Origin of the sequence: Psychrobacter sp. DM8, assembly GCF_051307025.1 — a bacterium.
GTDB lineage: Bacteria > Pseudomonadota > Gammaproteobacteria > Pseudomonadales > Moraxellaceae > Psychrobacter.
The window spans coordinates 115,344-173,014 of sequence record NZ_CP195538.1 but is presented as its reverse complement, the minus strand read 5'-3'; the positions used below and the strand labels follow the sequence as shown (position 1 = coordinate 173,014).

The following is a 57,671-nucleotide window of genomic DNA, read 5'->3' as shown; positions in this document are numbered from 1 at the left end:
GACATTTTCTTGGCGACCGCGTAACATGGCAAGCAGGCGATGATTGGGCAAGCGTGCAAGGCTTTCACTATGCTCAAAGTAGTCTTTGAACTTCTCACCCACTTCGCGTTTTTCTTCGCTAGCCACCGATGAGACGATGCTCGCTGTTTTAGCAAAGCCACTACGTAAACTATCGAGTAGATCAAGCGCCTGCGTCCATTCATCAACGATAATAGCTTGTACGCCTGCTAACTGCTTGTCGGTATCCGCAAAATCTACCTCAATCTCATTACCATTATCATCGGTGATGACTGATGGCGCTTGATAGTCAGCTAATGCCTCTATTGGTGCAACCTCTTGCGTTAATACCGATTGCGCAGCTTTATCTAATCCTGCTGCGCGAGCTTTGGCGGCAGGTGAGCGCCGGCGCGGACGATAAGGCAGATAGATGTCTTCAAGTTCAAGCTTGGATGTCGCGTTATCGATACGCGCTTGCAACTCGTCATTTAGATTGCCTTGGGTACTTAGCAATTCGATAATCTTGAGGCGGCGCGTTGCCATGTCACGCTCATAATTGAGCGACTTTTCTAGTGCTCGAAGCTGCGCATCATCGAGATTTTGGGTTTTCTCTTTACGGTAGCGCGCTATAAACGGCACCGTCGCCCCTGCATCAAAGAGTTCGACAAACGCATTGACTTGAGCCGTCTTAATGCCAAGCGCGCGAGCAAGTTTGTCGTGGATATTCGCGTGTGTGGTTGCATCCAAACCCTGCGTATTTGCTGGGGCTTGCGATGACGTTAAGGTATCAGTGCTACTCATAGACGTATCAATCGTTGATAAATGGTGTTTGGCATTATAGCAAAAGCTGCATGAATAAAAATCCTTTTTATACTATCCTTAATTATCATGGTTTTTGTAGCCATAATGAAGCAAAAGATGTCACTATCTGCCTTGTTAAACAAACGCATACAGCATTTGTGCGGATGGATGATGCATTTAGTGATGCAATCTTATACACTGATGGTAGATAGCTAAATAATGAGTCATTGCACAAAAATCGTGACTGATATTCTTAAAATTTAAATAGCAACAAGATTACAAGTAAAAGCGATAGCAGATTTTGCCTATAATAAAGCCTATAAAAGGATACGATAAATGACGGATAACACTCATGCAGATACGCTCACTCAGCGCATATTGGTCGTTGATGACGACGCGCGTTTACGCTCTTTACTACAGCGCTTTTTGGAAGACGACGGTTTTGTAGTGCGTACCGCGCACGACGCCAATCAGATGGACAAGCTCATGCAGCGCGAGCTGTTCTCTTTAGTGGTACTAGATCTTATGCTACCTGGCGAAGATGGTATCAGTATCTGCAAACGTCTGCGTGAAGACAACGGTGATATTCCTATCATTATGCTGACCGCAAAGGGCGGTGACGCTGATCGTATTGCAGGTTTAGAAGCGGGCGCTGATGATTATTTACCCAAACCTTTTAATCCAAAAGAGCTGCTCGCTCGTATTAAAGCCGTACTACGTCGCCAAAATCGTGAGCTGCCTGGCGCGCCCAGCTATCAGTTAGAGGTGGTTGAGTTTGGTCCGTGGACGCTTGATTTATCCACGCGTACGCTAAAACGCGATGGCAATGTGGTGACCTTAACCACGGGCGAGTTTTCAGTATTGAAGGCACTAGTACAGCATCCCCGTGAGCCGCTGACTCGTGATAAGCTCATGAACCTAGCACGTGGACGCGAATGGGGCGCTATGGAGCGCTCAATTGACGTACAAGTGTCACGATTGCGCCGCTTGATCGAGGATAATCCGTCGCAAGCGCGTTATATTCAGACCGTTTGGGGCGTAGGCTACGTCTTTGTGCCTGATGAAGCGGAACCTGAAGACAATGAGTCCTAAAGACAATGAGTCCTAAAGACAATGAGTCCTAAAGACAATGAGTCCTAAAGACAATGAGTCCTAAAAACGATGCTTCTTAAAGACAATGTATAGTGACGCGTAATAAAGCGCTCAGGAGTAGCGGTGTTAGAAAGTAAAACCAGTTCAAAGTCTAAAGACTCAAAGGATGACACTAGCGTAAGCGCTCAGAGTACAGAGCAAAGCGGCGCTAGTCACTCCTCTCATTCTGACACTAGCTTGACTACAGTCCTACATAAGATTGAACCTGACAAAAACACTGATAAAGTTAGTATTGGCGACGTCATGTCAGCGCTTAGTGAAAAAGGATTTGGACCTTTACTGTTTGCGCCTGCTTTGATTGCTATTATGCCTACAGGTGGCATACCAGGAGTACCGACAGTTTGCGGAGTCATTATTGCTTTAATTAGTATACAGATGCTATTTGGCAAACAACGCCCGTGGCTGCCCAAATTTATCGATAAGGTGAGTTTTGAGCAGGACAAGCTACATAAAGGCGTCGCTATCGCCGAAAAAGCGACGAAGCGGATTGATAAGATTGTTAAACCAAGATTGACAGTATTGAGCTCTGATAAGGCAAAAAAACTAGCAGCAGCAGTATGTGTTTTTGCTGCCCTAGCTATGATCCCATTAGAGGTTGTACCCTTTGCTGTTATGATACCCGCTGCCGCTATCATATTGTTTGCTATTGGACTAATCACCGAAGATGGCTACGTCTTTTTGGCAGCTTTACTTTTGAGTATAGTGACCGCCTACTTTTTGGTGACTCAGGTACTTATGGGATAAAAGGGTTTGTAAAACAAACAGGTAAGTACGTTAAATGTATTAGCGCAACTGACTGTCTTTACTACCACGTCGATTAAATAGCTCAGACGCTTTTGCTACTTGCTCAAGTTCCGTCTGGCAACTCACGCAGTGCTGTACGCCAGGCAAAGCATGACGCCGCGCCTCGGGAATAGGATTACCGCACTCATCGCAGTACTCACTACTCTCACCCTTAGGTATCGCACTTCTAGCGCGATCTACAGCATCGTTAACAGTTGCATCCATTTGCTCATGCTCTGCGCCATCTCTTGACCAGCCACCTGCCATAATTCACCTTTATCAGTAGTACTGAGCTTTTAATTTTAGAATAAAAGTCTTTAATAACAGATAGATGGGGTTAGAATGCGCTTATTTCAATACAAACGTTTATTATGATTTACTTTTGATTAAGAGTTATATTTAAATTCTATCTCTTTATAAAGTATGTTTGTATTGCTTTTTATCTATCGCTGCCATCCTTCCGTTTTCATAATCTTTTGCGCCTTTCTTGTCAGCAAAAAATTGAGAAAATCTTGTGTTTGAGAGTCAGCTTTTGGCGATATCACAATGTTCAAATCACGCCAAATGATACGATCTTTATCTATGTAAACCATATCCATATCTTCAGAATTATGAATCGGCCAGTTGGGCCAAGTAATCCAAGCATCTGCCTTCTGCTCTTTAAAGGCTTTAAAACTAGCTCCAGATCCTAATGAATAGGCTACAATGTTATTTCGAAAACGAGCAACATCATCTAAGCTTCCCTTACGCCCTGCAACATCTTCCCACACTCCAGTGCCTGACGTGTTATACGTTCCCTTGCCTTCAGTCACAACTATCTTAATACCTTTAGCTAACAAATCATCAAAGCTGCGTATGTTTTTAGGGTTTCCTTTTTGTACCGCGATGATTGCTGGTCGAATATAAATGGGTTCGACCTTGTCATGATCAAATGTTTCATATGTTTCAAGGAATGCGGTCATTGACTGCTCAGAGGTTCCCCAAAGAGCGTCAGCATCTGCTTGAGCACTGGCGGACCATTTACTTTCAGGTCCTGCTATGAGTTCTACCTTAGTACCACCTTGTTTCTCCCAAACATCGGCAACTTTTCTCAAAGCTGTGTGTGGCCCACCAGCTCCATAAATTTTAATAATCCCATCTTTAGGATTGTGCTCTATAGAAGGATCAAAAAGTCCAGTTTGCGCGAAAGCTGAAGTGCAGCTTAGCAAAACACATGTACTAAGAATAATAGTTTTCATTGTTTTCTCCTTGAGTTAATTCTTAAATCGCTTGCAATGCGACGACTTGACCGCGTACTCCGATACTCTCATCACTCATCAGACAGATATACCCTGCCATGATCTCCTCAGGCGTCTTGAGTGTCATCGGGTTCTCACCCGGATACGCATGAGCACGCATATTAGTACGTGTACCGCCCGGATTGATACAGTTAAAGCGTAAACTGGTGGTGTTTTGCGTCTCTTGGGTAAATATATCACTCATACCTTCCACCGCTTGTTTTGAGAGTGCATAAGCACCCCAAAATGCGCGCGGATGAGTTCCTACCGTACTGGATGTAAACACAATCGAACCATTATCAGTATCTTTAACCAACGGTAGTAACGCTTGCGTGAGCATAAAGGTCGCTGTAGCATTGATATGCATAACCTTAGCAAAGGTGTCGACATCATACATCTCAAGCGGTGTTAGATCGCCGAGTATACTTGCGTTGTGCAAAACACCGTCCAACTGACCAAACTCGTTTTCGATTAACAATGCCAGATTGCGCATCTCATTGTAATCAGCCTTTTCTAGATCCATTGGCAATATAGCAGGCTGCTTACCACCTGCGCCCTCGATCTCGTCGTATACCGTCTCAAGCTTGCTGTTGGTACGACCAAGTAGCAATACCGTCGCACCGTAACGCGCGTAAGTCAACGCGGCGACACGGCCAATGCCAGAACCTGCGCCCGTCACCAATATACGTTTGCCTGCCAAGCAGTCCTCTTGCGCATTGAAGTTTCGAATATCATCATGGTTTAACGAAGGCGTAGTTTTATTTTGGGTTGCTGACTGGGTGCTCTTATCGGTCATGCTTATACTCACAGCTGGTTAAATAAAGAATAAAATTTTAAATATACTCAAACGTACCTGACGCCAATAGCAACTTGCTTAGCTGCTCAGGCGTGTTGACAATATAATCTGCGCCCCACTTTTTCAAAGTCTTTTGGTTCTCAGGCGGAATATAGCCATAGCCTGCCAAAATAGTTGGCATGCCAGCGGCGTTACCTGAATCGATATCGCGTATATGATCGCCGACATACAGTACGCAGCCAGCTGCGCCGCGCGGTATAGCAAGTTTCTCTAACGCCATGTACATAGGTTCAGGATCAGGTTTAGAGCGAGCGACATCTTCGGGACAAACTAAGGCGGCGCAGCGCTGATCCAAATCCATTTTTTGTAGTAGCTGCTCTGCTAGGTAGCGCGGTTTATTAGTGACAATGCCCCAAGGAACGCCTTTTTGCTCTAAAGTTGTGAGTACAGATTCAAGTCCATCAAACACCTGACTATCGACGCAAATGTCCGCTTCATAATCATCCAAAAACTGCTGACGAAAGGCTAGTAACTCCTCTTCTGTGACTTGATCTTGATTATTATGGCGTAGCATCAGCTTGACCATAGCAGAAGCGCCTGCCGAGACTTGCTCACGAATTTGCGCTTCAGGCGGCGCTTGCCAGTTATTCTGTTGACTCATTTTACCGATAATACGCACAAAATCAGCGGCTGTATCTATCAAGGTGCCATCAAGATCAAATAAAACTGCTTTTATAAATTTGCTCATAATCACACACTCTTATTATATAAAGTTGATAAAACAGGATGAACTGTAGATGTAATAACCTCTGGTACTAGTCGTTAAACCATCGGTTTTTGTACTGCCATCATATAGTTCACATCGACGTTTTGTGCCAACCAATAACGTTTGGTCAGAGGATTATAATGCAAACCTATAATGTCTTGACGAGTAAATCCAGCATTAATTGCCATCTTATCAAGCTCGCTTGGAGTGATAAATTTGGCATAGTCGTGAGTACCGCGATCAAGCAGACGCAGCACGTATTCTGCGCCAATAATAGCAAACAGATAGGATTTAGGATTACGGTTAATGGTAGATAAAACGCAAACCCCGCCTGGCGCCAATAGCTCAAAGCAGGCGGTAACAATAGAGCTTGGATCTGGTACGTGCTCGAGCATCTCCATACAAGTCACCACATCGAACTGCCCAGCGTGCGTTTTTGCCAGCTCCTCTACAGGGATATTTTGATACCGCAGAGTACTCTCAAGGCCGCTTTGCTTGGCATGTACCGCCGCTGCTTTGAGGTTTTCATCGCCCAAATCGATACCCGTCACGTCAGCGCCGCGACGCGCCATAGATTCAGACAAAATACCGCCGCCGCAGCCGACGTCTAATACAGTTTTGCCAGCCAGACCTGTATCAGATGTTTTATCAGTATCATCGCTTATAAAGCCACTCTTGACATTGTCCTCTATCCAGTTCAGACGTAGCGGGTTAATCTCATGCAAAGTTGCAAAGGCGCCTGTGTTACTCCACCACTCGCCGGCTAAGTTGTTAAACTTTTCAACTTCGCTAGGATCTACATTGATTGTGTTTGTATTAGTCGTTGTTTGATTATTAGTAGCGGCATGCGGCGCTGAGCTCATAGGATTTTCCTTAGATATATGTATTGTCATAAATTTTATAACCTAATATTATCATGAGTGCGTCTATTTAGGTCGATACATACGTGGGCTATTATAAGCGGTATTGTTAACTTGAGAACATGACGAGTTTGCTTTTTGTCGACTCTTTTAAAGCGCTATCAATATCGACAATATTTTTTTTATGGTACTAAGTAAGAGTAGCTAAATAATAGCTCACAGCTTTACAACGGTTAGTTAAGAATACGGTTCACAAAAGGCTGCGTTTTGAGCTATTATAGCTTACGTTATTGCATGTGGTGCTAAGCGACCATCGCTTAACACTATGTCTCTCACTTTACAAAGTATTTAAGACTTTATCCCTTAAGGAAAACGTATGAAACGTGTCATGACACTGACTGGTTTGGCGATGGCTATTGGGTTTGCCTCTATGGGCGCGCAGGCAGCTGATTATGTAGCAGGCAAGGATTACCGAGTACTTGATAATCCAGAAAATATTAGCGGTGATGCAATCATCGTCCGTGAGTTTTTTTGGTATGGTTGTCCGCACTGTAATGTGCTTAATCCGCACATGGAAAAATGGGCAAAAACTAAAGATAAAGATGTGGCTTTTTTTAAGACGCCAGCGGCGCTAAATCCTGTTTGGGAAGCTAGCGCACGCGGATTTTATGCTGCGCAGTTACTTGGATTTGAGAACAAAACCCACGACGCGTTGTTTGATGCCGTTCATAAAGACGGTAAAAAGCTGTTTGATCAGGCCTCCCTTGCCAACTGGTATGCTTCAAAAGGCGTCGATAAAAAGAAATTTAATAGTCTTTATAACTCGTTTGCCGTCGGCACCAAAATTGGTCGCTCACAAGCAGGCGCTAAGCGCTATCAATTATCAGGCGTGCCAGCGGTAGTGGTCCAAGGTAAATATGTCGTGACTGGTGAAGGCGCTAAAGCGCCTAAAGTCGTTGATTATCTCGTTGATAAAGTACGTGCTGAGAAAAAATAGTTTTTAGTCTTGTTTAGATTTAAATGCAAAAAGCCAATCCTTAAAGATTGGCTTTTTCGTTGTGAATTTAGTGTTTTGTGAATTTAGTGCTTACCGATTTTATGAGTAGACTCTCTAATTTGTCATAAGCCTGACAAGCTACTTTAGATCTGACAAAATAGTGACTTCACGAATATAGGTTGCAAGATCTTCTTGTGATTCAGCTAGTAGTTCATCGTCTTGCTTGTACTTAGCATATTCAATCCATAATAGCAGTTGGTGCAGGCTATTATGTTCAGACGCTTTATACTGTTTAGTAAATTGCTTTAATGTGCCTTCATCATTAATATTAAGCCTACCATACCAGCTCTCGATCTTGGCAACTTGCTCGTTTGGAAAGTAAGCGTCGAATAATGCTTTGATTAAAGTATGACGATCTTCTTCACCAATCAGTTTGCCCACGCGTTTGGTTTGGCGATTGCGAGCATTGGCGCTGGTAATATCAGTGAGCGCCATCAGCTCTGCCATAAAGTAATCACTGGCAGGTAATTGTTTGAGCTGTTTTTTTGATAGATTTGACAAGGGTATCGATAAAGCCTGCAAGCGCTCATGCGCTTTTTTAAGCTCAGTACGCGAGACGCGCATGTCCTGTTCTGACCAGTCAACCATAGTACTATCCATATAATAATAAAAAATAAATAAGAGGCAGCTACCACATATGCTTTTCGCGATGCTTAGTTGCCACTGTCAAATCTGTAGGCAAGTTTACTGCCAATCTGTCTTGTAGTTGCTGAGTGATAAAGACTGAGCGATGTTTGCCACCTGTGCAGCCGATAGCAACAGTGACCGTATGACGATTATTGTGTAAAAAATTAGGTAACCAGCGCTCCAAAAACGTCCCGATATCCTCTGCCATCTCGTCCACTTCTGGATAATCAGCAAAGAATTCTTTAACCTTGCGATCTAGTCCTGTCGACATACGTAACTTAGGGTTCCAATGCGGGTTTGGAAGTATGCGCACATCAAATACAAAATCGGCATCAATAGGATTGCCGTACTTAAAGCCAAAGGATAGCAGATTGATAACGATTTTGTTGTCAACGCCGACGTAATCGCGCAAACGCTCTTTTAATTGATGAATATTGAGCATGCTAGTATCAATTTTCATATCCGCGCGCTTAAAGATAGGCTGGAGCAAATCGCTCTCTTTTTTTATAGCTGCAGGTAAATTGTTAGTGCTATGCTCAGTACTCAGCGTGTCTTTGGTCATCAATGGATGTACGCGGCGCGTGGCATTAAAACGCGCGACCAAGGTGCTATCTTGCGCGGTTACATACACTACCTGAACCGCTTGCTCACCGTAAGTCTGCTTAAGAGTGTCGTGTATAGTAGAAAAATTTGATAAATCTGCGCGCGGCGTACGAATATCAACGCCAAGCGCTAAGCGCTTTATACCACTATCTCCGACGAGCCTTTGCGCCGCCTGAGGGACTAAAGACAAGGGCAAATTATCGATAGAGTAATACCCCAAGTCCTCCAAAATGTTAAGCACGGAGGTCTTGCCTGATCCTGAACGACCAGAAACTACTAAGATACTCACGACTTCTTCTTTTGTGATCTCAGATATAGCCGTTGTATCAGACAACGAGGTTTGATCTAGAGTATCGTCTTTATTATCCGTATCCATGATCAATTACCTTTGTCTATTCATTTGTCAAATTTTTTGGGTATTGCAGCACTATCTACTTAAAAGTAAACGGCTCATTATCTAATAGACGTGCCTGTCCTAGCTTCGCGGCGACGAGTATAATGGCATTAGCAGACTCTGAACTAAGATTAGATCCGTTATCAGTAATCGACTCTAATTGCGCGGTTTTGACTTCTAAATAATCGACAACAAAACCTGCATCAGTTAGTCGCTGCCGACTATTACTTATAAGCATATTTAGCTTATCATTATCATAAGTACCAGATAGCTGCTTAGCCAGTTGCTGTAGCTCTTGATGTAATAACGGGGCAATCTTTCGCTCTGTACCCGTTAAGTATTGATTGCGCGATGATAGTGCTAAGCCATCGGTAGCGCGGACAATAGGGGCTCTTATAATCTCAATAGGGTAGCTTAAGTCACGTACTAGCTGCTTAATAATTGCTAATTGCTGATAGTCTTTTTGTCCAAATACAGCTACATCGGGTTGTACAATGTTAAACAATTTTGAGACCACAATACCAACGCCATCAAAATGCCTAGGGCGCGACTGACCACATAATTGATCTGTGATAGCACCTGCAAGCACTAGAGTTGGCGGCGGCAGTACAGGATACATCTCATCAATACTAGGTGCAAAGACATGATCAGCGTGAACGGTGGTCAACTTACTGACATCTTCGTCCAAAGTGCGCGGATAACTGTCAAAATCTTCACCAATACCAAATTGGGTAGGATTGACAAAAACACTGACAACGACGATATCAGCTTGCTGTTTTGCGATACTGACCAGCTCTAAGTGCCCCTCATGCAAGTTGCCCATCGTCGGCACTAACGCGATGCGCTTTGGCTTATCTAACTTGCATCGGCTAGACGCTAAGGCTGAGCGCAAATCTGAAATACGGTGATAGATAGTAGGCATAAATAGCTCTAGTTATAAAAGATACTCAGCTAATCAAACTGATGCTGCTGTTTTGGGAAACTACCTTCGCGGACCGACTGCTGATATAAGGCAAAGGCGCCTTCGATACTGTGCTGTGTATTGCGCTCATCGGTCAAAAAGTCATGAACAAAGCGCGGCACTCGCCCATGTACCATACCTAGCATATCGTGCATGACCAGCACTTGACCGTCGGTATCTGCGCCTGCGCCTATCCCAATCACAGGCACATCAACGGCTTGCGTAATAGATTTTGCCAAATCAGCGGGCACGCACTCTAATACGATCAGTGCCGCCCCCGCCTCTACCACAGCTTTGGCATCTGCTAATAGTTTGTCAGCAGCGTTATCAGTACGTCCTTGGATCTTATAACCGCCAAAGACATTGACTGACTGCGGGGTCAGACCAAGATGTACACAAGTAGGTGTACCTGCCTGCGCTAAGATAGTCACAAGCTCACACAGCTCGCTGCCGCCTTCTATTTTGACTACGTGTGCGCCTGCTTGCATAAGCTTGCGGCTATTGGCAATTGCTTCTGGCAAAGTGGCGTAACTCATAAACGGTAAGTCAGCCAAAATCAGTGCTTTGTCATTGCTACGCGCGACATTGGCAGTATGATAGACCATGTCGTCGACGCTGACAGGTAGCGTAGAGTCATGACCTTGAACCACCATACCTAGGCTATCCCCGATCAATATCGTGTCAATCTCTGCTTTGTTCATCATGCGCGCAAACATCGCGTCATAGCAGGTTAGACAAGTAAATTTAGTCCCGTCTTTTTTGAACTTTTTTAGCGTAGATAAAGTGGTCATACATTTCTCGATAACTTGGCAATAAATAGTTTTGATATAGTCGATTCTAAATAAAACAGATGCATTATATTTAAACGCGGAACTGGTATAAATTTTACTGGCGTGCTGTGCCTACGCCGCTCGATGCTGCGCAACCTATGTTTTAAAAAAAGCATTCCAGTCCCGTTGTATCGTTTTTATGTTGAACTCACTATCAGTAAAAATAGGCTTGTCTAATTGTCACCTAACTTTTTTAACCCTGTCCAGTCTGTACTGGATGCATAATTGATAAGTGGTACGCCTGCAACTTTGAGGGTTGGCTTAAGCTCAAGCAAAGGTATCAAAACAAAGTTACGCTCATACAAACCTGCATGCGGTATTATCAAAGTCGGCTCTGCTAACAGCGCATTACCATACAACAATATGTCAACATCTAAACTGCGCTCGCCCCAGTGACGCAATCGCGCGCGCTTAGCATTGTTTTCTAACCCTTGACAAACTGCGAGTAGCTCAAAGGGAGGTAGGCTCGTCTCAAAGCCTACGACTGCATTAACGAAGTCTGGCTGATCTTGTGGTCCCATTGGCGCTGATAGATAAAATGAGGACACTTGTACCTCTTTTATCTGATCTGCTGCACGCAAACTTTTAATAGCGAACTGCAAGTGCTCCATTGGCGTACCCAGCTCGTTGGTTAAATTGCTTCCTAAACCAACATAAGCGGTTACCCACTTATCATCTGTTACCTTTGCCATTTTATTTTAAATACTATATTAGTTTAAACACTATCAGTACTGATAGTGCTAGGCTGACGGCGGCGACGTTTCGCGGGCACAGGTCCTTGACTACTGATTGTCGTGCTCTGATTTGGCGCAGTCAATTTTTTACTTTTAGTCGTTTTAGCTTCTCGTTTATTAGCTTCTTTATTACTCGCCTGCGCTTTGTCAGTCACCGTCTCTTTATTCTTATCGCGATTTGCTACTTTTGGAGTAGGCAGGGTGTCAGACTTACTTAAAACGTCTGAGAAAGCAGTACTAGGCTGACGGCGGCGGCGCTTGTGCGGTATCGGCTCGTTATTTGCCGTAACCAGCTGCGGCGTTTGTGCAGGCAACTGCTTGCTCTCTTTGCTAGCCTTTGACGCCTGCTTATTCTCAAGAGCAATATCAGACGGCTTACTCTTCGTTTCTTTATCTCTAGCTGACTTCTTATCAGCCAATTTTGTATCAACCGACTTAGTATCAGCAACAGATGCTTTATTTTTAGCCGAGACTTGGCGAGATTTAGGTTTAGCCGATTTATCCACCTCCAGCTGTTTTTGTAGTGGCGGCACTACCTTTTCATGCTCTATTACCAATAGCGGCTCTGGCTGAGATTTAGGTTTAGCACGCTTATTTTCACTACTGGCTAATGACAACTGCTGTAGTAATGCAAGCTCTTTACGGTCTTGTTTTGCCTGCTGTTTACTATTGAAGGTTTGCTTCGGTTTAGTAGAGGACGTTTGTAGCTCTGTCGATGGAGACTGAGTATCATCGCGGCGGCGGCGGCGCGTAGGTACATTTGAAGCATCATTCATAGGCGGCGCAGTCTCTTGTGGCTTAGTTTTGTCTTGGTTGTAATCAGTATCATTGTGCTTATTAGAATGACTTTGCTCTTGCAGATCATTTTGCTTTTGGCGATTGCGACCGCGCGAGTGCTGATTTTTCTTGTACGCGCCGCGGCGTATATTTTCATCAAAATCATCGATCGCTTGAGCCTGCTCTTTTTCAGACAAGGTCTGATACGTCTGCCACCACTCGCCCATGCCGTTAGTAGACTCAGATAAAGGATGATCGCTATCGCCGCACTGCTCACGCAACAATAAAAAGTCAAAGCCTGCGCGAAAACGCGGATGCTCGGACAGTTGTACAATCTGCTTGGTACGCGGCGCAGCAAGTTTGGGCTGCAATAGCCAAATATCACGAATGAACTGCTCGGCAAACTTAGGAATCGCCGTTTTGATACGTTGACGATCAATCACTTTACCTGCTGCATGCATCTGTGCATCGGCAAAAGGCATATTACGGTTTTTGGCTTTTTCTAACTGATGTAGGTAGTTCTCCCACAATAGCGCCGCATAAAAGAACGCCGGATTAATACTCTTGCCTGCTGCGATACGCTTGTCGGTGTTGATAGCTACTTGTTTGACCAGTGGACTTGGTTCAGCGGGTGGATATATCATCAAGCTATCGATTGCGCCTGACTCAAACAAGAGTGGTAGCAGCGGTACTAGGTAGCCACCAGTAAACATCTTTTGCGTTTCATCATAGAGGCGATGGGGCGATATTTGTTCCAGTAGAGCCCAATTGCTCTCGTGAAATTGCTCTGCTAACTCGTCATCAAACTCAAAACCTAACTTGGCCTTAAAACGTAGCGCGCGTAGCAGACGTACAGGATCTTCTTCGATACGCACCGGAGCGTGACCTAACAGGCGAATTACCTTATTGTCTATATCATCAAGCGCTCCGCAAAAGTCATGTACCACGCCTTTTAACGGTTGATAATAAAGCGCATTAATAGAAAAATCACGGCGTGAGAAGTCTTGTTTAATATCGCCCCAAACATTGTCACGCAGGATCATACCATCTTGGTTGGTGTTAGCATCACTGGTGGGCGGACCGCGAAAAGTAGCGACTTCAATGAGCTCGCGTCCAGAGTAAACATGCGCCAGTTGAAAACGACGACCGATAATGCGGCAGCGCTTGCCAAAGACGTCTTTGATCTCATGAGGCTTGGCATCAGTGACCGCATCAAAGTCTTTTGGACGTAGGCCTAACAAGGTATCGCGCACGCCGCCACCGACGATATAGGCATCAAACCCAGATCGGGACAAAGTGGCAATAACTTCGGTAATGGAATTAGGTAATTCAGATTTATTTAGTTCTAACTGCTTGGCGGCGCGCTCTGCCATGCATCTACTCCTCAACGGTATTCTCGATCACCCCTAACGAACACAGTATCCATCAGGCGGATGTGCCTGCTAGTTTAACAAATTTTGTGCAGGCTGGGTATGTTATGGTCATTGGTGCACCCTAATTTGTCATTTTTGCTGTACTGCCAGATGACTCTTTGCGTTTATGCGGTCTACGCACTTTGATATCAAGAGTTTTACTCACTTATCTGTAAGCGAGAGCGATTCTTTTCGACCGTTTTTGCGCCTATGCCTTTGACCTTTTGTAGCTCATCAACCGATTTAAAGTCACCAAACATCTCACGGTACAAGATAATCGCCTGTGCCTTGCTACTACCAATGCCGTTTAGCGAAGTTAACTCACCCTCGCTCGCACGATTGATATTTACCCTTTTTTGCTCGCGCGCTTTAACTGCTGATTTTTCTTGTGCTAACAAATACTGATAAGCACTTGCAGGATCATCGAAACAAGGCGCTGCCTGAACTTGGGCTGGCAAAGCACTGATAATACAGCCTATTAACAATAGACAAAACATAAGGCTACTGTTGTAAGTTGCGTATTTATTAACGGCGCTCATGCTGTTTGGCGGCCTCCCATAGTGCATCCATCTCCTCTATATCACTGTCCTCAAACTGCTTACCTATCTGCTCTAGTTGCGTTTCGATATAGCCAAAACGTGATTTGAATTTGTGCACGCAGGTAAGCGTGGCTGCTTCTGCGTCAAGACCTAACTTACGCGCGACGTTGACCAGTCCAAATATACAATCGCCCAGCTCCTTTTCGATAGCAGCGATATTGGTTTGGATATCAGCGTCTGTTTGATTACTCACTTCATTCTTAAGCTCATTGATCTCTTCCTCAAGCTTATCAAATGCGCCGTCCACTCCGTCCCAATCAAAGCCTAGTTTTGCGGCTTGTTTTTGTAGCTCTTGTGCTTGCATCAGCGCGCTGCCTGCTTTAGTAGCATCCAGCCTGCGCCGCGGTTTACCTCGTGCTTCATCAGCTTGCTGCTCCTGGGCTTTGATCTCATCCCAGCGCGCTTTTACGGCCGCGTCGTCTTTGAGGGTTTGGGTCTCAAACACATGCGGATGACGACGAATTAGCTTTTGCTGCAAAGTCGTTATGACATCATTGATATCAAAACGCCCTTGCTCAGCATAGAGCTGACAGTGAAAGACGACTTGTAATAGCACATCACCCAGCTCACTTTTGATATCTTCGTCATCGTCAGTCTGTACCGCCGCGCCAAGCTCATAAGCTTCTTCAATGGCGTAAGGGATTAGACTATGATTAGTCTGTTTTTGATCCCAAGGACAATCGCTCCGCAAGCGCGCCATAAGTGCTAATAAATCCTCAAGCTCGCCTGTTGCCTCTGGTACGCCTAATGCTGGCTTGGGCGTTATGATGGTTTTTGGCGTTTTACTTGTGGCTGCGCTGTTATTAAGTACTGTCATCACCTGCTCTCATTAGATTATTAGATTATTGCTTGCTTGAACGAGCTTGATTTATCGCTTAGTGTAGCATTGAATAAGTAGACGCTTATAGTCATACTACTGCTACAATTAACGATACTATTTCAAACGCAAGGAACGTCCCTTTTATGTCTGCCTCAGCGAACTATCAACCTGCCCTCTCATTTGAACCTATAACCATCAGCTCCTTTAAAGCCTATGATATTCGCGGTGAGCTGGGCGTCAGTTTGGATGAAGACATTGCTTATCGTATCGGGCGCGCCTTTGCGCAGATTTTATCAGCGCGTTTTAAGGCTACCGACAAGAGTGAGAATAAGGAGGGTTTGCAAACGGCTATCGTCATCGGTAGCGACATTCGCCACTCAAGTGAAACCCTTAAACAGGCGACTATCAAAGGGGTTATAGATGCAGGTGTCGATGTTATCGATTTAGGCATGAGCGGCACCGAAGAGGTATATTTTGCGACCAGTCACTATCAAGCGATGGGCGGCATTGAAGTCACTGCCAGTCACAATCCAATTAATTATAATGGACTTAAACTGGTCAAAGAGCACTCAAAACCGATCAGCAGCGACGATGGTTTAGCTGAGATTCAAGCGTTAGCTGAGTCTGGCGACTTTACCCCAACGCACGCAACGGGACAAATACAGCTCTTGACAGATAAGAGCGCTTATATCAATCATGTCATCGATTTTATAGATATCGATACACTCAAACCCTTAAAGCTTGTGATCAATTCAGGCAATGGTAGCGCAGGCCCCGTTGTTGATTTATTAGTCAATAAACTTAAGACGGCTGGCGCGCCAATTGAGGTAATCAAGCTACATCACACCCCTGATGGTAGTTTTCCTAATGGTATCCCCAATCCTATGATTGAGGCCAATAGAGTGGCTACCAAAGAGGCAGTTTTAGAAAACAAAGCTGATCTAGGTATTGCTTTTGACGGCGACTTTGATCGCTGTTTTTTATTCGATGAATATGGCGAGTTTATCGATGGTAGTTACGTCGTTGGTATGCTTGCTCAAGCGTTTTTGAATAAGTATACCAATGAATCTATCGTCTACGACCCCCGGGTGATATACAACACCGAAGCGGTTATCGAGGCTTATGGCGGTCAGGCAGTTATCAGTAAATCAGGACACTCTTTTATCAAGCAGGTGATGCGAGAGTCAGGCGCTGTCTATGGTGGGGAGATGTCCGCGCATCATTATTTTCGCGATTTTTTCTACTGTGATAGCGGCATGATACCTTGGCTGTTGACCATTGAGCTATTGTCAATCACAGGCAAAACGCTGTCAGAATTGGTCACAGGCTATATCAGCGACTATCCAAGCTCAGGCGAGCTTAATTTTCGCCTGACTACCCATGATGCGCCTAGCATTATTAGCGCAATAGAAGATAGATTTAGCGCGCAAAACCCTGAAAAATCGACCTTAGACGGACTGAGTCTGCACTTTGGCGATTGGCGTTTTAATTTGCGAGCGTCTAATACTGAGCCACTGATTCGTCTAAATATTGAAGCGCGTGGTGATAAAGAGTTACTCGCGCAAAAAGTGGCCGACATTCAGCAGTGGTTAGCCGCTCAAGGAGCGATACCGGCTTAACGTATCTAATCTGTTATATTGTCTAAGAACGCTTCGAGGTTAATAGAATAAAAAAGGGGTCTACTCATTCCCATACGAGCAGACCTTTTTTTGGTGGTAAAAACTATGACTTGTTGCGACCGATACCCACGTAACCGCCAACAAGTCCCTCAACTTGCACACGGGTCAATACGTTCTGCGCATCAAAGATAGGCATTGCGTACTGATTGATACTGGCAACATCTAAGCGATCTTGTGGCGACCAGCTGATGATAAATATAGCTTGAGCGCTAGCTAAAGACTGATAAGGGCTATTAATCAGCGTCATAAGCGGCTGTTCTTCATACTGCTCAGCGAGTTCGGTTTGTGCCTTATCACTATAGATAAGCGTATGAATATTATATGACCACAATAAGCTCAGGAGCGGATGAATTGCAGAATTTGCGGTGCGTCCAGAGCCTGATTTATAACTACCGCCCCAAATCATTACGGTTTTATTATCGATAAACCCATCAAAATATTGCCAAAATTTGCGAAATATCAGCTCTTTTTGGTCTTCGTTGATGTGCATGACCGCTTGCAGTAGTGGCATCTCAACGCGGCTAGTCTCGCCTGATTCTTCCAGCTTTATAAGCTCACTAGGCAAAGTATTACCGCCAAAACCCCAACCTGCTTGTAAGTAGCTGCTACCCACGCGCGCATCGAGTCCCATGATTTGACTGACCTGTCCGATATCGACATTCTGGCTATCTGCTAAGCGTGACATCTCGTTCATAAAACTCACTCGAGTCGCTAGCATGGCCATAATACTACTGCGAGCGAATTCTATCGTTGCAATATCAGCATGATGATAGGAGCGCGCCTGTTGCATTAGAGGCTGTAGCGCGCGTAGATGCTGACTGCTGTCTGGCGTCTTTTCGCCCAGTAACCACAGCGAGGGTTTAAGCATCGAGCTATAGGCCTCGCCATCTTGCAAGAATACAAAGGGCACATAATACACCCAAGCACGTCTTAGACGCTGAGCAACTTGAGAGATATGACCTAGATTTTCGATACCACTCGTAATAATCGGTTGGGTCTGCTGCTGACTATCATTAAAGCTGCTAACCCAGCTTTCATCATTCCAAAATGATTTTATGTCATCAAGAAACAGCCAATAGAGCGCAGCGCGGGGTAGAATCTGAGTGCTGTCACACTTGGTATCGGTAGTAGGCTCTTCATAAGTAATAATGAGTTCATCCGCATTTTTAGGCAACTGAAAACTTATTATCTGTTCTTGTTGAACATAAAGCTGCCACAGTGCTTGCAGATGATGCTCAAAACTGTATTGCTGCAGCTGCTGTGACAATTTATCGTTATCGGCATAGATATGAACGTATTGACCTAAACTTGCCAACACGACTGCACTAGTTAAAGCCTCAATACCATGACCAATAAGTACGCAGACATCAGAGTATTTGACAGCAAAACGATTAGCGTTTTCGCCATTATTACTGTTAGCAGAATTACTGTTAGCAGAGTTTGAAGTCATAAGATTACCTTTCACTTCTTATTATCATTTACGTCTAATTATCATCTAAATTTAACTACAAACAGTATCAAGACAGCTGTTTGATATGGGCAAGCAGCTGATTGGTCGAGCTATCAAACTGCTCGCTACCGTCTTGTTGCAGGGCATGATAAACCGTCTCTGCCATCTGTTTACCCATCTCAACGCCCCATTGATCAAAAGGATTAATATCCCAAATACTAGCCATGACATAAACTTTATGCTCATATAAGGCAATAAGCGCGCCTAAGCTATGCGGCGTGAGTTTGTCGAGCAATAGCGTAGTTGAGGGCTGATTACCACGGTAATGCTTGTACTTGTCCGCCTCGCAAGCATGAGTCTTCTCAACGATTGCTGCATTACCAAAGGCTAGGACGCGGCTTTGCGCCAAACAGTTAGACAAAGATAGCTCATGCTGATGCTGCAAGGAGGCATTTTGTAGCTCATCGCTGTAGTGACGCACGCAAGCGATAAAGTCGCAAGAAACGTGTTGAGTACCTTGATGAAGTAGCTGATAAAACGCATGCTGAGCATCAGATCCAATTTCTCCCCAAAGAATTGGACAGGTATTATAATCAACGCGAGTGCCATCATGAGTGACCGACTTACCATTACTCTCCATCTCAAGCTGCGTCAAATAACTGGGCAAATAGCTCAGTCTGCCATCATATGGAAGTACGGTATGAGCATGTATTTGCAAGAACGTACTGTTCCAAACCGCGAGCAAACCCAGTAGCACAGGCAAATTATCCGCAAAATCAGTATGGGCAAAATGTTCATCCATACTGTGCGCGCCAGCGAGCAATTCACGGAACTGACTCATACCAATGCGCACAGCAATGGCTAAACCAATCGCTGACCATAAAGAGAAGCGTCCACCGACCCAATCCCAAAGCTGCAACTGGTGCTCAGGATGAATACCCCAAGCGCTCATTTTTTCGTTATTAGCAGATATACCGATAAAGTGCCGACGTAATACGCTATCCTCACTACCATCGCGGCGCTTAGCGGTTGCTAGCAGCCATGACAGCGCCGTCTTCGCGTTGGATAAGGTGTCAACGGTACCAAAGGATTTGGAGGAGATAATAAACAGCGTGGTCTCTGCATTTAAGCGTTTGAGCAAATTATCGAGCTGGGAGCCATCCATATTGGAGACAAAATGTACCCTAATATCGGTATCAGACCATTCATCAAGAGCAGTCGCTGCCATCAACGGCCCAAGGTCTGAACCACCAACGCCGATATTGACCACATCGGTAATTGCTTTACCCGAGAACCCGCGCCACGTGCCATTTCTAATACGTTTGGACAAACGCTCTACCTGCAATAGACTCTTATGTACATCAGCCACAACATCTTGCTCACCCATTTGCAGTTTGGCAGTTGATGGTAGACGTAACGCCGTATGCAAAGCAGCACGCTCTTCACTGGTATTGACCATAGCGCCTTGCATCAAGGCTTTTATACGTCCAGATAAATCACAACTGTCAGCCAGGTCTAAAAGCGTCGACAATACCGTCTCATCGATACATTGTTTGCTGTAATCCATATACAGCTCACCTGCCTGCGTACTGAAACGCGTCGTACGCGCGTCCCCTTTAGCAGAGTCTTTAGCAAACAGCTCAGCAAGTGACCAGGACTGTTTGGCAAGGTCTTGCAGCTGCTGCCATGGTTTTGAGTGGCGAGCACTATTAGCGCTGTAGCTTTGCATTTTTACATCCATGTCTTAATTATTATCAAGTTGTTGCTGGGCAAAATAGATAAACGCTTGCATATAAGAGTGCATATCACCTGCGTCATAACTATCGCCGCGCATTGTCGTGACATTGACGCCATACTGACTGATTAGAGCATCGATCGCATCGGTCAGTTGAATCTCACCGCCAACAGAAGCAGTAGTATTCGCCAGATAATTAAATATCTGATTGCTAAATACGTAGCGGCCTACGACAGCCAGCCGAGATGGCGCCTTATCTAGGCTAGGTTTTTCTACAAATCCTGCAACTTTAAAACTCATATTTTCTGAAGTATTATCGTTTTGGGTAGCAAAGTCTTGACTGAGCTTAGCAATACCGTATTTATGTACGTCTTCGTCAGCCACTTGATCCACTAGTATTTGCGAATGCCTATCATCAGCAAACTGTTTAATCATAAAAGCTAAGTTATCGCTTTGGCTATCAGTGGTAAAAGGATCCAGCACCACATCTGGTAGCAACACCGCAAAATCGTTATCACCGATAATGGGGCGCGCAGCTAGCACCGCGTGACCTAAACCTAGCGCTTTGCCCTGACGTATCATAGATACGCTGACATCCTTCGGTAACCAGTTTAAACTATCAGCAAGCGCGTCTTTGCCTTTTTGCCGAAGCTGATGATCCAGCTCTGCATTGGTATCAAAATAGTTCTCGATCGCGCTTTTTTGTGCATGACCGACTAACACGATGTGCTTGATACCAGCAGCAATGGCCTCTTCGACCACATAATGAATAGCGGGACGATTGCCTAGTGGCAACAGCTCCTTGGGTACTGATTTTGATAATGGCAACATTCGAGTGCCAAAGCCTGCTACAGGAATAACAGCATGAGTAATTTTTGTCATAAATAGAATCTGCGTCAAAAGGTTTTAGTGTAGATAAAGCGTTTTAATTAAAAGTAACATGCAATAGCATCAAATTTAAGAGGCATTATAGCCATTAGGGTTTTGACTTTGCCAGCGCCAAGTATCGCTGCACATATCGATGATAGATAGCTTAGCTTCCCAGTCCAGCAATGTTTTTGCTTTGTCAGCACTAGCGTAACAACTGGCGATGTCTCCCGCGCGGCGCTCGGCAAACTGATAAGGAATATTTTGCTCAGTTACACTAGCAAACGTATCGACTAACTCTAAAACGGAAGTCCCTTTACCCGTACCCAAATTAATGGGTAAAAATCCTACTGAGCGACTCTCTTTTGCACAGTCTTGCTGCTTTAAATAATTTAAAGCGGCAACGTGACCTGATGCTAAATCAGTCACATGAATAAAATCACGGACACCCGTACCATCAATAGTGGCGTAATCATTACCAAAGATATTTAACTTTTCAAGTTTGCCGACGGCAACTTGAGAGATATACGGCATCAAGTTATTGGGAATGTCATTTGGATCCTCACCAATTGTACCTGAAGAGTGCGCGCCTACCGGATTAAAATAGCGCAAAGTTACCAAATTCCAGTCTTTATCTGCTACTGCTAAATCTTCTAAGATGTGTTCAACCGTCAGCTTACTTTGACCATAAGGATTGGTCGCAGAACGAGGAGAGCTTTCATCAATAGGTAAAATTTCAGCATCGCCATAGACCGTTGCTGACGAAGAGAAGATGAAACTTTTAACGCTAAATTTACTCATAATGTCAAGTAGTGTAATAGTCCCACTAACATTGTTGTCATAATAAAGCAGAGGTTTGGCGACAGACTCACCAACCGCTTTTAGTCCTGCAAAATGAATAACGCCAAAAAATTCGTGTTGAGCGAATACTTTTTGTAGTGCTCTGCGGTCGCGAATGTCGCCTTCAATGAATTCGATGGACTCACCAATGAGCGTTGAGACACGATTGAGCGCCTCAACGCTACTATTAGATAAGTTATCAAAGACAACCACTTCATACCCTGCCTGATATAGTGCAATGCAAGTATGAGACCCTATATAACCTGCGCCGCCTGTGACCAGAATCTTGTGCTTCATAATATAACCAAAAGTATATAAGAATAAAAAAAGACACCTCATTGTGAAGTGTCTTTATAGTATATCAATATAATTAAATAGTTATCTGCCAAACTTATGTAGCTTTTAACGCATTACCAGCCAGTGACTTCTTTTAGCTTGTCACCTAGTTTTGAGGGATCGCGTGTATAAGCGATACCCGCGTCTTCAAAGGCTTTGAACTTTTCTTCGGCTGTGCCTTGACCACCAGAGATAATCGCGCCTGCGTGACCCATACGCTTGCCAGCAGGTGCCGTCACACCAGCGATATAACCGATAACAGGTTTAGTCACATTATCTTTAATGTACGCTGCCGCTTCTTCTTCAGCCGTACCGCCAATCTCACCGATCAAGATGATGGCTTCGGTTTGTGGATCGTCTTGGAACAGTTTTAGCGCGTCTATCTGATTCATACCTGGGATAGGATCGCCGCCAATACCGATACAAGTTGATTGACCAAAACCTAGCTTTGTCGTTTGCGCAACGGCTTCATAGGTCAGCGTACCAGAACGTGAAATGATACCCACTTTGCCTGGCAGATGAATATGACCTGGCATGATACCTATTTTGCACTCGCCTGGCGTGATAACGCCTGGGCAGTTTGGACCGACAAGGCGTACATCGCCTGCAGCTTCAAGGTAACGCTTGGCCTTTAGCATATCTAAAGTCGGTACGCCTTCGGTGATAACAACGATAAGTTTAACGCCTGCGTCTACAGCTTCAACGATTGAATCTAGTACAAAGGGCGCTGGTACATAGATGACAGACGCGTCCGCTTGCGTCGCTTCCATGGCCTCGCCCATAGTATCAAATACAGGTAGACCCAGATGCGTTTGACCGCCTTTACCTGGAGTCACGCCGCCGACTACTTTAGTACCGTACTCAATCGCTTGCTCAGAATGAAACGTACCGTTTTTACCCGTAAAACCTTGTACCAATACTTTGGTATTTTTATCAATTAATACACTCATTATTTTTTCCTACTTTTGATCATTATTTTAGTTGACGATACCTGTGGTAACTGCAGAAACGATCTTTTGCGCCGCGTCTGCAAGACCTTGCGCTGAGGTAAGCTTTAGACCAGACTCTTCTAAAATCTGTAGGCCTTTTTCAGCATTATTACCCTCTAAGCGCACGACTACAGGCACTTGCACGTCTACTTCTTTGACTGCAGCGATAATCGCCTCTGCAATCATGTCACAGCGTACAATACCGCCAAAGATATTGATCAAGACCCCTTCAACACTGCTATCTTCTAAGATAATCTTAAACGCTTCAACCACGCGATCTTTGGTCGCGCCGCCGCCCACGTCCAAGAAGTTAGCAGGCTTACCGCCGTATAACTTGATGATATCCATGGTCGCCATAGCGAGGCCTGCACCATTAACCATACAACCAATATTACCCTCTAGGGCTACGTAGTTTAGATCAAACTCTGATGCTTTAAGCTCACGCTCATTCTCTTGCGACTTATCACGCAGAGCTTCGATTTTTGGCAGACGGTATAGTGCATTTGAGTCGATACCGATTTTGCCATCGACGCAGACGATCTCGCCGTTTTCACGTACTGCTAATGGATTGACTTCAAGCAGAGCAAAATCATTGTCAATAAAAGCTTGATACGCGCCTTTCATGAGCTTTGCAAACTGATTGACTTGCTTGCCTTCTAGACCTAATTTAAACGCGACTTCGCGAGCTTGATACGGCATCAGACCCACTAGTGGATCGACGCTGACTTTAAATATCTTTTCAGGCGTTTGACTGGCAACTTCTTCGATATCGACGCCGCCTTCGGTTGAGGCCATAAAGGTCACGCGGCGTGTTGAGCGATCAACGACAGCGCCAAGATAGAGCTCAGTTTGTACTGGGTACATGTCTTCTGCGACGAGTACAAAGTTGACCGGTTGGCCATCAGAATCGGTCTGAAAGGTCACTAGATTGGTACCGATCAGCTCGTCAGCCACTTTTTTGGCTTCTTCGCGGGTTTTGACCAGTTTAACGCCGCCTGCTTTGCCGCGGCCACCAGCGTGAACTTGCGCTTTGATAACTGCGATATCCGTCGGCGTTTTGTCAAAAGCTGCCGCGGCTTCATCGCCACTATAAGCGACAATACCTTCTTGAATCGGTAAGCCGTAGCTTTTTAGCAGCTCTTTTGCTTGATACTCATGTAAATTCATTGCTTGTATCCTTCGTTATTATCTAAATAAGAGAGAGTAAAAATGTGAAATCAGGCAATTTACCATAGCAGCAGAACTCATCGTAATGAGTTCTGCTATGTTGCCTAATCAAACTATTATTTTGCTAAAGCAAAACTGTTAACTACTTACGTTTTTTGCGCTGGATAGCATGAATAGCACGTCCATCTGCTGATAGTGCCGCTTCGTGTACGGCCTCAGAGATTGTTGGATGAGCAAAGGTCATTAGTTGTAAGTCTTCAATGCTTGAGACGAACTCCATTGCGATCATACCTTGATGAACAATGTCGCCAGCTCCTGCAGAGATAGCATGCATACCTAATAGGCGATCGGTTTTGGCATCAGCGACAACTTTGATAGACCCTTGCGCTTCACTTTGTGCCAGAGCGCGGCCGTTAGCGGCTAGGTTGAATGAGCCTGTTTTGACTTCATAGCCTGCATCAGCGGCTTCTTGCTCAGTGAGACCTACCCAAGCAATTTCTGGATGGGTATAAATGACATTGATAATCGTGTCATAGTTGATCTGAGCTTTTTCACCATGAATACGCTCAACAGCCATCATGCCCTCTTCCATCGCTTTATGCGCCAGCATCGGACCGCGTACCAAATCACCGATAGCGTATACGCCATCTAAGTTAGTCTTGCACTGCTCATCAACATCGATAAGGCCGCGCTCGGTCAAGGTTACGCCACTGTCATCACCAAGTAGTTTCTCAGAATAAGCACGGCGACCGACACATACGATCAGCTTATCAAAGCTCTCATCAGACGCCTCACCTTTGTTTTCACTAGTGACCACGACTTGACCATCTTTAACTTCAGCATTGGTCACTTTGGTATCAACGCGGATATCAAGACCTTGCTTTTTGAACATCTTACGCGCTTCTTTGGCAATATCTTTATCAGCTGCTGCCAAAAACTCAGGCAAAGCTTCATAGACGACGACTTCACTACCTAGGCGACGCCATACTGACCCTAGCTCAAGACCAATGACACCTGCACCAATGACGCCTAAGCGTTTGGGAGTTTCGGTAAAATCAAGCGCGCCTGTCGAGTCAACGATATGCTCATGATCGACTTTTGCTACTGGTATATCAATAGGGATAGAACCTGAAGCCAAGATAACGTTTTTGGCAGTAATGGTGCTCTCGCTTTCATCTTCTAAAGCAACAAATTTAACTTTTTTGTCATCGCCCTTACCGTCAACTAGTGTACCCCAGCCTTGTAACCACTCAACACCATTACCTTTTAACAGTGCTGCCACGCCGCCCGTCAGTTGCTTGACGATGCCTTCTTTGCGCTCAATCATTTTTTCAATATCGATGCTCACATCACCTGTGCTGATACCATGCACATCAAGATCATGCTGGGTCGCCTCATAACGATGTGAAGTATCAAGCAGTGCTTTTGATGGGATACAACCAACGTTCAAGCACGTACCGCCAAGCGCAGGCTCGCCTTTATAGACGCGTTTTTCGATACAAGCCACGCTCATACCCAATTGACCTGCACGAATAGCGGCTTCATAACCACCAGGACCGCCACCAATGACGACTAGATCATAACTGTCTTTCATAATGAGTTTCCTTAATATTTTTATTTATTAAATGAGTGATCTATCATACGTAGACAATAGATTGTATTTATAGCAAACAAGCTTTAAATGATGCTTTATGACTATAAATGAAAAGAAGGTTGCTAGAATAGCTAAGCTGTGAAAAGGCTAAGAGATATTTATGACAACAAGCAGAGCTACTCATAGCAAAGGTAAAAAGCTTGTATCGGCAGTTGCCAATACAAGCTTTAAGACTTATAAGTCTAATAGCAGCATGGTTGGATCTTCAACCAAATCTTTGAGTGTGACCAAGAACTGTACGGCCTCTTTACCATCGATCATACGATGATCATACGACAAGGCTAAGTACATCATAGGTAATATCTCAACTTTACCATCAACTGCCATTGGGCGATCGTTGATAGCATGCATGCCTAAGATAGCCGTTTGCGGCGGATTCAAGATAGGCGTTGACATCAATGAACCAAAGACGCCGCCATTTGAGATCGTAAAGGTACCACCAATCATCTCATCAAGACCTAGCTTGCCTTCTTGCGCTTTGCCCCCAAGCTCACGAATTTTGCTTTCAACATCCGCCATGCTCATCTGATCGGTATCGCGTAGGACAGGGACGACCAGACCACGATCTGACGATACGGCAACACCGATGTCATAGTAACCGTGATAAACGATGTCATCACCATCTAATGACGCATTAACCGCTGGGAAACGTTTTAGCGCTTCTGTTGCCGCTTTGACGAATAAAGACATAAAGCCTAAACGCACACCATGACGTTTTTCAAACTGATCTTTATACTTGGTACGCATGTCCATGAGTGGCTTCATGTTGACTTCGTTAAACGTCGTCAGCATGGCGGTCTCTTGCGTTGCTGATAATAGACGTTCAGCGACGCGTTTACGCAAGCGCGTCATAGGAACGCGTTTTTCAGTACGCTCGCCTGTCGACTCAGCAACTGGAGTACCGCTATCAGACTTAATAGAGCTGTCTGATTTAAGTTTTGGACTTGCCATATCTGATTTAGTCACGCGACCATCACGGCCACTACCTTCGACATTCTTTGGATCAACGCCAGACTCTTTTGCCGCTTTACGTACTGCTGGGCTTTGATCTTTATGATCAGCTTCAGGAGCTTCTGGACGGCTTGGAGTATCACCATAGCCTTCTTGCTTAGGTTGTACGGGAGCTGCAGGCTGATCTGGGTTGACCGCTGGCGTCTCTGTCTGTGAGCTATCGCTAGTATCAGCGTCTTGTCCACCAGCATCGCCACTAGCGCCAGACTCAAACTCAGCGATCAGGTCTGCTGATTCGACCGTGTCGTCAACTTGCTTGACGATTTTGGTCACAACACCATCATCAGGAGCAACCACTTCCAATACAACTTTGTCAGTTTCAATTTCAGCCAATAAGTCATCACGACTTACTTGCTGACCTTCTGATACGTGCCATTCAACGATCGTGCCATCGGCAACCGATTCTGGAAAAACGGGGGCTTTGATCTCAGCCATCGATAAACTCCTTAGATTTGGATACTGCTCATTATTGGGTCGTGATGATAAACGTATGAGATTATATTGAGCTATCATCACTTGATTAATTTACGATATAAAAAATTTTGTTAAGACAGCTCATCAACGCTTACACCAAGACCTTTGGCAACCAATTCTCGCTGCTGCTGGGCATGTAACTTTGGCGAGCCCGTTGCAGGTGCAGCACTTGGTGGACGTGCAACCGGTTCCATAACTTTTGCTTTAGTTGGATGCGGAACCACAATACGGAACATGTGCGGTGCTAAGTAGTACCAAGCGCCTTGATTAAGTGGCTCCTCTTGCGTCCAGACGATCTCTTTTAGATTGCTATATTTTTCGATCTCACTAATCAATCGTGCCTCTGGTAGAGGATATAGCTGCTCGATACGCACAATAGCCACATGCTCGAGTCCAAGCTCACGGCGCTGTTCCAGCAAATCATAGTATACTTTGCCGCCGCACAGTACTAGACGCGTGATGTTGTCCGCATTTTGCTCATCCATCTCAGGCAATATCGTTTCAAACTTACCGTTTGCAAGTTCTTCTAAGTGTGACGTTGCCAACTTATGACGTAATAAGCTCTTTGGTGACATTACAATTAAGGGCTTACGGATAGGGCGAATCGCTTGACGACGTAAAGCATGGAATATCTGTGCAGGTGTCGTTGGCGTAATCACTTGCATATTGTCTTCAGCACACAGCTGTAAGAAGCGCTCAAGACGCGCTGAGGAATGCTCAGGGCCTTGACCTTCATAGCCATGTGGCAATAGCATAGTCAAACCACAAACACGTTGCCACTTGGTTTCACCACTCGATATAAACTGATCGATAACCACTTGCGCACCGTTTACAAAGTCACCAAACTGTGCTTCCCAGATGATCAGTGCATTGGGTACTGTGGTCGCATAGCCATATTCAAAGGCTAGTACCGCCTCTTCTGATAATAGTGAGTTGTAGGTCGCAAATCGTGCTTGCGTTTCACTAATGTGAGCTAGCGGCACATACATACTGCCATCATTGATATTAAAAATCTCACTATGACGATGCGAAAAAGTACCACGTCCTACATCTTCACCAGTAATACGCACCAAGACTTCGTCGTTGTCTACCAGTGATGCATAGGCTAGGGTCTCAGCTGCGCCCCAGTTCAGGGGTTCTTCACCTGTTTGCATAGCCAAGCGTTGTTCCATCATTTTTTGGACTTGACGCTGTAATTTGAAGTCCTCTGGCACCTCAGCCATACGGCGACCATATGTCTTTAGCTTGTCTATATCGACACCAGTTTCCCAATCATCGACCAGATCATGACCTAAATACGGTGTCCAATCTACAAATAGCTTTTCGTTGGGCTCACTGACTAACGAATTGGCAACATACTCGCCGCGATCTAAAGACTCACGGTATTCATCTTCGTATTTAGTCGCATCTTCACTGGTAATGACTCCAGCTTCGATAAGCTTGTTGATATAAATCGTACGCGTAGTCGGTAGCTTTTTGATAACCGCATACATGAGCGGCTGCGTGGCTGACGGCTCATCAGCTTCGTTATGACCATTACGGCGATAACAAAACAGATCTATGATAATGTCTTTGTCAAACTCATGACGATAATCAAGCGCAAGCTGAGCTGCAAATATCACAGACTCAGGGTCATCACCGTTTACGTGCAAGATAGGGGCGTGTACCATTTTTGCCACATCAGTACAGTACTCAGTTGAACGCAAATCTTCTTGGCGACTGGTCGTGAAGCCTACTTGGTTATTGATAACGATATGTACCGTACCACCTGTGGTGTAGGCACGCGTTTGTGACATCTGAAAAGTTTCTTGTACCACGCCTTGACCTGCAAAAGCGGCGTCACCGTGAACCACGATAGGCAGTACTGAATTACCATCTTTACCACTAAAGCCTGGCTGATCATTACGGCGAACTTGACGAGCCCGTACTGAGCCTTGTAGCACTGGCGCGACGATTTCTAAGTGAGATGGGTTAAAAGCTAGAGCCAAATGCGCTTCACCACCAGGGGTCATCACGTTTGATGAATACCCATTATGGTATTTAACATCACCTGAGCCTTTTTCTGGCTGTACTTTGCCATCGAACTCGTCGAACAAGTCAGCAGGGTTCTTACCTAATATATTGACCAATAGGTTCAAACGCCCACGGTGGGCCATACCAATGACCATCTCTTTGGTACCATAGCCACCAGCGCGCTGAATAATTTCGTCAACTGCAGGAATAAAGCTTTCACCACCTTCTAAACCAAAACGCTTAACGCCTGTATATTTACGTGCCAAATACTTCTCTAGGCCCTCAGCAGCAGTTAGACGCTCTAAGATTGATAAACGCTTTTCCTTATCGAACTCGATGTACCCCAAGTTGCTTTCTAAATACTTTTCCATCCAGCGTTTTTCTGTGCTACTGGTCACGTGCATGTATTCAACACCGATATAACTACAATAGACGCGCTCCATGATCTCGATAATCTCACGTAGCGGCGCTTCAGTCTTACCGATATTTAAATCATTGGTCGGATATATCGTATCCAAGTCAGCTTCTGACAGGTTATGATAAGCCAGCGTCAAGTCCTCTACTTCTGGCCGCGGATGCAGTCCTAAAGGATCGAGATTGGCATGACGATGACCGCGACGACGATACGCTGATATCAGCTGCTGTACGCCCATTTGTTTAGGATCAGCGCAGTCAATCTCAGTGCTTGTAGTCGTTTTAGAACTACCACCTTTATTCGCTGTTTGATTGCGCGCCAGTAACAAAAACTGGTCTTGAATGGCGTTGTGTTTGGCATCATTTGGTGATTGGTACTGTTTAAAGTAATCTTGCCAATCACTATCAACACTATTAGGATCATCTAAGAAACGCTCATAAAGCGCTTCAATATAGTATGCATTATCAGCGGCAAGTTCACTATGAACTAAGCCATCTGCTTGTTTAGTTGTACTATTCATAATAACCGTCTATTTGATAGATAAATGAATGAAATATGATAACTCTTGAAGTAGTTATTATTTATATGAGCACGAAAGACATGGCATATAAACTATTTGTTAACTTACAACGCTACCGTATTCTTTATTTGTGAATGCTCAGTTTTCTTTATAGTCTCGTCTCAAAACAAATCTTTATATATACTTCTACACGTCATAACCAAATTGTTTTAACAACTTTAGCGAGCTATTTTTTGGATAACTATATAACTTATTATTAATTCGTCATTCCTTGACTCAAAATAGTCGCTTTTGCCTATACAATTGATAATGCTACCTACCCTATCATGAGGCAAGTAGGTGATGTAGTTTGTTTATTCAATACTAAGTATTTACCTAATAAATATTTAGTATCACACTATTATACCTAATAATTCTCAAACTATAAATTTATAAAAGATTGTCAGTTCTGTAGAGCGTCTTAATCTTATCAAAAAAAACACCGCCAAGTCACTCGGCGGTGTTTTTAATTTCAAAAGACTAACAAATAAAGCATATTAGCCTGCTTGGTCAATAAGCATGTTACGTAGATGACCAATTGCTCTAGTTGGGTTGAGACCTTTTGGACATACAGAAACGCAGTTCATGATACCGCGGCAGCGGAATAAGCTAAATGGATCGTCAAGACGTGCTAAGCGTGCTTGCGCGTCACTATCACGACTATCTGCTACAAAACGATAAGCATGCAATAGCGCTGACGGACCTAAAAATTTATCAGGATTCCACCAAAATGATGGGCAACTGGTCGAACAACAAGCACATAAAATACACTCATACAGACCATTTAGCTCCTCGCGCTGTTCAGGAGATTGCAAGCGCTCGGTTGGCGGCGCAGGCTGATCGTTAATCAGATATGGATGTACCTTTTCGTACTGCTCATAAAACTGGTTCATATCGACAACCAAATCGCGAACGACTGGTAAGCCTGGTAGTGGACGAATGGTAATCTTTTCAGGCAAAGTGTTCATGTTTAACAAACAGGCTAGCCCATTTTTGCCATTGATGTTCATACCATCAGAACCACAGATACCTTCGCGGCATGAGCGGCGAAAGGTAATAGTCTCGTCTTCTTTTTTTAGACGTAGCAAGACATCAAGCAACATACGATCTGATTCTAGTAGCTCGATATTGTAAGTTTGCATACGCGGAGCTGCGTCCCGATCAGGATCGTAGCGATATATCTCAATGGTGCGGTTACCTCTGCTCATAATGCTTAACTCCACACTAGATAATGGCTGGCTTGTTAGAATAATAGCGCCTTAAGCACTCACCTAACCTATAGCTGGCGATCATCCTTTGTCATAGATGAATTGATAATATAACGTAGCTATTACTTATCCTAGTATAAATACTCATTCTAGAATAAGTATAGCGGTATAACCTACTCAATGAACTTAAAGTTAGTAAACGCGAACTTTAGGTTCGATGTAATCTACTGTCAGTGGTATCTTGCGTACAGGCTTGTAGATGATACGGTTGCCTTCAGAATACCATAAGGTATGCTTCATCCAATCGTGATCATTGCGACCGTTAGGAGCATAATCATCATCTTCTGGACGATCATAATCAGCAACACTATGAGCGCCGCGGCTCTCATGACGACTAGCAGCCGATATCATAGTGGCTTTTGCGACTTCATAAAGATTAGCCACTTCAAAAGCTTCGATACGCGCTGTATTAAATACATGCGACTTATCTGCTAGATGAATGTTTTCAACTTTTTCGCCAAGTGCCAATAGCTTCTCAACACCCTCATCCATCATCGCCTGCGTACGGAATACACTGGCATGCGTCTGCATAATAGCGCGAATCTCATCTGCCACATCTTGTGCGTTGTGACCTTCAGTAGATTGCTGCAATTTATCTAAACGTCCAACAGTATAATCAAGGACGCGCGGATCCATAGGCTTATAGTTGTGATCGTTTTGATGGAACTCATCAACGATGTGTTTACCAGCAGCACGTCCAAATACCAATAGATCAAGGAGTGAGTTGGTACCTAAACGGTTAGCACCATGTACACTTACGCAAGCGCACTCGCCAATAGCATAAAGACCCGTTACGATTTTGCCTTCGGTGTATAGACCGTCTTCATCTGTACCCGCCTCAAGATCAGGCTTGATGACTTGACCATGAATCGTGGTTGGAATACCGCCCATCATATAATGAATAGTTGGAATAACAGGAATGGGCTCTTTAGTAATATCAACGTTTGCGAAGTTCTTACCAATCTCAAATACTGATGGCAAGCGCTTCATAATGGTTTCAACGCCTAAGTGAGTCATATCCATCACGATGTAGTCGCCGTTAGGGCCACAGCCGCGACCTTCTTTGATCTCTTGATCCATAGAACGTGAGACGAGATCACGCGGCGCTAGATCTTTGACCGTTGGCGCGTAACGCTCCATAAAGGCTTCGCCATCTTTGTTACGCAAGATTGCGCCTTCGCCTCGGCACCCTTCGGTTAACAGAACGCCTGCGCCTGCAACACCTGTTGGGTGGAACTGCCAAAACTCCATATCTTCTAACGGCACGCCTGCACGTACTGCCATGCCTATACCATCGCCTGTATTAATGTAAGCGTTGGTTGAGGCTTCAAAAATACGACCTGCGCCGCCTGTTGCAAGTACGGTAATCGGTGCTTGGAATACAGCAACTGTACCTGTCTCTTGCTCTAAAGCAACAACACCGTTGATGTTACCTGCCTCATCTTTGATCAAATCTAGAGCAATCCACTCAACAAAGAACTGCGTGCCTTGCTCTAAATTTTTCTGATACAACGTATGTAATAGCGCATGACCAGTACGATCAGCTGCAGCGCAAGCACGTTGTACCGCTTTTTCACCGTAGTTTGAGGTATGTCCACCAAAGGGGCGCTGATAGATAGTGCCATCTTCGTTACGATCAAATGGCATACCCATATGCTCAAGCTCGTAAACGACTTTTGGTGCTTCGCGGCACATATACTCAATAGCATCTTGGTCACCCAGCCAATCTGAACCTTTTACGGTGTCATAAAAGTGAAAATGCCAATTATCGTTACTCATGTTACCAAGACTTGCACCAATTCCGCCTTGGGCTGCGACCGTATGCGAGCGCGTTGGGAATACCTTAGTAATAACAGCGACATTCATACCCGCTTCTGCTAATTGCAACGAAGCACGCATGCCTGAACCACCACCACCAACAATGATGGCATCATAATTCAAGGTCTTAATGTTGCTGATAGTATTATCTTGTTTAGTTGCCATTGTGATCTTCCTAGTTAGTACTCAAAATAAGTAGTACTTGTGAAGTAAATAAGGATTGTCTGATAGATTGATCTATATCTATTGGCGATATAAGAGCGATATTATTATGCATAAGGGTTGTGTTGATCATAGTAGTCAAACGCTTTGCCAAAATATGAACAATATGGTCCTTACAGCCCCCTTTATCAGTGTTAGTAGCCTGACTGTATATCCTTGTACTACTGGCAATCTAGGACATTAGGAATGACTACTATTCTATATAGTCATCGACTGACTACTTTTAAACGCTTTATCTGCTTATAAATATGACTTAACAGTTTGTATTTACAAGCAATTAACCAAAAATTAGTACTGATAAAAAAGTCATCAAGCAAACAAGCTATTGATTAAACGGCAACGACATTAAAGCCATTACCCCAAAAAATCATGATGCCCCAGAATACATAAACCAAGATAGCTGCAACCATCAAAGCTTGTAATGCTAAGCGCAAACCTGCAGCTTTTGCACCGACTTTGCTAGTAGTAATATAGTCTGTAAATACGGTCCACATACCAACCCAAGCGTGACCTGCTAGAGCAATAATCGCGACTAAGCTAAACAGGCGCATAGGTAAGCTGTTCATAAAACCGAACCACTCATAAAAGTCCACGCTACCATGAGTCAAAAAGAAGCCGAGCAGAGTTAGGCTATACAGAGCCAATACTACGGCGCCAAAACGTTGCACAATCCAATCGCGTGATCCTGAACCTGTCAAACCTGTTGCGCTTTTGATACCTGAATTATTCTTAATCATTAGAACATCACCCATATAAATGACGCGACGATCAAAATCGCAGCGATTACAAAGCTGACAACAGCAGCTGTGCGACCAGATTTTAGCTCTTCGTTCATACCCATGTCAGCGAATAGATGCTTCATACCCATCACAAAATGGTAAGAGATAGCAGCGACAAATATCCAAGCGACAAAACGCACTAACACATTGTCAAATACAGTTGCAAAGCTCTCAGGCGATGCCAAAGAAGTTTGTAGCAACCAGAGCATGACAGGGATGAGTAAAAATAGAATAATACCGGAAATACGGTGTAATATTGAGGCGATGGCGATAGGTGATTTTGCATTAACGCTAATCACCTGACTCATAGGCAGATCAATGGGTCGGTTGCTTTTCACAGCGGTCATCCTTTTGCGGTTATACTCTTGTTTTTGCTACCAAAACTTAAACTTTATAAAAGCTATAAGCACAGTGCAAATCATGAGGCGAATAAAGTAAGGAAAAGCTAATTGACCTTGTTTATTTTGTACCGATATCATCTAATCCAACCAGATGGCATTCTTAACTGTCTCAATCACTTTCATTATTAAGAATGACTTCAAGATAGACTATCTAAAAATAGAACAAATAACAAAAACATTCAAGTTATAAAGTATGTCTATCTCATAAATATCAGCGTTTATCGTAACAAAATATAAGTAGTCCGTAGGTAAGGTAACGTCATCTACTCATAACAACAAAGTTTGCTTTAGCCAAATTGTCTCAATTATAAAATGACTGAGCACTAATTACAAACTTATCCTCTAAATAATGACTTATAAAAAGGTTTTAACGCCCTATTAACACTGCGCAATACTCAGCTATTATTGCTCATTTTGTTTATAACTTGTGGTTTAGACAAAATAACTGCTATAGCTCAGCAATTATCTAGATAAAGGCCGTTTTTGAAGAAATGAGTGAACAGACATATTTTGATACAATAATAACCTCGTCTCAGTGCCACCAAATCCTATAAATCGGTGGTATGGACGCTAAAAGTCTTTTCAAATCACTACGGTTTGCTGCTAATATAGATAAGATAGCGCATTAGTTGAATTTATATCTTTGTTTGACTAGTAGTGACGCACTACCAAGCGTCGATTTTATATTTGTGTTTATAAATTAAAACCAATGGAGAGGAAATTATGGCTGATAACAATATGGCTGATAAGAGTGCCACGCTAAGTGTAGATGGTAATGAGTACCAACTGCCCATTACTGACGGTACTTTAGGACAGTCGGTTATTGATGTTGCCGCCTTACAAGAAGCAGGCTACTGGTCTTATGACCCTGGGTTTAAGGTCACAGCTCCTGTTGAATCAAAAATCACTTTTATCAACGGCGGTAAAGGTGAGCTATTGCATCGCGGCTACCCTATCGATCAATTGGCAAACAATGCTGAATACCTAGAAGTGGCTTACGCGCTCATCAATGGTGAGCTACCAAATAGCGAGCAAAAAGAAGATTTCTTTGCAAAGATTCGCAAGCATTCAGCAGTACATGATCAATTGCGTAAGTTCTTTGAAGGCTTTCGCCGTGACGCCCACCCTATGGCTATTATGGTCGGCGTAGTCGGTGCTTTATCTGCGTTTTATCACGAAGACTTAGACATCAGTAATGAGCATGATCGTGAGCTTACTGCTATTCGCCTAATCGCTAAAATGCCAACGCTAGCTGCTATGAGCTACAAGTACTCACAAGGCGAGCCGTTCATGTATCCGCGTGAAGACTTTAGCTATGCTGAAAACTTCTTGTACATGATGTTTGCCACCCCAGGTGACGTTGATTACAAAGTAAATCCTATCATCGCTGATGCTATGGACAAAATCTTTACTTTGCATGCTGATCATGAGCAAAACGCGTCAACATCTACTGTGCGCTTAGCAGGCTCTACTGGCGCAAATCCTTATGCTTGTATCGCAGCTGGTATCGCAGCCCTCTGGGGCCCCTCACATGGTGGCGCAAACGAAGCTGTGCTTGAGATGCTAGATGAAATTGGTACTGTTGAAAACGTGCCAGAATTTATGGAAAAAGTGAAAAGCCGTGAAGTCAAACTTATGGGCTTTGGTCACCGCGTGTACAAAAACTTTGATCCACGCGCGCAAGTGCTCAAAAAGGCTTCTGATGAAGTACTAGAAGCTTTGGGCATTGATGATCCAAAACTTGAGCTGGCTATGGCGCTAGAAAAGATTGCTTTAGAAGATCCGTTCTTCATCGAGCGTAACTTGTATCCAAACGTTGATTTTTACTCTGGTATTATCCTAAAAGCTATTGGTATTCCAACGTCAATGTTTACTGTTATCTTCTCACTAGCTCGTACTTCTGGCTGGATCAGCCATTGGCTTGAGATGCACAGCACGCCATTCAAAATCGGTCGTCCGCGTCAGTTGTATACAGGTGAAACCAAGCGTGATTTTGTTAAACTTGAAGACCGTAAATAGGTCTTCAAGTTTATTAAAATAAGCTCACCAAAAAATCCCGCCATAGTGCGGGATTTTTTGGTGAGCTCCAAAGTAGAGTCCGTTCACTATAAATGTTATAGATGAAGCGGCACCTTTTATCGTTTACTGCTGGAACTCTTTTAGCGTTTGCTCATATTTGGCGATTTGTTCGTCGTAATCTTTAATAGTATCGTTAAATTTACTCATTAAAGTCTCAAATTCTTGCTGCTGTGATAGTTTTAATTGCTGCATATCTAGCACTTGCTGCGCCTCTATCTGCTGCCAGACTTGACGCTGAATAATTAATCGCGCCAGTGCAGGACTCTTGGCATTGACCCTATTAGCAATCTCGGCATGCTCAAACAACTGCGGAATTAAAGCGGCAATATTGAGTAAGGTGTCGGTATCTTTTGCGCTCATCTCACTAGTGACAGGCTCATAGAGCGCTTGCATAGCTTGCTGATAGTTTTCTATGATTTGCTCCTGTGTCAACATATCAGGTTTGCGCGGCTCTAAACTAATGCGTTTGAGTACCGACAAGTCGCGCTCACCCACCTCTGTACTGGTATTGATATCAGAGCTCTTCTCTTGCGTATCCGTTGGTGCTGACTCAGCAGTTGCAGCTTGATCATTAGTTGATTCAGTAGCAGACGCTTGATTGGGTTGTGTTTGAGTGGAATTGGAGAGCAGACTGGTCTCACTCTCTGATATGTCCGCTGCTTGTAAGGACTCATACTCTGCCTGCAAGCGTCTTTGCAGCCCTAGTACTTGTTCGACGTACAAAGGCTGAAACTGCTCAATGCGAGCGGTAGCGGAATCGCTTTGAGTCACGGATTGACTGTCCTCAGCGCGCTGCTGCTCCTCTGTCTTTACCTCTTGACTCTCTGGTGCCACATCAGGGCTGGCTGGCTGATTGCATGCGGTGAGTAGCAAAGAGCCTATCAGAGTTAATGCCGTCAAATTTATCGCATGACGCGCACGCGTAGCGCCTTTATAATTAGAAGTAGGTAACAAAAATTTAAACATCAGAATACAAATCCTTTGTTAAAAATTAAAATCAGTATGGCAATCCATTGCTTATTTAGGGCATGTTTGATAATTTACAAACGGTTTTTATCTTATAGATGATTATGCACAAGTAGAAGATTAAACTATGAACGAGCTGTCAGTGTTTTTGCTATGATTTTTGGCTGGCACAACTAAAAATGGAATACAAGCTTGTAAATCCTGACAATTTTGACCGCGTTCGCGACGCAAAAAGTAATCTTGTACCATACGCGCTTGCTGCTCAATGCCATACTTAAAAAATGATTTGCCAGTTTTGAGTATGTATTGATAACGGCGATCTAAAAGCGCGCCGCGAACCACTTTGATACCCTGCTGCAACTGCCAAACGTGCGTAAGCTCATGTATCAGCCAGCTTTGTTTGCCAAGCGTGGTATGGCTAAAGTCCTCTATCCAATCTAACGGATTGAAGTAAATATTGCCATTAGGGCTAACCGCATAATTTTTGAGTACCCACCAAGCGGTTTTAAGCTTGACGGCATCAAGATTGAGACTATCGCCGAATACGCTACGTGCCAGCGCCTTCTCGCCACTGGTGAGATACCGTGATTGCGGCTTTTGATAAAAGCTTACAGTGCGTATTGCATTTAAATATCGATGCCAGCGTCTTTTATTCTGTCGATCTGTCATTATTAATATTCCATATATCGATACAACCTAGGCCCTGTTGTTTAGGTCTATTGCCGCAAACTTTGAGAATGCTATGTCCTCTACCTTTCATGCTGATACTCCACTTGCTCAGCGTATGCGCCCATCCTCTTTGGAGGCGATTATCGGTCAAACGCACCTGCTAGCAAAAGGCGCGCCACTACGACGTTTGGTAGAACAAGGCCATCTGCCCTCTATCATTTTGCACGGCGAGGCGGGTATTGGCAAGACTACTATTGCCATGCTGCTCGCTGATGCTGTAAATAGACCGTTTCATGCGCTGTCAGCACTCAATACTGGCGTTAAGCAGCTGCGCGAAGTCTTGGACACTAAGGACTCGCTGAGTTTTGAGTCGCCTGTCGTCTTTATTGATGAGATTCATCGCTTTAATAAAGCCCAGCAAGACGCTCTGCTTGGCGCAGTAGAATCAGGTGACATTACTTTGATTGGTGCAACGACAGAGAACCCCTCATTTAGTGTCAATAATGCATTGCTGTCACGTTGCCAAGTGTACCGCTTAGAGTCGCTCAATTCTGAGCAGATCCATGCGGTGTTAGATCGCGCGCTCTTAGAGGACAATATCCTTAAAAAGTTAACTATAGACTTACAAGCGCAAAAGATTATCAGCCAATTCGCTCATGGCGATGCTAGAAAAGCCTTAAACCTATTAGAGCTTGCAGTACAGACCGCTGATCCTGCGCAGTCACCACTCGTTATCGATGATGAATTGATTGGGCGCGTGGCACAGACTGCACTGGTGCGTTACGATAAAGATGGCGAGCAGCACTATGATATCGTCTCTGCCATGATTAAGTCCGTACGCGGCTCTGACCCTGATGCTGCTCTTTACTGGATGGCGCGAATGCTGGTCGGCGGCGAGCCTGCAGATTTTATCGCACGGCGTTTGGTCATTTTGGCTAGCGAAGATATTGGTAATGCCAACCCAAACGCTCTACTTCTTGCAGATGCAGCACTACGGAGCGTGCAATCAATCGGTATGCCAGAGGCGCGTATTATACTAGGGCAAGTTGTCGTTTATTTGGCGACTAGCGCTAAAAGTAACAGCACTTATAAGGCGATCAATGCGGCAATGGCACTCGCAGAAAAAGATGCCTCTGCTGTACCTCTACATCTAAGAAATGGCGTAACCAAACTTATGCAAAATCAAGGCTATGGTAAAGGCTACGCCTATCCACATGATTATCCCAACCACTATTATCCGCAGTCTTATTTACCTGATAATCTAGCCAATACCCGCTTCTATGATTTTGCTGATAACCAGCGTGAGCAACATAGCAAACAGTTTATAGATTGGCTTAAAAACCAAGCGGCGAGTAATGACTAATTTTTTAAGTTGCTAGTGTTTTTAAGTTGATATTATTTCTAAGTCAACAGTATCCCAAGGATAGTGACATTTGACTTTGAGTCATTAAGTAAGTAGCTAAAAGTACAGCGGTACGCTATAAAAGCTACTAAAACGGATAAGTCACTTGCTTTACTATGCTACAAACACTATATCTTCTACAAGATTTATAGTTATATGCTGCTGGTTTTACTAACCTATACAGCGCTTTTTTTATTCTACTGCTACAATAGGCAAATATTTCGCTTTCACCCTTTTTTTATACTGACAAATAATAAAGCATTGAGACCTTTTATGAGTTTAGATACGATTCCTGAGATTATTGAAGACATTCGCGCGGGCAAAATGGTCATTTTGATGGACGATGAGGATCGCGAGAACGAAGGCGATATCATTATGGCCGCCACTCACGTGCGCGCCGACGATATCAACTTTATGATTACTCATGCTCGCGGCTTAGTATGCTTAACGTTATCACAAGCGCGCTGTCAGCAGCTTGAATTGCCGCTAATGTCTGATCGTAACGAAGCCAAGTTTAGTACCAACTTTACGGTGTCTATTGAGGCCGCCGAAGGCGTTACCACAGGTATATCAGCAGGTGATCGTGCACGTACGATACAAGCAGCGGTTTCCTCTTCAGCCAAACCTGAGGACATCGTACAACCTGGGCATATCTTTCCCATCATGGCACAAAACGGCGGCGTCTTGCACCGCGCAGGTCATACCGAAGCGGGTTGTGATTTGGCACGCCTAGCAGGACTTGAGCCTGCAGCGGTTATCGTTGAGATTATCAATCCAGATGGCACCATGGCGCGCCGCGATGATCTTGAGATATTTGCTAAAGAGCATGATATCAAAATCGGTACTATCGCCGATCTTATCAATTATCGTATCGCTAATGAGCAGACCATTGAGGAAGTAGAGTCGCACCCGTTTGAGACTGAACATGGGACATTTACTTTGCACCGTTTTCGTGAGTTTGGTGCTGATGAGACGCATTTGGCATTGGTCAAAGGCGATGTTGGCGCAGGCGTCAGTACGGTACGTGTCCATGGGTTTCATCCGCTACGAGATTTATTCGCCGCCAAGAACGACGCCACAGGCCGCGGCGGCTGGAGCGTACAAGCTGCGATGGAAGAGATTAATGCATCTGAGCGCGGCGTGCTGGTATGGATTGGGAGCCATCAACCCATAGATTTAGGTGATGCTTTGGACAAAGCGTCGGACAATCAATCGATCTCTACTATCACTCAGCAGCCTTATCGTAGTATCGGTGTTGGTGCACAGATTTTGCGTCATTTGGGTGTGCGTGATATGCGTCTGCTGTCATCTCCGATGAAGTTCTATGCGCTATCAGGATTTGAGCTTAACGTCGTTGATTTTGTTCATTCTCCCAATCAAGAAGAGTAAGGTTTAAGCTGAAAACACGCTATAAAAAAGGCATATCAATTATTATTGGTATGCCTTTTTATTATTTAAATAATGCGCTTCATATCTTATTATCTTATAGTTTTGGAGCGTGACCGACTCTTGACTCTATCGCAACGAGATACTCTCGCTCCTTTTGCGTCCATGGTAGCTTTACTTCGCCAGTCGCGTCCAAACGCACGACTACCGCCTCAGCTGTCGCTACAATCGCCTGCTGCGCGTCACTGTAATAGCTATATTCTACGACCATGCTCGTATTGCCTAAACGCTGACAGCGTACACCGATGAGCAGAGTATCAGGATAAGTTACTGGGCGTAAATACTGACAGCTTGACTGCGCCAGCATCGTCACCATGCTGCCATCAAACATACCGAGCGCCTGTAAGTAAGCAATACGCGCCGACTCTGCATAACGATAATAGACGACATTGTTTAGATGGTTAAAGGCATCCATCTCGCCCCACTGTACCGACTGGCTATGAATAACAGGATAGTGCTTTAGGGAGTCAGGAATAGCACTTACTCCTTGCATAGCATTTAGTTGATTTGCTGCCGCATGGTTCATAATTTGCCTATTTGTGTGGGTGTTGAGCTATGAGCTATTTATTATTGGGCTGATCTAAAATTTGCGTGGTCAACAAGGGCGAGCGTGCTGGCGTATTAGCTATGAGCTTGTCTAGCCAGTTGATGACCTCCAATAAGTTTTTTGGCGCATCCATCACTGCTGTTGCTACTTTTTCAGGGTTCTTGGTATTTGTAGCTGCTTGCGCTCTAGTTTGAGAGTTAGCGGATGAGGCTATTAGGGTTTGTAGCTGCTTACGTGCTTGACGCAAATAGCTGGCAAGCTGTTGTTGATCACGCATGTTGCTCGCTTGACTGGCTAAGTTTAGGGTCATAATCACTTCATGAACTACCAGTTGTCGTCTCGTCAGCTTTGTATTATCACTATTACCCAAACGCTCATGGCTTTTATCACGCTCATGGCTGTGCAAAAACTCTTGAATATTTTGAATAGCGAGGTTCTGCAACTGCCACGGACTAGGCTGTGAAGATTGCGCTTGTAGGCGTTCGATATCTTCAGTTAAGCCTTGTTTGATAACAATAGTAAGCGCAGGCGCAATCTCATTACTCTCTTGCGCTAGCTGCCAGTGCAGTCCGCGCAACAGCTCAATAGCAGCTCTATCGTTGTCGTCAGCAAGCAACCTATCAGCAGCTTGTATTTGAATACGTAACAAATCGAGCTGATTTTGTGCTTGACTGCCCGCGGCACTACTAGGCTGCGGCAAAGTCTGCTGGCTAACTGCAAACAGGCGGTCATCCATCTCATTTAAACGGCTGACCACGTGCTCATTACTTTGCAAACGCTCTTTGATCTGATTCTCAAAACGCTGCTGATCAATATAAAGCCACACTAAAGCGATAGTGAGTAGCAAAATCACCAGCCATTGCAAGCGTATCAATAACCTATTGGCTTGTCGGCGCTGCTGATCTGCTGATGGGACTAAAGAGGACGGCTTAGGAGGAATTGACATAGAGCAGCACCGTGATGGTTTCAAGTGTTTTAGTGTTGAACATTTTAAAGCGTACGATGGTTAGAATGGATAGTAGATAGTATAGTCTCAGGCGCTAAGTCCTCTACGCGCCAGTAATCAAGCTTTGCATCATCTAACATATTAGCTAGGCGCTCGCCTAATACTATGTAAGTAAAATCATTTAGCCCAAATTTTTTTGTTACCAAAGATTTGCAAGGTGCAGCGCGCCCTTGAGTGACGATACTTGTCCAGTGCTCAAAAGCGCTACCACTACTAATAAGGACAATGGGTTTTGAGGTAGTAAAAGTCGTCTGCTCACGCCAGCGCTGATAACTCTGTTGCGCATCAACAGGCATCACGCGCTCATACCAGGCAATACTATCGATATGGACACCGCGCGCCTGTAACGTATCAACCAATAACCGCCGACCACCCAAACCGCGCCATACAAGCAATTTATCGCCTTTTTGTAGAGACTCAATCTCAGACATAGCGAGCATGCCTTCGTTGTTAGCAACCATAGGTTGTAGCACTTGATAGTTGATAGGGCGCTCATCACTTTGTAGGACAGCAGCTGTCGCTGTGCCAACTGCAATAATATGACTGGGCGCTTCATTGTTAGCTTTGTTGGGTACAAATACATCAGGCGACTGGGCTTGCAAGGCTAAAGAGTCACTGCCTGTCTGTTCTTGGACTTTTTGTTCAAGTTTTTGCCATACCCCAAGGCCAGAGGCGGCAGCCGTTGGACTAACGATGACAAGCGCCTGATAGTCACCTGCCATCCATCGCTTCATCACCTGCACCTCTTGCTCAGTAATGGCGCGTGGTTGCAAGGCAAGCATCGGCATATCAACTACGGTCAGTCCAGCGCTTTGTAGCAGATGCGTCAGCGGCGCGGCGCGCTCTACTGGGCGCGTATTGATCACTATATTTGAGGACAAAGCAGCAGACAATTGATCTAAATCGGATGACATAGACATACCATTAGGTTTGATAACGTAAATAGCCTGTTTAAAATTACATTATTGGCTTTGGTAAATGGCGGATAATATTTCATCCGCCCCTTTAGCAAGGAGCATATCTGCCACTTCAATACCCAACTCATTAGCCTGCGACTCTTGCTCATCTTGCGTACCCGTCAAGGTAATACGTTTGTCCGCTTTGAGCAATCGGCTACCATCCTCAGACCCTACGCGGCCACGTAGCCAAAGCGTGTTGCCATTATCATCATTACCGTTATCCATATTATTATCGAAACTGTCCGCCATTTGTAATACCGCAAACGCGGCAATAGGTACCTGACAGCCGCCTTGTAGATGCCTATTAAGCGCGCGCTCTGCGATTAGGCGAATACGAGCCTTGTCATCGTTCAGCGGCGCAAGTAAGTCCATTACTCGCGTATCATCTTCGCGGCACTCAATTGCAAGCGCGCCTTGTCCGACCGCAGGCAGACACATATCAATATCCAATTCACTACGAATACGCGCATCAAGCTCAATACGCTGTAAACCACTGGTTGCCAAGATAATTGCATCATAATCATTAGCATCAAGCTTACCTAGGCGCGTGCCGACATTGCCGCGCAGGGTTTTGATTTGTAAATCTGGTCGATAGGCTTTTATTTGGCACTGGCGGCGTAGACTGGCGGTACCAACGATAGCCCCTTGTGGTAGCTCATCGATACTTTGGTAGCTATTAGATACAAAAGCGTCTGTGGGCGCTGCACGGGTGCAATAAACGCCAAGCGTAAGCCCTTGTGGTAGTTGCATCGGTACATCTTTTAGCGAGTGTACGGCTATATCCGCTTGTTTATCGTACAACGCCTCCTCTAGCTCTTTGACAAACAACCCTTTACCGCCGATTTTGGCTAAAGGCGTGTCCAAAATCTTATCGCCCTTAGTGACAATTTTGAGCAAATTAATAGTCATGTCAGGATATAGTGCTAGCAGTCGATCTCGAATATGCTCAGCTTGCCATAACGCTAAGGGACTTTGGCGTGTTGCGATGTTTAGGGTAGTCAAGGCAGGTTGTCGCTGGTTACTCATAAAAGACCTCAAATCAATGTATTGCTAACGTCGTAAAGTAGGGACGCAAAAAAATACCCCTATTTAAGCATAAATAAGGGTGTGATGATACGGTATGAATGATTTGCAGCTCATGACTAATGCTCACTAAACAACTTCTAAATACAGCAAGATCTACATAAGACGATATCTACATACTCTGTATTTTTTCACGTAGCGCAGGCAGATGGCGACGGCTAACCGCTAGGGTCTCATCAATACCCTTAAAGCGAACTTGATACTGACCTGCATCTACTGTCTCCAAAAAATCTAAATAGCTTAGATTAATAATGGCATTGCGATGTACACGAAATAGGCGATCGTCAAATTCTTGCTCAAGCTCTTTTAGAGTCTCATCAATCAGTACAATACCGTCTTTGTGGCGCACTTTGACATACTTTTGATCAGCGGTACAGTAATAGATGTCTTTGAGTTTAATGAGCTCAACGCCGCGATGAGTCCGTGCTGAGATATGCTCACGAATAGGCCGTGCTGTTGGATCCTCAAGTTTACGGATCTCATTGAGCTGGGCGGCATTTAAGCTTTTGGCTTTACTCAGTGCCTCTAACAGCTCATCTTTATTAGCAGGCTTGAGCAGGTAACCAATCGGATTGGCTCTGAGTGCGGCAATCGCATAGTGATCATAAGCAGTAACAAAGATGATAGCAGGCGGATGCTCAAGCTTATTGAGCTCATGAGCGCAGCGCACACCGTCCATCTCAGGCATACGAATGTCTAGTAATATAATATCGGGTTGATGAGACTTTACGGCGGTAATAGCTTCCATGCCAGTCGTTGCCTGAGCAACCACTTTATGACCTGACTCTTGCACGATTCTCACCAAACGCTCACGCGCTAATGGCTCATCATCACAAACTACAATCCGCATGTAATATCCTCTCTTAAACTATATGTGACCGCTATTTAGTAGTATAGATATTATACTGGTATATGCTCATATTCTTTTAATACTATCTATCACTTATTTATTCACTACTTTACATAACCACTGTATTTCAGAAGCTGTAAAAAACCCTTTTAAAGACAATTTTTTGAGGTAAAAGCCTGTTGCGTTATCTTTTTACATCAATTTAACTCGTGTTATTTATAATAATAGCTAGACCATTATCGATAGTAGTAATAATGTAGCAATAAATATGCCAGCTGTTAAAAAAGGTTGTTTTAAAAGCGTTACAGACCAACATCTTGAAGCGGATAGTTTATCTTAGTGATGATCTGTTCAGTTGTGACCGTACTGTTGATAGTAGCGCTATCGCCAAAGTAAGCGCGCAAACGCTCAGTTTGAATGTAAAAATCCATGTGTTGCTGCAAATCATAAATAACCATTAAAGTCTTGCTAGGCAGTTGCACGGTAATCGTAATGATAACGCGGTGCTGCTCCCACGTGACCTTTATATGAATATCAATGGTCTCAGTAGTCATCTCTACGACGTTGAGCAGCATCTTTTCCAGAACACTTTGCAAGGTGAGTGAAGTGATGACCATGTCATACATGATATCTTCTTCAGGTAGAGACCAATTGACAATCAGCTTGTCCGCCAATCGGCTCGACTCTATCGCTATGTAATGCTCACAAAGCGCAATCTCCTCTTCAAAACTGATCTCACGAGCGCCATTGAAGCTGGCACGAAAGAGCGCTGAGACGTGCTCTAGTAATTTAGAGGCGCGCGCAGGATTAGAATCCATAAGGGCGATTAGTGTATTAACGGTATTAAAGAAAAAGTGCGGAGCAATACGGGCCTTAATCATATCGTTTTGCGCGCCAAGCTTGTCCTCAAATGAGGCTTTGAGAGCGTTTAGCTCCATGTAGCGGCGTAAAAAGTATAGGATAAAGACTAAAGTAAAACCGCCGCCCACAATACTATCGAGCATAACGTCTATGATAAACGTTCGAGTATCGTACTTGAGCCAATCAAAATTAATCATTACCAACTGCACTAAAATCATAGTTACAGCAGAGCTGATTATAAATAGCGCTATGATATAGACGCTGACTCTAACGTTACTCATGCTTTTAAATATGGGTCGCAGATAATCGATAAGATATAAAACAGGAAGGATTGAGATGACGTTTTGAAAAAAATAGCCTGCAAAAAAAATGGCAAAATCAGACCCTGTAACCAAATCTTGGCGCTTAGTGATAGTAACAAATAACGACCAAAAAAAGAGGTACATCAGCCACTGCCAAGGCTTCATCATGACCATGAGCTTGGGGATAAAAAACTCTAAGCGCGCCGCTAGTAAGGCGACCTCATCATTTGCTATACTTGAGTGCTTATTCTTATGAGTAGTCTTAGACCGATATGAACGCCATTTCTTCAAACCCTGATAGCTCCATTGATTCTGAGCAAAATAAAAAGTCACCTGTCTCTGATTCTAGCACAGATACTATGAGCAGCACTGAACAAAACGATTCGTCAAATGCTGCTCTAAATAGTCAGGGCCAGCAGATGTGGGGCGGGCGCTTTAGTGAGGCCACTGACAGTTTTGTCGCCGCTTTTACCGCGTCAGTTGGCTTTGATCAACGCTTTGCCCGTCACGATATCCAAGGTTCAATTGCCCATGCGACGATGCTTGGTCGCTGCGGTATCTTGGCTGATGATGAGGTTACAACGATCATAGAAGGTCTACGGCAGGTGCTCGCTGAGATTGAAGCGGGCGAATTTGAGTGGTCCATTGCCCTTGAAGACGTACATATGAACGTCGAGTCGCGTCTGACAGACATGATTGGCGCAGTTGGCAAAAAACTGCATACGGGGCGTAGCCGTAATGATCAAGTGGCAACCGATATTCGTCTTTGGCTAAGGGAGGAGACTGATAATATCATTGAGCTACTCGTGCGCTTGCAAAGCGGTCTCCTTAATCTGGCTGAGCAGCATACCGACACTATCATGCCAGGCTTTACCCATTTGCAGACCGCGCAGCCAGTAAGTTTTGGTCATCATGTCATGGCTTGGTTTGAGATGTTATACCGCGATACCCAGCGCCTAAAAGATGCTCGTCGCCGTATGAATCAGATGCCGCTCGGTAGCGCAGCTTTGGCTGGTACGACCTTTCCGATAGATCGTACCATCACCGCCGAGCTGCTAGGCTTTGAGGGCATTTGCCAAAACTCACTTGATGCCGTCTCAGATCGTGACTTTGCTATTGAGTTTACATCGAACGCTTCGATCTTGATGATGCATTTATCGCGCATGAGCGAGGAGATTATCTTATGGATGTCGGCGCAGTTTAATTTTGTGCAGATACCCGATCGCTTCTGTACCGGCTCATCTATCATGCCACAAAAGAAAAACCCTGATGTGCCAGAGCTGGTACGCGGTAAATCAGCGCGCGTCTTTGGTCAACTGATGACGCTGCTTAGTCTGATGAAGAGCCAACCGCTCGCTTATAATAAAGACAACCAAGAAGATAAAGAGCCGCTATTTGATTGCGTCGATACGTTGACCGGCTCACTCCTTGCCTTTGCTGATATGCTACCGAATATCACTCCAAACATCGAGGCTATGCGCGCCGCTACCATGAAAGGCTATGCGACAGCGACCGATTTGGCCGATTATCTAGTGCGTAACGGCGTCGCCTTTCGCGATGCTCATGAAGTCGTCGGTCATGCAGTCGCTTTGGGTATCAAGGAGGGCGTTGATTTGAGTGACTTGTCACTAGCTCAATTACAACAATTTAGTGACGCTATCGGTGATGATGTCTTTGAGTATTTAACGCTTGAGGGCTCACTCGCGGCGCGTGATCATTTAGGCGGCACAGCGCCCAATCAAGTTAAGCAAGCGGTCATTAACGGCCGAGCCCGCCTTAAGGCTTTTGCTTAGTTGATATTTACCAACGTATATCTTTTATAAAGATACCCGCCATTGTTGCGGGTATTTTTGTTCATTCTCTTAGGCACACTCGCTGTTACCTTCTATACACCTGATAGCCTTTGCTAAATTGACTAAGACCGTTATCATAGATAAATACTAATATTTAATAAATAATTTCATAAAATCAATAAGGAGCACCTCATGACTGAGACCTTTAACCCGCAAGCCAATACCGTATTTTGCCGCAAATATCAGCAAGATTTGCCAAAGATGCCGCATCCGCCTTTTCCAAACAAAAAAGGTCAAGAGCTACAAGATACAGTTTCTGAAAAGGCATGGAAAGAGTGGCTTGAGCAACAAACCATGCTCATTAATGAAAATCATCTGAGTATGATGGATCCTGAAGCCAAAAAGTTTTTGACTGAGCAGCGGGATAAGTTCTTAGATAATGAAGACTACGAGCGTGCGCAAGGTTGGACGCCAGAGAAATAAAGCAAACTGCTATTTATCCTAAGCTAATTTTGCTACTATAAAGCTTGCTGGTGTAAACCTGCCAGCAGCAAATTTACAACACTGACAGACTCGGGGTGCGGTGTGCAATTGGTCACAAGCCAGTGCGCATTCGCTGAGAGATCACCCGCCGAACCTGATGCGGTTAGTACCGACGCAGGGAAGTCTTAAGCATACGTTATACCTATCTATTAGGCGCGCAGAAATGCCTTTTTATTACCATACTGTCTCTTATCGCTAGAACACGTTGGTTAATATGAAGTGGCGCCTACTGATTTTTGAAGCGTTTGACTGCCTATCATCGTAGTAAAACGTTTTATGCAATTAAGATAGATATAAATTCTATGCTTGTCCCGCAGCTACTGGCGGTGTTGATTTTATTCAAAACAACACGCTAGGACAGCATATGACAGCTTCAACCCTAATATCAAAACCTAATCAAAAATCGTCTGACAAAAAAGCCGATGCACTAAAAACCCCTGCCCATCGCACCTCTGCCGATGCCCGTTTTGAGGAGGACGCTCGCGACTTGCATCGTGTTCTCCCCGCTTCTCGTAAAGTCTATATCCAAGGATCGAGATCTGATATACAAGTGCCGATGCGCGAGATTACACTTGATCCTACGCCTATTCAAGACGTTGATGAGTCGGACTGGGAGCACAACCCGCCGTTTTATGTCTATGACACTTCAGGCGTTTATACCGATCCCGATGCTCATATTGATCTCACCAAAGGGTTGCCTAAATTACGCGAGGGTTGGATCGCTGAGCGCGGTGATACCGAACAACTAACAGGTCTGTCTAGCTCATACGGGCAAGCCCGTGCACGTGACATTAGTACCGCTAACCTTAGGTTTGCGCACATCGACAAACCGCGCCGTGCTAAAGACGTCGATGGCAAAGTAGGCAATGTCACGCAAATGTACTACGCGCGCCGCGGTATTATCACGCCTGAGATGGAATACATCGCTATCCGCGAAACACAAAAACAGCATGAGTTAACTGACATGCGCCAGCACGAGGGTGAAAGCTTTGGTGCCAATACGCCAAAGATTATCACCCCTGAATTTGTCCGTGATGAAGTTGCCGCTGGACGCGCCATTATTCCAAATAACATCAATCACCCTGAGTCTGAGCCGATGATTATCGGACGCAATTTTTTGGTGAAGATAAACGCTAATATCGGTAACTCAGCGCTCGGCTCCTCTATCGACGAAGAAGTGTCAAAAATGACGTGGGCGACGCGCTGGGGCGCGGATACGATCATGGATTTATCAACGGGTAATCATATCCACGAGACCCGTGAATGGCTGATTCGTAACTCACCCGTACCCATCGGTACCGTGCCGATTTACCAAGCATTAGAAAAAGTCGATGGCGTAGCTGAAGATCTGACTTGGGAGATATTCCGCGATACTTTAATTGAGCAAGCCGAGCAAGGTGTTGATTATTTCACCATTCACGCAGGCGTGCTGCTACGCTACGTGCCGCTGACCGCCAATCGTTTGACAGGTATCGTCTCGCGTGGTGGCTCTATTATGGCGCAGTGGTGCTTGGCTCATCATAAAGAAAGCTTTTTATACACCCATTTTGAGGACATCTGCGAGATTATGAAACAGTATGATGTCGCGTTTAGCTTAGGAGACGGCCTGCGTCCTGGCTGTTTGCAAGACGCCAATGACGAAGCGCAATTTGGTGAGCTACGTACCCTTGGCGAATTGACTCAAGTGGCCTGGGAGCACGATGTACAAGTGATGATCGAAGGTCCCGGACACGTGGCGATGAACCGTATAAAAGAGAATATGGACTTGCAGCTTGAGATCTGCGCGGACGCGCCCTTTTATACTTTAGGGCCGTTGACGACTGATATCGCACCTGGTTATGATCATATCACTAGTGCTATTGGGGCGGCGATGATTGGCTGGTTTGGCACCGCCATGCTCTGCTACGTGACGCCCAAAGAGCACTTAGGATTGCCTAATAAAAAGGATGTCAAAGACGGTATCATCACGTACAAAATTGCCGCTCATGCCGCCGATCTTGCCAAAGGCCATCCAGGGGCACAAGCGCGTGATAATGCGTTATCCAAAGCCCGCTTTGAGTTTCGCTGGGATGATCAGTTCAATCTAGCGCTCGATCCTGATACCGCGCGTGAATACCATGATGAGACTTTGCCCAAAGACGCGCACAAGTCGGCGCACTTTTGCTCCATGTGTGGCCCTAAGTTTTGTTCGATGAAAATCACGCAAAATGTGCGTGAGTACGCCAAAGGCTTGGAAAATAAAGTCACGCCAAGTAGCGGTGATCTTCAAGACGAGAACCACCGTATCAAGCAGGTCGATACTGAACTGGTCGAGCAAGCCCGTGAAGCGAGCTTAGAGGAAGTTCGCCAAGGCATGAAAGAGATGACCGAGAAATACCATAGCGAGGGACGACAGTTGTACAAAGAGGTGTGAGAGTTATAGTTTTTAAGTTAAACTAGTCAAAGAGTTTTACATTTTATTTCACTAGTTGAAAACATTATGAATCATAACCAGCTATCTTCTTTGTCTATTACAGGATTTAAGTCAATTAAATCCTGTAATATTGAGATGACAAACCTTAATGTTTTGATTGGCGCAAATGGGTCAGGAAAAAGTAATTTTATTGGTTTTTTTAAATTTATACATGAATTATTAGACGAAAACTTACAGAGCTATACTAGCAAATCTGGTGGACCAGATAGCATATTGCACTTTGGACGTAAGTCTACAGAACATTTAAAAACAGAGCTACTATTTGGTAATAATGGTTATAAGTTTACCCTCGAAGCTACTCAAGATAATCGCTTAATGTTTACCAATGAAAGTTTATGGTGGAATATGCGTGGAGATTGGCATGTGGGTTCTGGTCATTTTGAAACCTATGTTCATAAACATCAAAGTAGAACGAGAATATACGATTATACAATTCCCACTATAAAGAATTGGCGAATATATCATTTCCATGATACTAGTGATACTGCTGTCATGAAACAACGAGGCATGATTAACGATAATATGTACTTAAGACCTGATGCAAGGAATTTGGCTGCTTTCTTGTTTCTTCTTAAAGAACGTTATCCAAAGCATCTAAAACGTATTGAACAAACTGTGAGGTTAGTTGCCCCATTCTTTGGTAAATTTTTACTTAGACCAAATCCATTAAATTCAGAACAAATTGAGCTTGAGTGGTTTGAAGATGGCTATGACATCCCTTTTAAAGCACATCAATTATCAGATGGTACTTTAAGGTTTATTTGTCTATCCACAGTGCTTCTACAACCTCAAGAATATCAGCCCGAAACTATTTTAATAGATGAACCTGAGTTAGGTTTACACCCTTATGCAATAACTATTCTCTCATCATTGATAAAATCAATTTCTAAAGAAAAACAGATAATAATCTCTACCCAATCTGTTGACTTAGTCTCTGAGTTTACTTTCAAGGACTTGATTGTGGTTGATAGAATTGATCATGAGTCAAAATTCAGACGTGTTCACGAAAATGAAGAAATACAACAGTGGCTTGAAGAATACACACTTGGTGAAATATGGGAGAAAAACCTATTAGGAGGAAGACCCTCGCGATGAACAGAATTTTTATTTTTTGTGAAGGACAAACGGAAGAAACATTTGTGCGTGACGTACTTTGTACATTTTTTGAGCCTCAGGGTCTTTATGTTTACCCTATAATTTTTTCAACTAGTACGGGACATAAAGGTGGTATTTCAAGTTATTCGAAAGTCAAGCGTCAAATAGAAATGAAATGTAAAGAAGACTGTTCTTCTTGGGTAACAACGCTGGTGGACTATTATGGACTTCCTGAAAACTGGATTGGTCTTAATGAATCTAAGAGAAATGTTAGTATTTTTGATAAGATTTTGACAATCGAGAAGGTTTGGCAACAAGATATGGGCTGTATTAACTTCATACCGAACCTACTATTACACGAGTTTGAAGCACTATTATTTTCACAACCAGAGAAATTTTCAGATTGGTTTGAACAGGAAGACGTTGATCTATTAATTCAAGAAACATCCAGTTTTGAAACTCCTGAACATATTAATAATAGTAAAGTTACTTCCCCTTCAAAAAGAATACTAAACCTATTGAAGTCTTATCAAAAACCTCTTCATGGTAGTTTAATAGCTCAAGAAATAGGTCTAGATGAGATTAGAAATAACTGTCAGCATTTCAACTCATGGATTGAGAAACTCCTATTGCTCAAAGCACAAAGTTAAAATCCCAACAAACATCATGTTGGTTGGGATTGAATTGCACATAAGTCATTCACTGTCTACGCTTACTTAAACCTTTGACGCTTCATAAATCTCATTGATCGAGTTATCAATGGTCTCAGCAAACTCTTTATCGCTCTGCTGCTTACTTAAGCCTTCGGTAAAGGCACGTGAGAAGCTGGCGATCATACCTGGGTTTTGCTTGAGCTTATCACAAGCTTGCTGGCGGCTGTAACCACCTGATAGCGCGACTACTTTGAGCACTTTTGGGTGATCGACGAGCTCTTGATAAAAGCCCTCTTCCTCTGGCAAAGTCAGTTTAAGCATGACTTGGTGATCGTCGTTTAAACGATCCAGATTGCGCAAAATATCTGCTTTGAGTATCACTTCACACTCGTGTTTTTGTGCGCTATCAATATTGACCTCAGGCTCAACAATGGGCATAAAGCCTTTAGAGATGATTTGTTTGGCGACATCAAACTGCTGCTGTACGACAAGCTCAATGCCATCGACGCTTGGCTCATAAATGACTGAACGCATTTTAGTACCAAATACAGGGTACTTTTTAGCTTTATCAAGTAGCGCATCCAAATCTGGCATCGGGCGCATCACTTGCACGCCGCTCATTTGCTCAGCTAGACCTTTATCTACCTTTAAAAAAGGAACGATGTTTTTATCTTCCCATAAGTAGTTGGCAGTGGACTTGCCGTTTACTTCACGATCCATCGTATCTTCGAATAAAATCGCACCAAGGACGCGCTCATTATCAAAGCAGTCGCAGGTCATAATGCGGGCGCGCATTTCATGCACTAAATCGAACATAGCATCATCGCTATCGTAGGCATCACCGTTTACGCCGTAATTCTCTAACGCTTTAGGCGTACTGCCGCCGCTTTGATCGAGTGCGGCGATGAATCCTGAACCCTCTTTTATACGTTGTAGTTGTTTTTGATATTCCATTGATTAAGTATCCTCTATTTATTGAATCTTTATTTTATCATAACGTGTTATAAGCGCTTAGCGATGTTCGTTCCTAACGACGTAGCAACACCCATAGCGAATTATAAATTACCTTACCATAAGCGCTAGCATTTGCTTGTATTTAGTCGGTTAACCGTCAAATTTTAATCAGTAAATCCTAACTCAAGTTTACGCCAAAAACAGCACCGCAACGCAGCAGATAGCCAGCAGAATTCCTAACATATTAATGCGATTAAGATGCTCTTTAAATACGCCAACCCCGATAAGGGTAGCGACGGTAATCACCCCAACATTCATACCCGTAAAGACGATACTTGGTGATTCAGACAAGACTTGATGGGCGCGCACATATGCATAAATATTACCCATGTTTAGTACGCCAAGCAGCAGACCTGCTGCCAAAGCATTGCCCTGCCAGCGCACTCGGGTGATAAGCAAATAGATAAATAACAGCACAGCTGCCAAGCCAAAACTAACAAATAGCGTTAATGGAAAGGCGGCGCCCTGCTTGGCGACTTGCTTAAATAAAATATCAATAATGCCATAGCCGGCCCAAACACCGAATAACCAAAGTGGCGTCTGCCTAGCGTATGAGAGAGCACTGTTATTGCTAGTCGTGCTGTCGCTAGGATGATCTATATTAGCAGTACTAGTGGTAGCTATAGCCAAGTGCTGCGGGCGATACACCAGCGCGCCTAGCGCTAAAAAACCCAGCAGTAGGCCAAATATACGTGTCCCTGTCAGCACTTCACCGAACCATAAAAAAGCGGCAATGATAGGAATAATCAGTGATAAGCGCTGAGCGGCGTCCGTGGCAACCATACCTACCGCTGAGATAGCACGGCCAAGAATAACAAAAACGAGCGGCAGTAAAATACCAAGGGCGATGATAATGCGCCATGCGCCGCCAAGCGTACTGATAGCGCTGACATCAGGTTTGAGCAGGACTAGAGTGAGTAAAAAGGCAACAGGGTAACCGGCGACAATCGTTTGACGAATATCTATATCTTTTTGCCGCAGCACTTTTAATAGCACCGAAACGGCAACGCTGCACAGCACTGCAATAATCAAATACAACATCAGTTTTGCCCTCAAATAAAATAAATCGATGTTCAATGTTTTCAAAATTAAGTCAGTAGAGAATGTAACAATATATTTCATAATCAGCAATGATTATATCTCGACTCACTTATATGTACCTCTAAATAGTCCTGATAACTAAGAGTATCCTCATCAGTCGATCCCAGCTTACAATTAGCCTGTAAGCCTGATAATGAAGTTTGATAAAATATCCGATTATTCTAATCCTAAAAGTAAAGGCACAAAACCGCGAGTACTAATGCTGGTTTTTGTACGCTGATACTACTGTCTGTTTGCTACCTATGAATGCACTTTTTCGCTTTTTTGAAACCCGTCTGCCCGCTTTTCCTGAATCTCCAATGCCGCTACCTGCACCTCGTGATGGTCTGCTAAAGTTCTTGTGGGCCTGTACCAAAGGCCTGCGTGGCTGGCTGCTGCTGTTTATGGTGCTTTCAGCGGGTATTGGCGTTTATGAGGCCATGCTGTTTGCTTGGATTGGCGATATTGTCGATTGGCTTGGGATTTATACCCCGCAAAATCTATGGCTAAAAAAAGGCGATATGCTCCTGCTTATGTTTGCAGTGATGCTAGTTAGCCCCTTTTGGATTGCCTTATCGTCGTTTATTCATTTTCAGACCTTACAAGGCGTATTCCCCATGCAGATGCGCTGGCGTTTTCATCAGCGTATGCTTGGGCAGTCGATGCAGTTTTATCAAGATGAGTTCTCAGGTCGCGTCTCAGCCAAAGTAATACAAACGGCGCTTGCGGTACGTGATACGGTGATGACGGTCACCGACATGTTTATGTACGTTACTGTTTATTTTATTACAACGGGCGTCATTTTATTTAATTTAGACAGCTTATTATTGATACCTTTTATCGCTTGGTTCATCTTAGTCGCTTTGACGATGTGGTATTTTATTCCTAAATTAAAACAAACTGCTATCGTACAAGCAGATGCTCGCGCACTCATGACTGGACGTATTACCGACGCTTATGCCAATATCATGACCGTCAAGCTCTTTAGTCATTCACGCCGTGAGCTAGGTTATGCTAAAAATGCGATGGGTCAGTTTTTGGGTACGGTACACGCGCAAATGCGCTGGGTAAGCTATTTGGAGGTTTCAACTCATCTCATTAGCGTGATTTTGGTCAGTAGTACCGCAGGTATCGGCCTTTATTTGTGGCAACAAGGCGCCGTTGGCGTCGGCGCGATTGCTGCGGCGACGGCGATGGCACTACGCCTAAACGGTCTGACCCGCTGGATCATGTGGCAAACCGCTAGCCTGTTTGAGAGTATCGGTACGGTACAAGACGGTATGCGCACGTTATCAGCGCCGCAAACTATTATCGATGTACCAAATGCGCCCACTCTAAAAGTCACTGACGGTCATATTGTGTTTGATCAGGTTGATTTTAGTTATGAAGGTGAGGAGAATGGCGATATTGAAGGGGCGCGTATCGATGAGGTCAAAACGGTTGCCGCATCAAACTTGTCACAAGTTAAACTACTAGATAACTTTTATCTCGATATCAAACCAGGCGAAAAAATCGGTCTGGTTGGGCGCTCAGGCGCAGGTAAATCAACACTGGTCAATTTGCTCTTAAGATTCTTCGATGTCGATAGTGGCAAAATCTGTATCGATGGACAGGCTATAGACAAGGTCACTCAAGAGTCCCTGCGTCAGCAAATCGGTATGGTTACCCAAGACACTTCCTTACTTCATCGTACCGTCCGCGAAAACATCGCTTATGGTCGACCTGATGCAAGCGATGACGAGATTATAACTGCCGCCAAACAAGCGCAGGCTTGGGACTTTGTCAAAGACTTATACGATGATAAAGGCAATACAGGTCTTGATACTCATGTTGGTGAGCGCGGGGTTAAGCTCTCAGGCGGTCAGCGTCAGCGTATCGCTATCTCGCGCGTCATGCTCAAAAACGCGCCGATTTTGTTATTAGATGA

General features: G+C 44.3%; 50 protein-coding genes and 1 riboswitch (2 of these 51 cut by a window edge). Of the genes, 13 read left to right on the top strand and 37 right to left on the bottom strand.

Translation table 11 applies throughout. The annotated features are described in order from the left end of the window. Positions 1-798 carry the beginning of a Tex family protein gene (locus tag ACR64J_RS00790; protein ID WP_435950054.1) on the bottom strand. 1,737 nt of this gene lie to the left of the window's left edge, so the window shows 798 of its 2,535 coding nt (coding positions 1-798); it begins with the start codon at positions 796-798; its stop codon lies beyond the left edge, outside the window. 336 nt (positions 799-1,134) lie between these two features. On the opposite strand from ACR64J_RS00790, the gene ompR reads away from it, so the two are divergent. Together ompR and ACR64J_RS00780 are read left to right on the top strand one after the other, a co-directional pair. Next, entirely contained in the window at positions 1,135-1,890 is a 756-nt protein-coding gene (gene ompR, locus ACR64J_RS00785) for an osmolarity response regulator transcription factor OmpR (RefSeq protein WP_317199630.1), read from the top strand. Between the two features lie 123 nt (positions 1,891-2,013). Next, complete coding sequence (locus ACR64J_RS00780) at positions 2,014-2,694, top strand: exopolysaccharide biosynthesis protein (protein ID WP_435950053.1); 681 nt, start codon at positions 2,014-2,016, stop codon at positions 2,692-2,694. A gap of 39 nt (positions 2,695-2,733) precedes the next feature. Here the strand turns inward: ACR64J_RS00780 and ACR64J_RS00775 are convergent, their stop codons facing one another. The 5 genes from ACR64J_RS00775 to ubiG form a co-directional block, all read right to left on the bottom strand. Next, positions 2,734-3,000 (bottom strand): DksA/TraR family C4-type zinc finger protein, encoded by a 267-nt coding sequence (locus tag ACR64J_RS00775; RefSeq protein WP_435950052.1) that lies wholly within the window; start codon positions 2,998-3,000, stop codon positions 2,734-2,736. Positions 3,001-3,176: 176 nt separating this feature from the next. Continuing rightward, complete coding sequence (locus ACR64J_RS00770; protein ID WP_435950051.1) at positions 3,177-3,971, bottom strand: substrate-binding domain-containing protein; 795 nt, start codon at positions 3,969-3,971, stop codon at positions 3,177-3,179. Between the two features lie 22 nt (positions 3,972-3,993). Further along, entirely contained in the window at positions 3,994-4,806 is an 813-nt protein-coding gene (locus ACR64J_RS00765) for a YciK family oxidoreductase (protein ID WP_435950050.1), read from the bottom strand. Between the two features lie 37 nt (positions 4,807-4,843). Next, positions 4,844-5,554, bottom strand: a complete 711-nt coding sequence (locus ACR64J_RS00760) for an HAD family hydrolase (RefSeq protein ID WP_435950049.1) — start codon at positions 5,552-5,554, stop codon at positions 4,844-4,846. 74 nt (positions 5,555-5,628) lie between these two features. Then, on the bottom strand, positions 5,629-6,435 hold the full coding sequence (gene ubiG, locus ACR64J_RS00755) for a bifunctional 2-polyprenyl-6-hydroxyphenol methylase/3-demethylubiquinol 3-O-methyltransferase UbiG (RefSeq protein WP_317199635.1): 807 nt from the start codon (positions 6,433-6,435) through the stop codon (positions 5,629-5,631). Between the two features lie 373 nt (positions 6,436-6,808). On the opposite strand from ubiG, the gene ACR64J_RS00750 reads away from it, so the two are divergent. Then, complete coding sequence (locus ACR64J_RS00750; protein WP_435950048.1) at positions 6,809-7,429, top strand: thiol:disulfide interchange protein DsbA/DsbL; 621 nt, start codon at positions 6,809-6,811, stop codon at positions 7,427-7,429. 138 nt (positions 7,430-7,567) lie between these two features. Here the strand turns inward: ACR64J_RS00750 and yjgA are convergent, their stop codons facing one another. From yjgA to mazG, 8 genes are all read right to left on the bottom strand, one after another. Then, positions 7,568-8,077, bottom strand: coding sequence for a ribosome biogenesis factor YjgA (yjgA, locus tag ACR64J_RS00745; protein ID WP_317199637.1), 510 nt, complete (start codon positions 8,075-8,077; stop codon positions 7,568-7,570). Between the two features lie 40 nt (positions 8,078-8,117). Beyond that, positions 8,118-9,095, bottom strand: coding sequence for an RNase adapter RapZ (gene rapZ, locus ACR64J_RS00740; RefSeq protein ID WP_435950047.1), 978 nt, complete (start codon positions 9,093-9,095; stop codon positions 8,118-8,120). A gap of 55 nt (positions 9,096-9,150) precedes the next feature. Further along, the gene (gene panC / locus ACR64J_RS00735) at positions 9,151-10,035 is read right to left on the bottom strand and encodes a pantoate--beta-alanine ligase (protein WP_435950046.1); all 885 of its coding nucleotides are present in this window, start codon (positions 10,033-10,035) and stop codon (positions 9,151-9,153) included. A 29-nt stretch (positions 10,036-10,064) separates the two neighbouring features. Continuing rightward, entirely contained in the window at positions 10,065-10,865 is an 801-nt protein-coding gene (gene panB / locus ACR64J_RS00730; protein ID WP_435950045.1) for a 3-methyl-2-oxobutanoate hydroxymethyltransferase, read from the bottom strand. A gap of 212 nt (positions 10,866-11,077) precedes the next feature. Beyond that, positions 11,078-11,596 carry a 2-amino-4-hydroxy-6-hydroxymethyldihydropteridine diphosphokinase gene (gene folK / locus ACR64J_RS00725; protein ID WP_435950044.1) on the bottom strand — a complete coding sequence of 173 codons (519 nt, stop codon included), beginning with the start codon at positions 11,594-11,596 and terminating at the stop codon, positions 11,078-11,080. 23 nt (positions 11,597-11,619) lie between these two features. Next, complete coding sequence (gene pcnB, locus ACR64J_RS00720) at positions 11,620-13,788, bottom strand: polynucleotide adenylyltransferase PcnB (protein WP_435950043.1); 2,169 nt, start codon at positions 13,786-13,788, stop codon at positions 11,620-11,622. Positions 13,789-13,985: 197 nt separating this feature from the next. Beyond that, positions 13,986-14,366, bottom strand: coding sequence for a ComEA family DNA-binding protein (locus tag ACR64J_RS00715; protein ID WP_435950042.1), 381 nt, complete (start codon positions 14,364-14,366; stop codon positions 13,986-13,988). Continuing rightward, the gene (mazG, locus tag ACR64J_RS00710) at positions 14,353-15,126 is read right to left on the bottom strand and encodes a nucleoside triphosphate pyrophosphohydrolase (RefSeq protein WP_435950997.1); all 774 of its coding nucleotides are present in this window, start codon (positions 15,124-15,126) and stop codon (positions 14,353-14,355) included. Before mazG ends, ACR64J_RS00715 begins: the two co-directional genes overlap by 14 nt. 263 nt (positions 15,127-15,389) lie before the next feature. Between mazG and ACR64J_RS00705 the strand changes: the two genes are divergently transcribed. Continuing rightward, positions 15,390-16,865 carry a phosphomannomutase CpsG gene (locus ACR64J_RS00705; protein ID WP_435950041.1) on the top strand — a complete coding sequence of 492 codons (1,476 nt, stop codon included), beginning with the start codon at positions 15,390-15,392 and terminating at the stop codon, positions 16,863-16,865. A 103-nt stretch (positions 16,866-16,968) separates the two neighbouring features. Here ACR64J_RS00705 and ACR64J_RS00700 read toward each other — a convergent pair whose 3' ends face one another. From ACR64J_RS00700 to sdhC, 13 genes are all read right to left on the bottom strand, one after another. Beyond that, positions 16,969-18,375: a UDP-glucose/GDP-mannose dehydrogenase family protein gene (locus ACR64J_RS00700; protein WP_435950040.1), complete on the bottom strand. Its 1,407-nt coding sequence runs from the start codon at positions 18,373-18,375 to the stop codon at positions 16,969-16,971. A 67-nt stretch (positions 18,376-18,442) separates the two neighbouring features. Next, entirely contained in the window at positions 18,443-20,104 is a 1,662-nt protein-coding gene (gene pgi, locus ACR64J_RS00695; RefSeq protein WP_435950039.1) for a glucose-6-phosphate isomerase, read from the bottom strand. A 15-nt stretch (positions 20,105-20,119) separates the two neighbouring features. Continuing rightward, a complete protein-coding gene (locus tag ACR64J_RS00690) occupies positions 20,120-20,992 on the bottom strand; it encodes a UTP--glucose-1-phosphate uridylyltransferase (RefSeq protein ID WP_435950038.1) in 873 nt (290 codons plus the stop codon). Between the two features lie 75 nt (positions 20,993-21,067). Beyond that, positions 21,068-22,114 carry a UDP-glucose 4-epimerase GalE gene (gene galE, locus ACR64J_RS00685; RefSeq protein WP_435950037.1) on the bottom strand — a complete coding sequence of 349 codons (1,047 nt, stop codon included), beginning with the start codon at positions 22,112-22,114 and terminating at the stop codon, positions 21,068-21,070. Positions 22,115-22,227: 113 nt separating this feature from the next. Continuing rightward, positions 22,228-23,103, bottom strand: coding sequence for a succinate--CoA ligase subunit alpha (gene sucD / locus ACR64J_RS00680; protein WP_435950036.1), 876 nt, complete (start codon positions 23,101-23,103; stop codon positions 22,228-22,230). Positions 23,104-23,130: 27 nt separating this feature from the next. Continuing rightward, positions 23,131-24,309, bottom strand: a complete 1,179-nt coding sequence (gene sucC, locus ACR64J_RS00675) for an ADP-forming succinate--CoA ligase subunit beta (RefSeq protein WP_317199650.1) — start codon at positions 24,307-24,309, stop codon at positions 23,131-23,133. Positions 24,310-24,451: 142 nt separating this feature from the next. Continuing rightward, positions 24,452-25,903, bottom strand: coding sequence for a dihydrolipoyl dehydrogenase (gene lpdA / locus ACR64J_RS00670; protein WP_435950035.1), 1,452 nt, complete (start codon positions 25,901-25,903; stop codon positions 24,452-24,454). Between the two features lie 234 nt (positions 25,904-26,137). Continuing rightward, complete coding sequence (gene odhB / locus ACR64J_RS00665) at positions 26,138-27,409, bottom strand: 2-oxoglutarate dehydrogenase complex dihydrolipoyllysine-residue succinyltransferase (protein ID WP_317199652.1); 1,272 nt, start codon at positions 27,407-27,409, stop codon at positions 26,138-26,140. A gap of 110 nt (positions 27,410-27,519) precedes the next feature. Further along, on the bottom strand, positions 27,520-30,396 hold the full coding sequence (locus ACR64J_RS00660; protein ID WP_435950034.1) for a 2-oxoglutarate dehydrogenase E1 component: 2,877 nt from the start codon (positions 30,394-30,396) through the stop codon (positions 27,520-27,522). 536 nt (positions 30,397-30,932) lie between these two features. Next, complete coding sequence (locus ACR64J_RS00655; protein ID WP_317199654.1) at positions 30,933-31,643, bottom strand: succinate dehydrogenase iron-sulfur subunit; 711 nt, start codon at positions 31,641-31,643, stop codon at positions 30,933-30,935. Positions 31,644-31,835: 192 nt separating this feature from the next. Continuing rightward, entirely contained in the window at positions 31,836-33,686 is a 1,851-nt protein-coding gene (gene sdhA, locus ACR64J_RS00650; RefSeq protein WP_435950033.1) for a succinate dehydrogenase flavoprotein subunit, read from the bottom strand. Positions 33,687-34,072: 386 nt separating this feature from the next. After that, positions 34,073-34,477 carry a succinate dehydrogenase, hydrophobic membrane anchor protein gene (sdhD, locus tag ACR64J_RS00645; protein WP_317199677.1) on the bottom strand — a complete coding sequence of 135 codons (405 nt, stop codon included), beginning with the start codon at positions 34,475-34,477 and terminating at the stop codon, positions 34,073-34,075. A 2-nt stretch (positions 34,478-34,479) separates the two neighbouring features. Next, entirely contained in the window at positions 34,480-34,869 is a 390-nt protein-coding gene (sdhC, locus tag ACR64J_RS00640; protein ID WP_317199656.1) for a succinate dehydrogenase, cytochrome b556 subunit, read from the bottom strand. Between the two features lie 792 nt (positions 34,870-35,661). On the opposite strand from sdhC, the gene gltA reads away from it, so the two are divergent. Beyond that, positions 35,662-36,942 (top strand): citrate synthase, encoded by a 1,281-nt coding sequence (gene gltA / locus ACR64J_RS00635; RefSeq protein WP_317199678.1) that lies wholly within the window; start codon positions 35,662-35,664, stop codon positions 36,940-36,942. A gap of 123 nt (positions 36,943-37,065) precedes the next feature. On the opposite strand, the gene ACR64J_RS00630 is transcribed toward gltA, so the two are convergent. Together ACR64J_RS00630 and ACR64J_RS00625 are read right to left on the bottom strand one after the other, a co-directional pair. Then, positions 37,066-37,968 carry a hypothetical protein gene (locus ACR64J_RS00630; RefSeq protein ID WP_435950032.1) on the bottom strand — a complete coding sequence of 301 codons (903 nt, stop codon included), beginning with the start codon at positions 37,966-37,968 and terminating at the stop codon, positions 37,066-37,068. Between the two features lie 120 nt (positions 37,969-38,088). After that, positions 38,089-38,637, bottom strand: coding sequence for a type IV secretion protein Rhs (locus tag ACR64J_RS00625; protein WP_435950031.1), 549 nt, complete (start codon positions 38,635-38,637; stop codon positions 38,089-38,091). 73 nt (positions 38,638-38,710) lie between these two features. Between ACR64J_RS00625 and ACR64J_RS00620 the strand changes: the two genes are divergently transcribed. Both ACR64J_RS00620 and ribBA read left to right on the top strand, forming a co-directional pair. Beyond that, entirely contained in the window at positions 38,711-40,000 is a 1,290-nt protein-coding gene (locus tag ACR64J_RS00620) for a replication-associated recombination protein A (RefSeq protein WP_435950030.1), read from the top strand. 312 nt (positions 40,001-40,312) lie between these two features. After that, positions 40,313-41,428: a bifunctional 3,4-dihydroxy-2-butanone-4-phosphate synthase/GTP cyclohydrolase II gene (gene ribBA, locus ACR64J_RS00615; protein ID WP_435950029.1), complete on the top strand. Its 1,116-nt coding sequence runs from the start codon at positions 40,313-40,315 to the stop codon at positions 41,426-41,428. 94 nt (positions 41,429-41,522) lie between these two features. On the opposite strand, the gene ACR64J_RS00610 is transcribed toward ribBA, so the two are convergent. From ACR64J_RS00610 to ACR64J_RS00585, 6 genes are all read right to left on the bottom strand, one after another. After that, positions 41,523-42,011, bottom strand: coding sequence for an acyl-CoA thioesterase (locus ACR64J_RS00610; RefSeq protein WP_435950028.1), 489 nt, complete (start codon positions 42,009-42,011; stop codon positions 41,523-41,525). Between the two features lie 34 nt (positions 42,012-42,045). Beyond that, positions 42,046-42,978, bottom strand: coding sequence for a hypothetical protein (locus ACR64J_RS00605; RefSeq protein WP_435950027.1), 933 nt, complete (start codon positions 42,976-42,978; stop codon positions 42,046-42,048). A 44-nt stretch (positions 42,979-43,022) separates the two neighbouring features. Next, positions 43,023-43,952: a uroporphyrinogen-III synthase gene (locus tag ACR64J_RS00600; protein WP_435950026.1), complete on the bottom strand. Its 930-nt coding sequence runs from the start codon at positions 43,950-43,952 to the stop codon at positions 43,023-43,025. 48 nt (positions 43,953-44,000) lie between these two features. Then, the gene (gene hemC, locus ACR64J_RS00595; protein ID WP_435950025.1) at positions 44,001-45,023 is read right to left on the bottom strand and encodes a hydroxymethylbilane synthase; all 1,023 of its coding nucleotides are present in this window, start codon (positions 45,021-45,023) and stop codon (positions 44,001-44,003) included. 169 nt (positions 45,024-45,192) lie between these two features. After that, positions 45,193-45,930, bottom strand: a complete 738-nt coding sequence (locus ACR64J_RS00590) for a LytR/AlgR family response regulator transcription factor (protein ID WP_435950024.1) — start codon at positions 45,928-45,930, stop codon at positions 45,193-45,195. Between the two features lie 302 nt (positions 45,931-46,232). Further along, on the bottom strand, positions 46,233-47,384 hold the full coding sequence (locus ACR64J_RS00585; RefSeq protein WP_435950023.1) for a histidine kinase: 1,152 nt from the start codon (positions 47,382-47,384) through the stop codon (positions 46,233-46,235). 128 nt (positions 47,385-47,512) lie between these two features. Here ACR64J_RS00585 and argH point away from each other — a divergent pair, with 128 nt between their 5' ends. The 5 genes from argH (at position 47,513) to ACR64J_RS00560 (ending at position 53,647) form a co-directional block, all read left to right on the top strand. Continuing rightward, positions 47,513-48,886, top strand: coding sequence for an argininosuccinate lyase (gene argH, locus ACR64J_RS00580; protein WP_435950996.1), 1,374 nt, complete (start codon positions 47,513-47,515; stop codon positions 48,884-48,886). Positions 48,887-49,078: 192 nt separating this feature from the next. After that, positions 49,079-49,369 carry an oxidative damage protection protein gene (locus tag ACR64J_RS00575; protein WP_317199666.1) on the top strand — a complete coding sequence of 97 codons (291 nt, stop codon included), beginning with the start codon at positions 49,079-49,081 and terminating at the stop codon, positions 49,367-49,369. Between the two features lie 81 nt (positions 49,370-49,450). Beyond that, a riboswitch (TPP riboswitch) is annotated at positions 49,451-49,567 on the top strand. A 226-nt stretch (positions 49,568-49,793) separates the two neighbouring features. Beyond that, complete coding sequence (gene thiC, locus ACR64J_RS00570) at positions 49,794-51,842, top strand: phosphomethylpyrimidine synthase ThiC (protein WP_435950022.1); 2,049 nt, start codon at positions 49,794-49,796, stop codon at positions 51,840-51,842. A gap of 66 nt (positions 51,843-51,908) precedes the next feature. Beyond that, positions 51,909-52,997, top strand: a complete 1,089-nt coding sequence (locus ACR64J_RS00565) for an AAA family ATPase (protein WP_201611105.1) — start codon at positions 51,909-51,911, stop codon at positions 52,995-52,997. Then, positions 52,994-53,647, top strand: coding sequence for a DUF4276 family protein (locus ACR64J_RS00560; RefSeq protein WP_435950021.1), 654 nt, complete (start codon positions 52,994-52,996; stop codon positions 53,645-53,647). The genes ACR64J_RS00565 and ACR64J_RS00560 overlap by 4 nt, the downstream gene beginning before the upstream one ends. 66 nt (positions 53,648-53,713) lie before the next feature. Here the strand turns inward: ACR64J_RS00560 and ACR64J_RS00555 are convergent, their stop codons facing one another. Both ACR64J_RS00555 and ACR64J_RS00550 read right to left on the bottom strand, forming a co-directional pair. Further along, a complete protein-coding gene (locus ACR64J_RS00555; protein ID WP_435950020.1) occupies positions 53,714-54,604 on the bottom strand; it encodes a fructose bisphosphate aldolase in 891 nt (296 codons plus the stop codon). Positions 54,605-54,793: 189 nt separating this feature from the next. Then, a complete protein-coding gene (locus ACR64J_RS00550; protein WP_435950019.1) occupies positions 54,794-55,705 on the bottom strand; it encodes an EamA/RhaT family transporter in 912 nt (303 codons plus the stop codon). 302 nt (positions 55,706-56,007) lie between these two features. On the opposite strand from ACR64J_RS00550, the gene ACR64J_RS00545 reads away from it, so the two are divergent. Next, on the top strand, positions 56,008-57,671 hold the 5' portion of the coding sequence (locus ACR64J_RS00545; RefSeq protein ID WP_435950018.1) for an ABC transporter ATP-binding protein. The gene runs 250 nt beyond the window's last position; only the first 1,664 of its 1,914 coding nucleotides appear in the window; its start codon is at positions 56,008-56,010; the stop codon falls past the right edge of the window.

Bases quoted from the DNA above. Each gene is read 5' to 3' on its own strand.
- gltA (WP_317199678.1), top strand. From the start codon at position 35,662: ATGGCTGATAAGAGTGCCACGCTAAGTGTAGATGGTAATGAGTACCAA.
- ACR64J_RS00620 (WP_435950030.1), top strand. From the start codon at position 38,711: ATGTCCTCTACCTTTCATGCTGATACTCCACTTGCTCAGCGTATGCGC.
- ribBA (WP_435950029.1), top strand. From the start codon at position 40,313: ATGAGTTTAGATACGATTCCTGAGATTATTGAAGACATTCGCGCGGGC.
- lpdA (WP_435950035.1), bottom strand. From the start codon at position 25,903: ATGAAAGACAGTTATGATCTAGTCGTCATTGGTGGCGGTCCTGGTGGT.
- sdhA (WP_435950033.1), bottom strand. From the start codon at position 33,686: ATGGCAACTAAACAAGATAATACTATCAGCAACATTAAGACCTTGAAT.
- galE (WP_435950037.1), bottom strand. From the start codon at position 22,114: ATGAAGCACAAGATTCTGGTCACAGGCGGCGCAGGTTATATAGGGTCT.
- rapZ (WP_435950047.1), bottom strand. From the start codon at position 9,095: ATGGATACGGATAATAAAGACGATACTCTAGATCAAACCTCGTTGTCT.
- ompR (WP_317199630.1), top strand. From the start codon at position 1,135: ATGACGGATAACACTCATGCAGATACGCTCACTCAGCGCATATTGGTC.
- pgi (WP_435950039.1), bottom strand. From the start codon at position 20,104: ATGCAAAGCTACAGCGCTAATAGTGCTCGCCACTCAAAACCATGGCAG.
- panB (WP_435950045.1), bottom strand. From the start codon at position 10,865: ATGACCACTTTATCTACGCTAAAAAAGTTCAAAAAAGACGGGACTAAA.
- ACR64J_RS00555 (WP_435950020.1), bottom strand. From the start codon at position 54,604: ATGGAATATCAAAAACAACTACAACGTATAAAAGAGGGTTCAGGATTC.
- ACR64J_RS00775 (WP_435950052.1), bottom strand. From the start codon at position 3,000: ATGGCAGGTGGCTGGTCAAGAGATGGCGCAGAGCATGAGCAAATGGAT.
- sucC (WP_317199650.1), bottom strand. From the start codon at position 24,309: ATGAATTTACATGAGTATCAAGCAAAAGAGCTGCTAAAAAGCTACGGC.
- ACR64J_RS00750 (WP_435950048.1), top strand. From the start codon at position 6,809: ATGAAACGTGTCATGACACTGACTGGTTTGGCGATGGCTATTGGGTTT.
- ACR64J_RS00560 (WP_435950021.1), top strand. From the start codon at position 52,994: ATGAACAGAATTTTTATTTTTTGTGAAGGACAAACGGAAGAAACATTT.
- ACR64J_RS00565 (WP_201611105.1), top strand. From the start codon at position 51,909: ATGAATCATAACCAGCTATCTTCTTTGTCTATTACAGGATTTAAGTCA.
- ACR64J_RS00690 (WP_435950038.1), bottom strand. From the start codon at position 20,992: ATGACAAAAATTACTCATGCTGTTATTCCTGTAGCAGGCTTTGGCACT.
- ACR64J_RS00660 (WP_435950034.1), bottom strand. From the start codon at position 30,396: ATGAATAGTACAACTAAACAAGCAGATGGCTTAGTTCATAGTGAACTT.
- pcnB (WP_435950043.1), bottom strand. From the start codon at position 13,788: ATGGCAGAGCGCGCCGCCAAGCAGTTAGAACTAAATAAATCTGAATTA.
- panC (WP_435950046.1), bottom strand. From the start codon at position 10,035: ATGCCTACTATCTATCACCGTATTTCAGATTTGCGCTCAGCCTTAGCG.
- ACR64J_RS00655 (WP_317199654.1), bottom strand. From the start codon at position 31,643: ATGAGCAGAGGTAACCGCACCATTGAGATATATCGCTACGATCCTGAT.
- ACR64J_RS00610 (WP_435950028.1), bottom strand. From the start codon at position 42,011: ATGAACCATGCGGCAGCAAATCAACTAAATGCTATGCAAGGAGTAAGT.
- thiC (WP_435950022.1), top strand. From the start codon at position 49,794: ATGACAGCTTCAACCCTAATATCAAAACCTAATCAAAAATCGTCTGAC.
- ACR64J_RS00605 (WP_435950027.1), bottom strand. From the start codon at position 42,978: ATGTCAATTCCTCCTAAGCCGTCCTCTTTAGTCCCATCAGCAGATCAG.
- ACR64J_RS00550 (WP_435950019.1), bottom strand. From the start codon at position 55,705: ATGTTGTATTTGATTATTGCAGTGCTGTGCAGCGTTGCCGTTTCGGTG.
- ACR64J_RS00700 (WP_435950040.1), bottom strand. From the start codon at position 18,375: ATGACTTCAAACTCTGCTAACAGTAATTCTGCTAACAGTAATAATGGC.
- hemC (WP_435950025.1), bottom strand. From the start codon at position 45,023: ATGAGTAACCAGCGACAACCTGCCTTGACTACCCTAAACATCGCAACA.
- sdhC (WP_317199656.1), bottom strand. From the start codon at position 34,869: ATGACCGCTGTGAAAAGCAACCGACCCATTGATCTGCCTATGAGTCAG.
- sucD (WP_435950036.1), bottom strand. From the start codon at position 23,103: ATGAGTGTATTAATTGATAAAAATACCAAAGTATTGGTACAAGGTTTT.
- ACR64J_RS00765 (WP_435950050.1), bottom strand. From the start codon at position 4,806: ATGACCGATAAGAGCACCCAGTCAGCAACCCAAAATAAAACTACGCCT.
- yjgA (WP_317199637.1), bottom strand. From the start codon at position 8,077: ATGGTTGACTGGTCAGAACAGGACATGCGCGTCTCGCGTACTGAGCTT.
- mazG (WP_435950997.1), bottom strand. From the start codon at position 15,126: ATGGCGCGCTTGCGGAGCGATTGTCCTTGGGATCAAAAACAGACTAAT.
- ACR64J_RS00600 (WP_435950026.1), bottom strand. From the start codon at position 43,952: ATGTCATCCGATTTAGATCAATTGTCTGCTGCTTTGTCCTCAAATATA.
- argH (WP_435950996.1), top strand. From the start codon at position 47,513: ATGTGGGGCGGGCGCTTTAGTGAGGCCACTGACAGTTTTGTCGCCGCT.
- ACR64J_RS00770 (WP_435950051.1), bottom strand. From the start codon at position 3,971: ATGAAAACTATTATTCTTAGTACATGTGTTTTGCTAAGCTGCACTTCA.
- ACR64J_RS00625 (WP_435950031.1), bottom strand. From the start codon at position 38,637: ATGACAGATCGACAGAATAAAAGACGCTGGCATCGATATTTAAATGCA.
- ACR64J_RS00760 (WP_435950049.1), bottom strand. From the start codon at position 5,554: ATGAGCAAATTTATAAAAGCAGTTTTATTTGATCTTGATGGCACCTTG.
- ACR64J_RS00590 (WP_435950024.1), bottom strand. From the start codon at position 45,930: ATGCGGATTGTAGTTTGTGATGATGAGCCATTAGCGCGTGAGCGTTTG.
- ACR64J_RS00575 (WP_317199666.1), top strand. From the start codon at position 49,079: ATGACTGAGACCTTTAACCCGCAAGCCAATACCGTATTTTGCCGCAAA.
- odhB (WP_317199652.1), bottom strand. From the start codon at position 27,409: ATGGCTGAGATCAAAGCCCCCGTTTTTCCAGAATCGGTTGCCGATGGC.
- ACR64J_RS00630 (WP_435950032.1), bottom strand. From the start codon at position 37,968: ATGTTTAAATTTTTGTTACCTACTTCTAATTATAAAGGCGCTACGCGT.
- ACR64J_RS00705 (WP_435950041.1), top strand. From the start codon at position 15,390: ATGTCTGCCTCAGCGAACTATCAACCTGCCCTCTCATTTGAACCTATA.
- ubiG (WP_317199635.1), bottom strand. From the start codon at position 6,435: ATGAGCTCAGCGCCGCATGCCGCTACTAATAATCAAACAACGACTAAT.
- folK (WP_435950044.1), bottom strand. From the start codon at position 11,596: ATGGCAAAGGTAACAGATGATAAGTGGGTAACCGCTTATGTTGGTTTA.
- ACR64J_RS00715 (WP_435950042.1), bottom strand. From the start codon at position 14,366: ATGAGCGCCGTTAATAAATACGCAACTTACAACAGTAGCCTTATGTTT.